Genomic DNA, 57,671 nt, shown 5'->3' with positions numbered 1-57,671 from the left:
CTAAGGGCGGCTGACCCGCTCGTTTTCCAAGAGGTGGTCGGTGACCTCCACGTCGTCGTGAACGAGTACTACGGAGCCGTCCTCTTTCCATGCGCCGAGAGCGGCCGCGAGGCCCGATTCCAGTCCGTCGCCGGTGCGAACCAGAAGCCGGACTGAAGGCTGCTGGGTGCCAGCAAATCCCTCCAGCAGTTCCGAGTGCAAGTGCCCGGCGGAGCCGCGAACGGCGGGCGCGTCATCCTCAGGTTCGTTGTGCGCCATGAAGACGTCGCCATGGGAGCGGACTTCCGCCGCGTAATCCACGACGCCGGATGGCAGCTCACCTGGCCAGCGCATCGCAAGTGCTGCGAGCGGCACGGCGACCACCGCATCGAAGCCGGCCCCGGCGCCGTCGTCGGGTTTGTCGGTGACCAGCAGATCTGCAGAAGTGTCGTCCAGGACAACTTCCATTCCCAGCTGCCAGGCGGCGAGAGCCCAAACAAAGGACTTCCAGTGGGCCGGCAGGTCCAGGCGGATGGCCATGCCGGGTTCGGCGTCGAGTTCGTCCTGGAGCAGGTTGCTTGTTTTTGCCACCCAGTTGTCCAAAACGCGTCCGGACAGTTCAACCCGCTCGGAGTCGGGGCCGTACCAGGTGAGTCGGGGCGATGTTGAGTGCCCGGACCGGAGGGAGGTCATCAAGTTCACTGCCGGAATGCTCATGGGTCAATCTTGCCACGGCGCTTCAGCGCCACTGCCGACAACAAAGTATTCGATGTGAATTGCGACACAATCGCGTTAGTCCAATCGCTGGTTGTGTCCGTAATGCTCATACCGATTCCGCGGAAATTCAACGAATGTTCACGCAACCGATTCAGGGGTCCCGTTTTCCGCGGGTTTCGTCACCGGCAATGTGCGGGATTCCGGGCGTGGCGCATCCCACTTTTCCACAGCTTCTTGATTATTATCCCGGCGCGGCTTGACTGACTGTAGTTACACGCGTGTAATTAGTAATCAACGCCGCTGCACAGACATCCCGAATACCACCGGGAGTCGGAAATACATCCAAGCAGCAGCTGCAAACTCAGGAGGGACGCCATGGGGCAAGCGTTGCGTATCCAGGAAGATGCAGTCGTCGCAGAACATGCGTCGGTGAAATACCGTTCGCGGGAAGTGCCGGGGGACTGGTACGTGGACCCTGCGGATCCGGAAGCGGCAGACCGATACAACCAAAATGTGCAGCAGTCTTTGGAGGACCAGGCAACGGCACTCCTGGCGGCACATGAGGCGTTGATCGGTGACCTGCCGGCTGGTCCGGAAGATGACCTAGACGATCCTCCCATGGAGCTGCGCCGTCCGCTTGAGACGCCTGGACAGCCCGTGTGGATCGGTCTCCCCGGCCAAGGGGAATTCGACGACGAAGGTGAGCTTGGCTGGCAGACGGACGCGCTCTGTGCGCAGACCGATCCTGAAGCGTTCTTCCCTGAGAAGGGTGGATCCACCAGGGATGCCAAGAAGGTCTGTGGAGCCTGCAACGTGCGCTCGCAGTGCTTGGAATACGCTCTGGCCAATGACGAGCGGTTCGGTATTTGGGGCGGGCTTTCCGAGCGGGAGCGCCGTCGGCTAAGGAAGCGAGCGGTCTAATTCTCAAGGAAGTGCACGTTACCGCCGTCGTGGTTTCCCACGATGGCGGCAACTACCTGCCCAGGACATTGGCGGCATTGTCGGACCAGACGCGTTCGGCAGATGCCGCCATTGGCATTGATACAGGTTCCACGGATAACTCCTTGGGTCTGCTCCGCGGTGCCCTCGGGGAAGGCAATGTCACCACCTTCCACCAAGCGAAGACCGGCTTCGGCGCTGCTGTCCGCGCCGGTCTTCAGGAGCTTGCTCCTGCGGGGACCCGCTCCGGTGCGGGCCAGCCGGTGGAGTGGATCTGGCTTCTGCACGACGATGCCGCCCCAGCTCCGGACTCCCTGGCGGAGCTGCTCCACGCCGTGGAGCGCGCGCCGTCGGTAACCGTTGCCGGTTGCAAGCAGCTCGGTTGGGACGACGGCCGCCACCTCGTGGATGTTGGACTTTCAACGAGCCGCTGGGCAGAGCGTCTCACCCTGATCGATGCCGATGAAGTGGACCAAGGGCAATACGACGCCCGGTCAGATACGTTTGCCGTTAACTCCGCCGGAATGCTGATACGCCGGGATGTCTGGGAGCAGTTGGACGGGTTCGATCCCGCGCTGCCCGGCAGTGGCGACGACGTCGATTTCTGCTGGCGGAACTGGCTGGCCGGCAACCGTGTGGTTGTTGTGCCCTCTGCCCGCATGTTCCACGTGGAGCACCGCCCCCACGGCTTGGGCACGTCTTCGGCAGCGCGAAAAGCCCAGATCCATCTCCGGCTCAAGCACACGGTGTGGTGGAAGGTACCGTTCCAGGTTGTTGGTGCCTTCTTCGGAGCTCTAGTCCGACTGGTTTTGAGCATCCTCGTGAAGGAGCCGGGGTATGGCTTCTCTCAGTTCACTGCAACCATCGCAGCGTTGACTCGTCCTGTCGCAATTGTCCGGGGGCGCCGCGTCGCCGCCAGGACGCGGCGGGTCCATCGTTCCGTGGTGCGCGGCCTGCAGACGCCGACGCGCGAGGTCCGGGCCCATCGGCGATCCCTGCTGGAAGCCATCCGCCCCGGTGAAGACTCCCAGCCCTCCAGCGATCTTCTGGCTCCTGAGCCCAGCGGCGATGCCGCAGATGACTTCGCAGCCCTCGCCACGAACGAGCGGGGCTGGGTGGGGACCGGCGCTGTTGCCGCGGCCTGCATCGCCCTCGCAGCGGCTGTGGTCGGGCTACTTGGACTCCTTCGCTCCGGTCCTGTCACAGGGGGAGGGCTTCTCCCTCTTTCGGAATCCCCTGCGGACATCTGGGCCAACGCGTCCACATGGTGGATCTCCCTTGGTGCCGGCCTGCCGGGCCACGGTGATCCTTTCGGTTACGTCTTGTGGATTCTCTCTCTCCTCGGAGGCGGAGACGGGAACGCAGCCATGGGGTGGCTCCTCATCCTCGCGATGCCGTTGTCGGCTGTTGGCGCTTGGTTCGCGTCGGGCGCTTTGACCACCAAGCGCCGGTTCCGGACCGTGGCAGCTTTGGTCTGGGCGGGCTCGCCGACCCTCCTGATTTCCATCAATGAAGGCCGCATCGGTGCTTTGGTGGCCCATCTGATGATGCCGCTGCTGCTGCTTGCACTGCTGCGGGCATCGGGATCGGCCATCGGGCAATCGAGGGCACCGTATTCCACGACGTCCCACGCATCGTCCGGTGCCAGGCTCGCTCCTGTGCGCAGCAAGCCCGGCATTAATGGGACGCCTTCGTGGACGGCGGCAGCTGCAGCCGGTTTGGCCATGGCTGTCGTCACGGCCTCGGCGCCGTCGTTGCTGGGTCCTGTCGTCGTGGCTGTTGTGTTGGCTGCCGTGGTGCTGGGGCAGCGCGGCAAAACCATGTGGTGGTCGTTGCTGCCGACTCTTGCTTTGTTCCTTCCCTACGCCCTTTCCGTACTCGACAGACCCCGCTCCCTGCTGGCTGATCCCGGACTTCCCCTCGGGTTCGATGCCGCCCCGCTGTGGCAGCAATTGCTTGGCCAGCCGGTGGCATTCGGGATCGACGGCGGGCTAACGGGCCTGTCGCTGTTCGGGCCGGGTCCCGTGCCCTGGGCGTTGATCCTGGCCTTGCTCATTGGTGTGCCCGTTGTGCTGCTCGCCGTGGCGGCGTTGTTCTTGCCCGGTAAGCGCACAGCCCTGGCGCGGGTTTTCTGGTTGGCTGCCCTGGCCACCCTGGGAAGCGCCTGGCTCGTGGGGCATGTGGCTACGGGCGTCAACAACAACGTCATAGTCGGGCCTTTCACCGGCCCAGCCGTGTCCGCCTCGGGGATGCTGTTGCTGGGTGCTGCCTTGCTCGGAGCTGAGAAGATCTTCTCGGCGAGCCGCAGAACGTCTGACCCTGGCCGCCGGAGGCTTCCGCTGCGACGCGCTGCTTCGGCCGTCGTGGTGATCCTGCTGGTTGCGGGGCCTTTGGCTGGAATGGGAGCTTGGGCTGCGCAGAACGTCCTCCAACCCTCAACCCCCACGGGTTCCCCGGCGATCTCCAAAAACCCCCAGTCGGCCGCGTCTCTGGGCGCCCACCGCCAAGTGTGGCCCACGGAGTCCGGCACGCTGCCCGCTACCGCCGTCGATCGTGGCCAAGGGCCAGAGCGTACGCGAACCTTGGTGATCACAAGCGGCGAGCAAGGTGCCTTCACATCCTCACTCATGCGCGGAGCCGGAACGACGCTGGACAGCCTGTCCACGGTAGCTTCCGCGAGGACCATCATTGGCGCCCCGGGCCGGGAAGAACTCACCTCCGATGACGCGGCTACCGCATCCTTGCGGAGGGCAGTGGCTACGATCGTGGCGAGCACGGGAGTGGATCCCCGCCCCGACCTCGAACAACTTGGCGCCGGTTTCGTGGTGCTGAAGGCCGCGGACAACGCCGACCAACTGACCGCGAGCAGGATCGATGCCGTTCCGGGGCTGGTTGCCGTCGGCCAAACGGAGGCGGGCTGGCTGTGGCGCGTGACCCCCCGCGGCCAAGCAGCGGCCAATGCTGCGGACGCGGCGCATCGTGTCCGTATCGTCAATGGCGAAGGCACCACCGTGGGCACCCTGCCCTCCGAGGAGGTGGCCGCCAAAGCCAATGCTCCCGCCGGAGATGACGGCAGGAAAGTGGTGCTGGCTGAACGGGCTGATCCTGGCTGGTCGGCTTTGCTGGACGGCAAGCCGTTGACGGCGACAACATCCGGGTGGTCACAGGCATTTGACCTGCCGGCCGGTGGCGGCGAGCTTGAAATCCGCTACACGAACCCGTGGGCTCCGTGGCTGGGAATTCTGCAGGTGGTGGTTATCGTCTTGACAGTCCTGCTGGCGATTCCGATGCCCGCCCGCCGTTCCCGCACGGGCATGTCGAGGGACGAAGTCTCCCTCCGTAAGGAGTACAGCAGTGTCTGAGGATCAGAAGAAGAAGGCCGACGAAGCAACCCCGACGGCTGAGCCGAATGTGGCCGAAGACCAACCGCGTAGCAAAAAGTCACCACGCAGCGAAAAGTCACTACGCAGCAAGAAGTCCTCCCGTGGCGATAGGTCATCCAGCGACAAGGGTTCCCGACGATCCAATTCGGGCGTGGTCACCGGGGTGCTCTCCGCTGTGGTCATCGTGGCTGCGGGTGGAGGCGCTGTGGCTGCCACCTCGATGGTTCCAGGACCTTCAGGTGGTACCGGCACGGACATCCGCCAGGCTGACGTTCCGGCTGGCCGTGCTCTCGGAGTATGCCCCGAACCGGCGCGGCTGGTCAGCGGGACGGTGGTGGGGACGGACGCCGACTTCAGCCCTGTCTCGACCACGGCATCAAGCGCCCTCAACGCTGTGGTCCTGAGCAACCCCGCTGGCACAGTTCCTGGCAGCAAGGTCGCCGCCCTGGGCGGCGGGGCAGTGGCGGAGATCGCCAAGACTCCCACAAGCACTCCAACGCCTACGGCAGGACCACCGGTTCTTGCAGCGGGTGTGGCGTCCATCAGCCCGGTGACCTCGCCGTCTGTGGTGGAGGCAGCACCCATTGGAAACGAGCAGGCGTCCATGGCCGCCAACCTCAGCTATTCGGCCACCGACGGGGATCTCCGTGGCTTGGCGTCTGCGCAGTGCCAGCCGCCGAGCAATGATTCATGGTTGCAGGGGGCGAATACATCCGTTGGGCGCACTGCGGTTCTCAACCTGAGTAACCCATCCGAGACCCCTGCCACGGTGAACCTTGATCTTTTCGGCTACGAAGGCCAGATACAGGCTCCGGGCGCCAGAGGACTGCTGGTAGCTCCCGGAACCACCCGGTCCTTGAACCTTGCGGGGTTGGCCCCGGGAGAATCGCAGCTCGCTGTCCACGTACGAAGCACGGGCGGCCCGGTGGCGGGAACCATCCAGCAAAGTGTGCTGCGTGGGCTCGCTCCCGGGGGAGTCGAGTACCTTTCCCCGGGTGACGGGCCATCGAACGTCCAGGTGATGTCCGGCGTCGACATCCAGGACGCGGACGGGATCAAAGCGCTCTCCGTAAAGTCCGGGTTCACCGACGCGGTGCCGGCCCTTCAGATCGCTGTTCCCGGATCAACCGATGCAGTGGTGCAGGTCAGCCTATACGGCGCCAATGGCGAGCGGAAGCTTCCCAACGGGGGAGTGGTGACGGTCAAGGGCGGTTCTGTTGCCACGATGAATCTTGATGGCATTCCGGCCGGCAGCTACACAGTCCGTGCAAGCTCCGACGTTTCTTTCGTTGCATCGACCAGGGTCACCCGAGGCGCGAAAGCCGACGAAGCCACGGATTTTGCGTGGTCACCGGCATCGGCGCGGCTGGGGAGCCAGCACCTGGTGGCCGTTCCACGGGATGGTCTACGCTCCCTGAGCTTTGGCGTGCCCGAGGGCCGCGCCACGGTCAACTACGCTCCTGTCACGGCCGAGGGCAAAGTAGGCAAGGCTGTTGACCTTGACCTTGCCGGTGGCACCACGTCGGTTATCGAGCTCCCCGCAAAGTCCGGAGACGCGGTCATAGCGGGATACGTGGTTTCTGCGTCCGGCGATCCCGTCTACGGCGCGATGATCCTTGGAAAACAGGGCCGTAACGACGTGTCCGTGGTGGCGATCCAGGATGCAGCGGCTGGGTTGGAGAAGGTTCCCGTTACGGTGGGCTACTAACCGGCGGTTACTGGTAGCGGCGACGATACACGGGGTCCAGCGTCTCCGGGGGTACCCCCAGCATCTCTGCCGTGTACTCCACCACAACGTCATGAACCAGGTCCTGCAGCTCGTCTCGGGTGGTGGTGCCCTGCTCCACCACCCGGCGGAAGACCGTGATCATGGGCGGTTCACCGCGGCCACCGGGGGTGTAGGCACCCATGGGCGCCGGGTTGCCCGTGGCGACCAGTTGTTCCAGGTTCGGCGGGATCTCGTCCACCGCGAAGAGGACGCCGTCCAGTTGTTTGCCCCACATGTCCTGGAGGCGCTCGGCGGAGTCAAGCACCATGTCGTCGAACCGCTCCGAGCGGGTGCGGAAACCTGGAAGGTTGGGAAGCATCAGCTCACCCCGCAACCCCCTGCCGTGGCGGTTGCGACGGCGCTGCCGGAATCCCCGCCCGCTTGATCCGGCGTGTTCCTCTGTCTGATCGCCATCGGCGTCAGTCCACCGGACGGTAAATCCGGGAACATGTGGCTGTGACTGCATATATCGACTTTAGTCCCGGGTAACGGCCAGCGCGACATCATTGTCCACACCGCGCCGAAGTCGCCGAAACCACGCCCTGCATTGGCAGCCACGGGGCCTCAATGCGCACCACAGGTACCAAGTGGCGCTAATCTGGGATGTTGTGGGTGCTATTCGTCAGTGTTCGAGATCAGCCTGCCGCCAGTCTGCGGTGGCCACTTTGACGTACGTGTACGCCGACTCAACGGCTGTCCTGGGTCCGCTTGCCACCTATGCAGAACCGCACGCGTATGACCTCTGCGCTCAGCACGCCGACAGCCTCACCGTCCCGCGCGGCTGGGAAGTACTGCGCTTGGCCATGCCTGCGACACCCCCGCAGCCTGGTCCGGATGATCTCCTGGCGCTGGCGAACGCAGTCCGCGAGGCAGCGTCGGCCGCTCCGGAAACACCTGCCCGCCAAAGCCACCCGCACATCGAGGCCCCGGCCAGCGCCGAGGGCACCCGCCGGGGCCACCTCCGCATACTCCGCGAGCCGTCCTAAGGCTCCACCGCCCTTGGAGCGGACGACCGCCGCTTGTGCCGCCGTCGTGCCTCAATCCGTCGTCGTGATCCAAAGCCTGCGCTCCCGCGCGGTAGTCTGGAAGCTGCAGATAAATCCGCCAGCGGCGCCAGGCCGGCGCCACCCAGGGAGCATCATTCATGCCAAAGGTCAGTCCTGAACTGTTGTCCATCCTGCGCTGCCCCGTGACGGGTTCATCGCTGGTCCAGGAGGGCGAGGAGCTGGTATCGACAGCTGACGCCGCGGACGGCGTCAAGCCCCGCTACTCCATTGAGGACGGCATTCCGCTGCTGCTGCCTCCGGAACTTCTGGCTGCGGCCAATGCGGCCGGCTCGAGCCAGCACGATTCCAAGGCCTAGCAGCCCGTTTCCTACCGGGCTCGGATTCACAACGCACGTTTAACACCCGCACGGCACCTAAGGACTTCCATGACTTTCGACTACAAAGTGGCTGATATTTCGCTCGCCGAGGCAGGCCGCCACCAGATCCGGCTTGCCGAGCACGAGATGCCCGGCCTGATGTCGCTTCGCGCCGAGTTTGGCGCTTCCCAGCCGCTCAAGGGCGCGCGTATCGCCGGCTCCCTGCACATGACGGTTCAGACCGCGGTGCTCATCGAAACCCTCACGGCGCTCGGCGCCGAGGTCCGTTGGGCCTCCTGCAACATCTTCTCCACCCAGGACGAGGCCGCTGCCGCAATCGTGGTCGGGAAGGGAACCCCGGAGGACCCGCAGGGCGTTCCGGTCTTCGCCTGGAAGGGTGAAACCCTTGAAGAGTACTGGTGGACTGCCGAGCAAATTCTCACCTGGCCTGGCGCCGACACCAACCCTGAGTTGGGCCCCAACATGATTCTCGACGACGGCGGCGACGCCACGCTGCTGCTGCACAAGGGCGTGGAGTTCGAGGCAGCCGGCGCTGTCCCGGCGGCCACGGAAGCGGACCCCGAGGAATATGCGATCATCCTCGACCTCCTTCGCCGCACGCTGGCAGAGGACCCGCAGAAGTGGACCCGTATCGCAGGCCTCATCCAGGGCGTCACCGAAGAAACCACCACGGGTGTCCACCGTCTTTACCAGCTGGCCGAGCAGGGCAAGCTCCTCTTCCCGGCCATCAACGTCAACGACTCCGTCACCAAGAGCAAGTTCGACAACAAGTACGGCATCCGCCACTCCCTTCCGGATGGCATCAACAGGGCCACGGACGTCCTCATGGGCGGCAAGGTCGCCGTCGTCTGTGGCTATGGCGACGTCGGCAAGGGCGCGGCGGAAGCGCTGCGGGGCCAAGGTTCGCGCGTCATCGTTACCGAGATCGACCCCATTTGTGCCCTCCAGGCCGCCATGGACGGCTACCAGGTGGCCAAGTTGGAGACCGTGCTGGCACAAGGCGATATCTTCATCACTACCACCGGCAACAAGGACGTCATCCTTGCCGAACACATGCTGGGCATGAAGAACAAGGCCATCGTTGGCAACATCGGCCACTTCGACAACGAGATCGACATTGCCGGCCTGGCCAAGGTCGAGGGCGTCAAGAAGGTCCAGATCAAGCCGCAGGTCCACGAGTGGGTCTTCGACTCCGGCACGGACAACGAGCGCTCGATCATCGTTCTCTCTGAGGGCCGCCTGCTGAACCTGGGCAATGCCACGGGCCACCCGTCATTCGTGATGAGCAACTCCTTCGCCAACCAGACGATCGCGCAGATCGAGCTCTGGACGAAGAAAGACCAGCCGGAGGGTGAACGCGAGTACCAGAAGCAGGTTTACGTTCTTCCGAAGATCCTGGACGAGAAGGTGGCACGCCTGCACTTGGACGCCCTCGGCGTTGAATTGACGGAACTGAGCAAGGAACAGGCCGAGTACCTGGACCTGGATGTCGCGGGCCCCTACAAGCCGGAGCACTACCGCTACTAAGGGCTCCCCGTCATCCACAATCGATGGAGAAAGGCCGGCACGCGATCAGCGTTGCCGGCCTTTCGACTAGAATTGGGTATTCAGTACGGCTTGCCGGGGGACAGGATGACGGGAAACATGACGGAAGTCGCAAAACGGAAAACGGGCAAGGTCCTTGCCATCATCGGGGTCTGCGCGGCCATTGCCGTGGGCGGAATCGGCGTGGCCACAGTGCCCGGATTGTTGCCCGGCTCTTCTCAGGACACTGCCACCGCCCCGTCTCCTACTCCTACTGTGGAGGCCAAACCCGTCGAGGTCGGAATCACCCCGCTCGATGGCGCCGTGGAGTGGAACCCAGTGGTGGGTCCCCAGATCAAGGCAGTCAACGGCAAGGTCAAGAGTGTTGTATTGACGCCAGTTGATGGCGGGACGCCGGTGGTTGGCAAGATCAGCCCCGATGGCACCACCTGGACTACCCAGGAAGTGCTGAAGTTCAAGACGAAGTACAACTATTCCTACACGGTGGCGGACACCGCGGGGAAGGAAACCAACAAGTCCCAGACCTTCACCACGGTTTCGGCCGCATACGAGGCAGACGCGTCCATCTATCCCCGGAACGGCACCACTGCCGGTTCCGGCCAGCCGATCGAAATCAACTTCAGCGAGCCGGTTGTGGATAAGGCGGCCATGGAGAAGCGGGTGGCCATCACCGTCTCTTCCGGCCAGCCTGTCGCGTGGCATTGGTACTCGGACAAGAAGGTGCGCATCCGGCCCGAGGCATTCTGGGCTTCCGGAACCACAGTGACCGTTGACATGAAGCTGCTGGGTGTCGATTTCGGCAACAACATGATCGGCAACGGGGATGTAGTGTCCACCTTCACCACCGGACCGCAGCGGATAGCAGTGGTGGATGACACCACCAAGACCATGAACGTCTACTCCGACGGGCAACTGGTCCACACGGCCCCCGTGTCCCTCGGCGGTGAGGACTGGTTGTCGCCCACCGGCTACGCTGTCATCCTCGAGCAGGAACGGAAATCCAACTTCAACGCCGGCAGCATCGGCCTGAAGCCCGGAGACAAGGGCTACTACCCGCCGATGGTGGTGGACTACGCCAACCGCCTGACGTGGTCGGGTGTTTACGTGCACCAGGCACTTGAGGCAGCATGGGGAGCCATCGGCCGGGTGAACGTCTCTCACGGTTGTGTGGGCTTGCTGCCGGATGACGCTGCCTGGTTCTTCAACAACATGAAGACCGGCGACGTCGTGCAAATCCTGAACACGGGAGCACCGGCTGTTGAACCATTGGAAGGTTTTGGCGATTGGAACATTCCTTGGGCGAGCTACGCCCAGCGGTAATCCAGCTGTTAGGATCGGCGCAGTGATTATTTCCTGCGCTCTTTGACCCGGATTTCTCTTTGACCCGGATTTGCCGTGCCGACCAATTGTTGGCCTCCGGTTTTGTGCTGCCCTCCATCGTGATGACAGGTGTCCCTTAGGGGAACCCGCTGACGGGTTCCCCAGCTCCTTCCCCCGGACCCACTTCATCACCTGGAGCACCATATGACCACTCAACCAACCCTTCGCCCGGACTGCGGCAACTGCTTTGCGCTGTGCTGCACTGCCCTGGGATTCACGCGCTCTGCGGATTTCGCCATCGACAAAGCTGCCGGGTCGCCGTGTCCAAACCTGGCGGCGGACTTTTCCTGCACCATCCATCAACGGCTGCGGCCCCGTGGGTTCACGGGCTGCACGGTTTTCGATTGTTTCGGCGCCGGACAGCTGGTTTCCCAGCACACCTTCGGTGGAACCAGTTGGCGGGAGCGGCCCGCTTCCGCACCCGGGATGTTCGCCGTGTTCAAAATCGTCAGGCAGCTCCACGAGATGCTCTGGTACCTGGACGAAGCCCGGCAGCGGACCTTCGATCCCGAGCTCGCCACCGCGGCGGCGAGCCTCGCCCAGCACGTGGCGGCCACCACCCGTGGTGACGCCACCACGGTCCTGGAGGCCGACGTCGAAAGCCTCCATGGGCAGGTACGGAGCCTCCTCATGGAGGTCAGCGAGGAGGTTCGCGCTTCCTACGGTGCGGACGAACGGCACTTGCCCGACGGCGGCCTGCAGCCAGGTGCCGACCTGATGGGAGCCCAGCTGGCGAACCTCAGCCTCTGCGGCGCGGACCTGCGGGGTTCCTACCTGATAGGGGCCAAGTTGACCGGGAGTGACCTGGCGGCCGTGGACTTGTTGGGGGCGGATCTGCGCGGAGCCGAGTTGTCGGGCGCGGACCTTTCCTCAGCGCTCTACCTGACGCAAGCGCAGATCAACGCGGCCGAAGGCAACTCACGGACACTTCTGCCTTCACGGCTCCGCAGGCCGGATTACTGGGGTGATTCCGTTCCGGACCGTGACTCCGGGCCGAACTAGGGTTCGTGGGTGTACGGGAGCTTCCGTAACCGTGCGCCCATCACAGCGTTCCTCTGCTCGGCCTGACGCAGACGGGAAAGTTCACGGTTGCGTCGTTCTCCGAGGACTGCACCAATGTAGTCCTCGGGGATGGTGCCCCGGGGCGGAGGCGGTGCAACGTAGCGTGCCAACTCCGAGGCCAGGGACGTTGCCATCGACAGCCGTGATGCCGGTGCCATGAGGTACGCCTGCTGGACAAACGTGCCGGCCCGGCGGGCGGTGGAGTCCGGTACCCGCCCGATGTCCGCCATGGCCACCCATCCTTGCAGGTAAGGGGCCGCAACGGGCGTGATCCGGGGTTTCGACGGCACGCGCAGGCGAAGCGAATACGTTCCGGCAACGATGTCGCCCAGCCGTTTGGACTTCTCGTTGAACAAGGCCACCCCAATGGCCAGGCCACCGAAGGTCATGTAGATCTCCAGGAAACCAAGCAGTCCACGGATCAAGGCGTGCCGGAAACGGATGGATCCGCCGTCGTCGCGTACGATCCTCAGACCCGTGGCGAGCTTTCCCAACGAGCGCCCGCGGGTGAGGGTTTCCACGGTGACGGGCACCACCACTACCGAGAAGACAACGCTGCACAGGACCAGAGCCTGGATCGCCGAATCGTCAAGGTCCGAAGACGCCGACAGGACGAGGATGATCAGGAGTATTGCGAGGAGCACTTGCGAGACGACATCGAGAAGGAGACCCAGCCCGCGGGCAGCAAAAGACGCTGAGCGCAGCTCCAGGACCACTGCCTCGCCTGTGATGATCGAACTCAACCCAGCCCCCACGCTTTCCGGACATGCAGTGCCCGGTGGCGTCTGCACAACGAGTCTAGCGGCGTGCCGGGGAAATGACGCCGGTCTCCGGCTTACAGATCGGTCCCAGGGTTGGGCTCCAGGCGTTAGGGTGGTGCCGTGGACATCGATGCCTTCTCGGCCGTACATGGGGATAAATGGTCGCGGCTTCATTTCCTGGCGCACAAGCGCCGGTTGACGGGGGAGGAAGCGGACGAGCTGCTGCGCCTGTACCAAACGGTTTCCGGGCACTTGTCGCTGATTCGTTCGGTGGCTCCTGAAACCAGTTTGTCCTCGTCGTTGTCCGCAGCCCTGGCGCAAGCCCGCACCCGGTTCACTGGTGCGCGTTCGAACTTCATGGAAGATCTTGCCCGATTCTTTGTCATCTCACTGCCGGCTGCGTTTTACCGGATCCGATGGCTGACACTGTGGTGTGGGCTGGCCTTCACTGTGGTCGGGGTGGCTTACGCTTTCTGGATCGGGACCTCGCCGGATGCGCTGAGGGCAGCCTTCGGCAGCGACGAAAGAGTTCGCAGGTACGTCGAGGAAGACTTTATCGACTACTACTCGGAGAACCCGGCGGCATCCTTCGCCGGGGCCGTGTGGACCAATAACGCGTGGATTTCGGCCCAGGCCGTAGCGTTCGGCGTCACAGGGTTCTGGGTGCCGTACATACTTTTCATGAACGCCCAAGCCGTGGGGATCGCCGGTGGAGTCTTCATGGCATCGGGAAAAACAGACGTGTTCTTCAGCTACATCCTCCCGCACGGGTTAATGGAACTCACGGCAGTGTTCATCGCATGCGCTGCAGGGCTCAGAATATTCTGGGCCATGGTCCGTCCCGGCCCCAGGACGCGGATGCAGGCTGTAGCCGATGAGGGTCGGTCTTTGATCACGATCGCACTGGGTTTGGTGCTGGTCCTGCTCGTGTCAGGCATGGTGGAAGGCTTCGTGACGCCCAGCCACCTCCCGGTATGGGCAAAGATCGCCATCGGCGCCACTGTCCTGGCCGGATACTGGACGTACACGCTGCTACTCGGTGCCAGGGCCGTACGTGCGGGGGAGACCGGCGACCTGGATGCCAACGACGGCGGTTACAGAAGCATCGCTGCATAGACCTTACAGTTACGTTTCAATCTGGTGTAAGGCGCTTGGTTCCTCGTGTCGCTGCAAACCCGGGCGGTAGGCTCGAATGCAGACAAGAGAGCCGGCAGCACGCATTCGCCGGTGGATGCCTACGGAAGTGAACCCCTGTGAGCGACAAGAGCCCAAAACCACAAGAACCGGACACGGACGTCCACGAGGACCCCGACGAGCCGGCCTTCGACTGGATGAAGCCAAAGACGTCCAGCGGTGCCTCCCCGGCGGCACCTGCGACGGCGCCTACCGCCGCAGCTGGCGCCGGGCAGCCGGAGAGCCGCGCCGACCGCAAGGCAGCAGAAGCAGCCGACGCCCCTGCCGAGCCGCCGCTGTTCGCTGACACGCTCGCGGATGCATCCTCGGGCAAGCAGCCCTCGCACTATTCTGAACCGTTGCCGACGTCGGCCCTTCAGGTCCGTCCGCCGGAAGACGAAGTGGCACGGCGCAATGCTGAACGTGAGCAAGCCGCCAAGGTGAAGCCGGTTGGTCCCCGCGTCTTCCAGGTGCTGTTGGCGGTTTTCTACCCCGTCATCCTGCTGGTGCTGGCCGTGAGGGCAGTGACCAGCCCGTTGTTCCTTTGGGTCGAATACAACCGCCCGGGTTTCCCCGGCGACGGCTACGGCTTCAACACTGATGACCGCATGACCTACGGCTCGTACGCCGTGGACTACCTCAGCAACTGGGCAGGTCCCCGATACCTCGGTGGCCTGGTCAACCAGGATGGCGCCAAGCTCTTCAAGGACAGCGAAGTGGCGCATATGGCGGACGTCAAAACGGTGATTCTGTCCTCCTTCGGCGCCGGGCTCCTGCTCATCATCCTCAGCATCATTGCCATCATTTACTTGCGGAAGCGGAGCAACGGCGGAATCCGTCGCGGCCTGTTCGCCGGCTCCATCGTCACCCTGGTTATCATCATCGGCCTCGCCGTATTGGCGGTACTGAGCTGGCAGCAGTTCTTCACCGAGTTCCACCGGATCTTCTTCGCCAACGGCACCTGGACCTTCTCCTTGGAAGACACCCTCATCCGGCTCTTCCCGGGACAGTTCTGGGTCGATGCGGGCATTGTCATCGGCGCGCTGGTGTTCATTGCCGCGACGTTGACCTTCATCTTCACGTGGCCGACCAAACGGCGGCGTGGCCTGGTTTCCGGCGAGGCAGAACGCGACGCCGAGGGCCAGGACGAATCAAGCGATGAGGTATCCAACCCCGCTGTTGCGGGGGATCGCGGCTGAAGCGACGCATAAGCCATCTCCGAACGGACACGAAGCCGAAGACATTTCGGCTCCGTGTCCGTTTTTAAATACGAAGACGCGGTCAGGCGTCCAGGTGGTCCTACTTCCCGTAGAGCTTCTCCACAGTCGAGGAAAAGTCTGTCACCACGGCCGACCGCTTGAGCTTCAGGGACGGCGTCAGGTGCCCGGACTCGACGCTGAGTTCGGCCGTGATGAAGGCGAACTTCCTGATGGACTCAGCCTCCGAGACGAGCCTGTTGGCCTCATCCACGGCAGACTGTACGGCCGCCCTCACGCGGTCGTCATGGGCTGCTTCCTCAAGGCTGAGAGCACCGTATTTGTTCTCGGTGCACCAATCCGCCAAGCCTTCGGGGTCCACACTGATCAAGGCCGCCACGAAAGGCCGGCCATCTCCAACAACCACAGCCTGGCCCACCAGCGGGTGTTCGCGCAGCTTCTCTTCCAAAGGAGCGGGAGCCACGTTCTTGCCTCCCGCAGTCACCAGGAGATCCTTCTTACGGCCGGTGATGGTCAGGAAGCCGTCAGAGTCCAGCTCACCCAGGTCTCCGGTACGGAAAAAGCCATCCACAAAGGCGGCCTCAGTGGCTTCCTCGTTGCCGTGGTAGCCCTTGAACACCCCGATGCCTTTGACAAGCACTTCACCATCTTCGGCAACGCGAATGGTGGTTCCGGGCAGCGGGATACCCACGGTTCCGATGCGCGACATGCTGGGCGTGTTGACCGTGCAGGGTGCAGTGGTTTCCGTCAGGCCATAGCCCTCCAGAACGGGGACACCGGCGCCGTGGAAGAAGTGGTTTTCCCGCAGGCTAAGGGGGCTGGCGCCAGAAACCGTGTAGCCCACGTTGCCGCCGAAAATCTCCCTCACCTTGGGATAGAGAAGCTTGTTGAACGCGCTGTGCTTGGTTCTCAGCAACCAACCAGGACCCGAACCCTGACCTCGCGAGGCGAGGTCAACCGCCGTCGAATATTCGACGGCGGTTGCGGACGCCGCCGCGAAAAGGCGGGCTTTTCCGGACATGGCAGCCTTGTGGCTGGCGCCGGCATAAACCTTTTCGAAGATCCTTGGGACAGCCAGCAGGAACGTCGGCTTGAAGGACCCGAGGTCCGCCATCAGCCCGCTGGCACCGGCGCTGTGACCCAGGGTGATCCCGGCGGTGAGGCACACCACCTGGACGGCCCGGGCCAGGACGTGTGCCAGAGGCAGGAACATCAACGTCCTTGCGCCCGGTTGCATCAGAAGCTCCGGCAGGAACGGAATAACGTTGCGGGCCACCAGCACAAAATTTCCGTGCGTTATTTCGCAACCTTTTGGCTTGCCGGTGGTTCCGGAGGTGTAAACAATGGAAGCGATATCGGCCAGCTTTGCCGTGCTGCGCTGACGCTCCAGTTCGGCATCCATGACGCCGATTCCGACGGCGGACACGCTGGTGAGGTTGGGGGCGTCGCCGTCGTGTTCCATCCGGATGATGGCGATAGGGTCGTCGCCGAGGAGCTCGGACTTATCCACGACGGAATGGACCAGCTGCACCTTCCCTGCGTCCTCTACAAAGATGCGCCGGGCTCCGGAGTCGGCCAGGATCCACTCGATCTGGCTTGCGGACGAAGTCTCGTAGATGGGCACCGTGACGCCGCCAGCCATCCAGATTGCGAAGTCCACCAAGGTCCACTCGAAGCTCGAATGGGACAAAACTGCCACGGGGTCACCAGGGTTGAGTCCGCCGGCGATGAGGCCCTTGGCCAACGCAGTGACGTCCGCAAGGAACCGCGCGGCTGAAACGTTGAGCCAGCCGTTGGCTGTGTTGTGCGCGTACAGGACGCCGAACGGATCCTTGGCGCACCGCTCCAGAAGCAGGTCCGTCACATTGCTGTCCTCGTCGGCCTCGACGAGCAGCTCCGTGCTTGCTTCCCTCACTGCTTGCCTCCTAGATCCACGATGGCATCCACATTCTCATACGCCAGTCCTGGTAGCTGATGACCTCCGCCGTCAGCACCGGATAGAAGAAGGCCGTGGCAAGGACGGCCAGGACCACGACACCTGCCACCACATACAGTCCGGAACGCCTGCGCCAGGGTGGATCGGTGCTGCGTCCGAGCACCAAGCCGAGCACGTACGTCAGGGCAAGCACCAGGAATGGTTCAAACGAGACTGCGTAGAAGATGAACATGGTGCGTTCGGGGTACATGAACCACGGCAGATATCCGGCGGCGACCCCGGCGAGGATGGCCCCTGCCCGCCAATCGCGGCGTCCGGCCCACCAGAACAGCAAAATGACCAGTGCGATGGTTCCGCCCCACCAGACCACGGGATTTCCTACCGGCAGGATTGCCGAGGAGCAGGTCTCCACGAGGCAGCCTGCGGTTCCTTGCTTGGGCGACTGGTAATAGAAAGAGGTAGGGCGGCCCATGACCAGCCAGGTCCATGGACTGGATTGGTAGGGATGCTCGGCACTGAGTCCCTGGTGAAACTTGTACGCCTCCAGGTGATAGTGCGCCAGGGAGCGCACGGAATCGGGCAACCAATCCCAGCCCGGGGCCGGGTTGGTGACAGCCCATTGGCGGTAGTAGGCGTCCTTCGACAGGAACCAGCCTGTCCAGGTTGCGGTATAGGTGACAACAGCGACAGGAATGATGGTGAAGAATGCGGGGATACCGTCTTTGATGACACCGGCACTGAACCAGTTCCTGATACCCGCGATCCGGCGGGCGTTCAGATCCCAGAGCACGGTCATGACGCCAAAAGCAGCCACGAAAAACAATGCCGACCATTTAGTGCCCACGGCGAGCCCGAGGCAGATGCCGGCCACAAGGCGCCACCACCGCATCCCCAACCATGGTCCGGCCACCAGTTGGCTCGCCAACGGGCGGTTGCCGGACGAAGCAGCCGCTTGCGCGGCGAGCCGGGAGGCCAGTCGACGGCGGCCGTCGTCGCGGTCCATCAGAAGGGCGCCAAAAGCGGCGAAGAGCCAGAACGCCAGAAAGATATCCAGCAGCGATGTCCGGGACAGGACCAGATGGTGCCCATCAAGTGCGAGCAACAGACCCGCAACCGCCCCAAGAGTGTGGGAGCGGAAAAGTTTCAGGGCAATGAGCGAAACCAGGAAGACCGTAAGCGTGCCGGTGAGCGCTGCTCCGAACCGCCAGCCGAAAGGGTTGTCAGAGCCGAACAACCACATGCCGAAGGCGATCATCCACTTCCCGACCGGGGGGTGGACCACGTACTCGGGCGTGTTCAGCAGGATGTTGGGATTGCCGGCGTTGAACGAGTCGTTGGCATTGGCCGGCCAGCTACGCTCATAGCCACTCACCAGAAATGAGTAGGCATCCTTGACGTAGTACGTTTCGTCGAAAACCAGGCTGTGCGGGACATCAAGCCTGAAGAACCGGAGAATGCCACCAAGGACCGCGCTGATGGTGGGAATCAGCCAGAACCACAACCGCAACGATGCTGGGTAGTCGCGCCAGCTTTGGATGCCGCCGATGAGGCGCTGTTTCAATGCCTCGGCGCTGAAAGCCTCAGAAGGCCGTTCAATCCAACCGTGCCCTTCGAGTCCGCGACCAGCTGCGGCCTTCCTCGGGCTGTGGTGTAGTATTCCGGGAGGCTGCCAAGCAATCAGTTTCCTTACCGGCTTTAAGGCGGTGTTCCCCGATGGGCGTTGGCCCGCATCGTCTGGCAGGTCCGACGATGCAGAGCCACCGGAAGCGGTTTCAGAAACGGGTGACTGGTTCACCCGCCCATGCTACCTGTCGATCCTTGGCGCTTAGCTGAACTGCTGTTTCGCCCGGCGTGGGCAGTAGGCTTGGCAGGTGGACGAAGAGCGAAGCACCCCCGTTGAAACCCCGTTGGACGACGAATCTCTTGAGCTGGGGAAGCCCGCGCTTCCAAGCGGGACAGCCGCCGGAGTTGGCCGGATCGTTCTCGCCGCAACACCCATAGGCAACGTCGGAGACGCGTCCTCCCGTCTGATCGAGCTCCTGGGAACCTCGGACATTATCGCGGCGGAAGACACGCGCCGCCTGCACCGCCTGGTCCAGGCCCTTGGAGTGGAGGTCTCCGGCAGGGTCATCAGCTACCACGAACACAATGAGGCCACCAAGACCGCTGAGCTGCTGGATCATGTGCGCGCCGGAAAGACCATTCTCATGGTCAGCGACGCCGGCATGCCGGCAGTCTCGGACCCGGGTTTCCGTCTGGTGGAGGGTGCTGTGGAGGCCGGATTGACCGTCACCGCGGTTCCTGGGCCGTCCGCTGTCCTGACCGCGCTCGCGTTGTCGGGCCTGCCGACCGACCGCTTCTGCTTCGAAGGCTTCCTGCCGCGGAAGTCCGGAGACCGGAACTCCCGCTTGGCCGATCTTGCTGATGAACGCCGCACCATGGTCTTCTTCGAGGCTCCGCACCGGCTCGAAGTCATGCTGCGTGCACTGCACGAGCGCTTTGGAGCGGACCGCCGGGTGGCCGTCTGCCGTGAGCTCACCAAGACCTATGAGGAAGTCATCCGGGGCTCCCTGCGTGAGCTTCTGGAGTGGGCAGAGAGCAATGAGGTCCGCGGTGAGATCGCAGTGGTCGTGGCTGGTGCGCCTGAACAGGAACCCGGCAAACCCGAGGACCACGTTGCCGCGGTGAACGAGCTCGTCTCGCAGGGCATCCGCTTGAAGGAAGCCGTGGCGGCCGTTGCCGAGGACGCCCGCGTCAGCAAGCGGGAGCTGTACTCAGCGGTGTTGGCAGCCCGCTGACAAAGCTGTGCAGCTGCACAAAATGGCGCCCGTATGGCAGTGCGTGAAGGCGTAGACACTCCTTCCGGCGGGGCAGTACCGTGGCAGTAATTCAAGCCACTTCCGGCAACGAACCCCCCGTGGTGCAAATCTCCAAAGCACCCAAGACGAAGGAGTCGCCATGACTGTCACGGTTGAACGCGAAAGCGAACTGCTGGCTTCCGTTCCCACCGGCCTGCTGATCAACGGTCAGTGGCGCCCGGCTGGATCGGGTAAGACCTTTGATGTTGAGGACCCCGCCACGGGCAAGGTCCTGCTCAGCATTTCCGACGCCGGTGCAGAAGACGGTGCCGCCGCCCTCGACGCCGCCGCTGCTGCACAGGCCGACTGGGCCCGCACCGCCCCGCGCGAACGCGGCGAAATCCTGCGCCGCGCCTTCGAGCTCGTTACCGAACGCGCCGAGGACTTCGCCCTCCTCATGACCCTGGAAATGGGCAAGCCGCTGGCCGAAGCCCGTGGCGAAGTGACTTACGGTGCTGAGTTCCTGCGCTGGTTCTCGGAAGAAGCTGTCCGCGTGTCCGGCCGCTACTCCGCCGCGCCGGACGGCAAGAACCGCCTGCTCGTCCAGAAGAAGCCGGTTGGCCCCTGCCTGCTGATCACCCCGTGGAACTTCCCGCTGGCCATGGCCACCCGTAAAGTTGCCCCGGCTGTCGCTGCCGGTTGCACCATGGTCCTCAAGCCTGCCAACCTCACCCCGCTGACCAGCCTGCTGTTCGCCCAGGTCATGCAGGAAGCCGGTCTTCCGGCTGGCGTCCTGAACGTCATCCAGACTTCCACGGCCGGCGCCGTTACCGGCCCGTTGATCAAGGACGACCGCCTCCGCAAGATCTCCTTCACCGGCTCCACCCCGGTGGGCCAGGCCCTCATCCGTGAAGCTGCTGACAAGGTCCTGCGCACGTCCATGGAACTGGGCGGCAACGCGCCGTTCGTCGTGTTCGAAGACGCCGACCTGGACAAGGCTGTTGAAGGAGCCCTCGCTGCCAAGATGCGCAACATGGGAGAGGCCTGCACCGCCGCCAACCGCTTCATTGTGCACGAGTCCATTGCAGACGCTTTCGCGGAGAAGTTTGCCGCCAAGATCGGCTCGCTCACCACCGCCCGCGGCACCGAGCCCGAGTCCAAGGTCGGCCCCCTGATCGACGGCAAAGCACGCGACGGCGTTCACGCCTTGGTCAGCGAGGCCGTTGAAGGTGGCGCCGAGGCAGTCACCGGTGGTGCCGCCGTCGACGGTCCCGGTTACTTCTACAAGCCCACCGTGCTGAAGAACGTCGCCGAGGACGCCCGCATCCTCAAGGAAGAGATCTTCGGACCGGTAGCCCCGATCATCACCTTCTCCTCCGAAGATGACGCCGTTCGCCTGGCCAACAACACGGAGTACGGTCTGGTGGCCTACGTCTTCACCAAGGACCTGAACCGCGGCCTGCGCATCAGCGAACGGATCGAGACCGGCATGCTGGGCCTCAACGCCGGCGTCATCTCCAATGCCGCCGCTCCGTTCGGTGGCGTCAAGCAGTCGGGCCTCGGTCGCGAAGGTGGCTCCGAAGGCATCGAAGAGTACCTCTACACCCAGTACGTAGGTATCGCGGACCCGTACGCCGACTAGGCTGCGCAGGATCCCGTCCGCCGCTCTCGCAACAAGAACGGTTGACACCCACAGGGCCCGGCCCGGAACCACAAGTTCCTGGCCGGGCCCTGTGCCGTTGGCGCTCATGCGGCGTTGGGGCTGTTGCCTTAGCGACGCTGGGGGAGAACCTCACGCAGGGACCGCCAGCCGCGGACAACCGCCCACGCCACGCCTTTGCCCAGACTGCCCAACGCCCTGAACGGCGAACCCAAGGCCCGGCCCCAGCGGCGCATCATCGACGGCGGAAGCCAGTCCGCGCGGAACCGCACCAACCAGCGTGCATTGTTCCGTAACGACTCACGCACGACGGCGATGCGGGGCGACGCCGGCGGGGCCGCCACCGCAAGGCGGCCATAACGAAGCCGCTCGTAGTCCGCGGTGAGGGACGCGACTGCGGTGTGAGCGGCGTCGTCGAGTCCTCCCGACTCTCCCAACGCGGCACTGGAACGCAGCCTTGCGGAGAAGTGCCGGGGCGTCTCGCTGGGCGTCGAGGGCATGCCGTAGTCGGTGGCAAGGTCCTGCAGCTCGGCCCATGCCAGGTCCGGTCCGGGATCCTTGTAACCTGGCGGCAGTACGCCAGTGTCATCCGGGGGCTTGGTGTTCAGCCGGCGCCGCCTGAGAACGGCCCTGCTGAGCCTGGGCGAGCACAGGAAGCCGAGCAGAAGCACCACCCCGGCCGCCGCGGCACCGATCACCGGGAGGGGGCTGACATTGCGCGAGCCGGCTGCCGGCGCCCCGACATCGGGCACGGGGAGCGGTGCTGTAGCCACCGGGGCGGGGGTGGTCAGGGGCTCCTTCTCGTCGGTATTGGTGCTGAGGTTGCCGGTGACGGAGTTTTCCGTTGCGTAGTCAGGGACAACGCCACGGGACGGGGTCGGCTCAAACGGAACCCAGCCGAGGCCTTCGAAGTAGAGCTCCGGCCAGGCGTGTGCGTCCCGGGCGTCGACCTCGTACTCGGGGAACGAGCCCTGTCCCACCAAAGCAACCGATTCACCGGTGAGGCGGCCGGGGGCGTAGCCGACAGCGATCCGGCTCGGAATGCCTTCGGTCCGTGCCATGACCGCCATGGCTGAGGAGAAGTGCACGCAGTAGCCGCTCTTGACCGTCAGGAAATCGGCCAGGACGGAGAGGCCATTTCCGTCGTAGCCGTTCTGCACGGGGGCTTGCAATGAATAGGTAAAGGCGCCCGAACGCAGGTACTTCTGGATGGCCAGGGCTTTGGCGTAGTTGTTGTTGCCTGCCGGCGCCGTGACCGAGTCCGCCGTTTGCCGCACGATGTCGGGCAGGTTGGCGGGGATCCGGAGGAAATCGTCGGAGATGGATCGCGGCGGTGCCGTGGCTTGGGTCAGGGCTGCCGCGGTAAGCTTCGGCGCTGCTGAGAAGACCACGTAGCGTTGCGCACGCGTTGTCGTCTCCGTACTCATGATGCTCAGCGTGTTCGGATCCCAGGTCCACTGTCCGTTGAGACCGTTGACTGAGGCCGGGGCGAAGGGCGCGGGGAGGTAAGGACTGGTGAACAGGCCGGCATTGACGGAGGTCACGGCGTTGACCACCTGGCCCTGGACCGCGTAACCGGTCTCAATCCTGTCCGCCCCTGCACGGCGCTCGGCCACACGGTCATTGGGCGCCCAGGTTTCGCCGTCGAAGTTGTCGATCGTGACGGACCTCAGATAGAGCGGCGTCGTGGAGCTTGTTGCATAGGTGATTCTGCCGGACCCTGTCGGGCTGCGGAGACTGTTGCCCAAGGTGATCATCGGATTGAGCCCGTTGGCGGTACCCCAGGGACTGAGCCGCGAACCTTGGGGGAACGTGCCCGTTTCGAACCCGGGGATGGCAAGGGGCGCCACCATTGTCAGGGCAAGCGCCAGCCCGCCGGTGACCAACGAGCGCCTGAATTGTCCAGGACCCCGCCCCGTTCCCGACTGCAAACGGGCATCCGGGGCGAACCAGTGGCTGCATCCGAGAATCAGGAGATACCCCACTGCCGCGCCGAGGAATCCGGCAACACCCACGCTTTGGGGTTTGATCGTTGCCGGAACCACCATGATGGCCAGGATCCCGATGCCACTGGCGGCCGGCATCGAAAGCGGCACCGCCAATGCGTCGATGAGGATCACCAGCAGTCCAAGGCAGGCGCACATGACAAAAACGATCCCGGCGTTTGGCGCGACCGGCGCACTCTCGGAGACGACGGTCTCCGCGGCCCGCTTGATATGACGTCCGACGGCGGTGAAGGTTGCCGGAGTGGGGATAAAGCCAGCCAGGCTCTCCTGGCGGCAGAACGTGAAGCTGAGAATGGCCGCCAATGACACAAAGGACCCCAGAGTGGCCAGCAGCGGCTGGGCCCGGAGGGACCGAAGCGCTGCGAGCGTCACGGAGACCACCAGGACCGTGGTCATCAATGGCATGAACCATGCCCAGCCCCTGAGGACGCCATTGAGCGACAAAGCGGCACCCAGCACTGCCACGGCGATGGAACCGGCCATAATCCACGGGTAGGCGCCGGGGCCGGCACGACGCGGCCGGGGTTGCGCGCCGGGCGGCTTTGGGCGGGAAGTTCCGCCGGCAGGGCTCGGTGGTTGGCTGCCGCGGTGGGAGGTGGTGGTCATCGCGGTACCGCCGCTCCACGCCGGACATCCATGGCAGCACCCGCGGCTGCGACGATTCCGCCTTCGTCAAAGGCGGACCAGGCAGATGCCAGCTGGGATTTGGCTGTCACGGGGGCGACCCTCCAGCCGGCGCGACGCAGGATCTCCAGTGCATCCGCATTGCTTCGAGAGGGGTCGCTGATGACCAGGGCGAAGGCGTTGGCTCCGTACGCTGCAGCCGGAGCCAACGCCCTGGCCTCAGCGGGAGTCAGAGCGCCCAGCAAGGCCAGCAGGGGTCCACGCAAACGGTGCGCCGCCAGCTTGTCCATGAGGCGGTCATCGAAGACTGAGTCCGGGGCGTCGGTGGATGCTTGGCCTGTCCGGGCATCACGGTGATCGGACCCTCGGTGATCGGACCCTCGGTGATCGGACCTGACCTGGTCAGCCCGGTGATGCTCCGAGCGGACGTGCCTGGGACCGCTGAGCTCGATGGCGGCCAGCCCCTCCGCAATTGCCTGCAGGCCGCCTGCGCCGGAGAACTCTTCGGCGTCGGGATCCGGTGCCGAGCGGGACCGGAGGAACGCGGGGCCGCCAAAGGCATCAAGAAGCCGCAAGGAATAGTTCCGCTCCGACAGATGCGCGGCCACAGACATAGCGGCAGTCACGATCCATTCAAAATCAGGGCTCGTGACCAGGTCCGAGTCTTCGTCATGGGCACCGAAAACAGACCCTGCGCCGGCGGCAAACGCCGAAAAGCGCTGATCCAGGATGAGGGTGGCCTCAGGAGTTGTCACGGACTCCTCCTGGCGGACCATGAGCTGACCATGTCGTGCCGTGGCCGCCCAGTGCACGCGCCGCATGGGGTCCCCGTGCCGGTATTCACGGGTCATGATGTCATCGTCGCTGGGGTTGGCGCGGATGCGTGTCGCCGTCACGCCGTCGTTCCCCCGCGCCCCGGCCAGGCCGGTGACCGGAAGTTCGACGGCGGCCGGCGTCACGGTGAGGAGGTCGCCGTCGTCAATTGAATGGCTTCTCAGGGAGAGGCCGAAGGGATCACTGAACTCGGCGGTCACCGGACCGATGCGGAACTGCCCCCGCTTACCGGAGCGAAGATGGTATTCGTAACGGCTCGTGCCGCCGGAGGCGGAGCGGGCCGGGAAACGGAAGGCGGGAGGCTCGCCGAAACGGGGAGGCAACTGCTCCTCCATGATCACGTGTCCCGTGGAAAAGTTCGTCCGCGCAACCGCTAGCCGGACAGTGGTGGTGCTGGAGGTTTCCACAGTGGAGGGATTGAACTCCCGGTACACCTGGAACTTGGGTTTCAGAACCCGGACACCGGCAAGGGCAACCAAGGGGAGCAGGAGCAGGAGGACTGCCAGGGAGAGCAGATCCCGCCGGCCCATGACATAGGCGGAGCCCAGGGAAATCGCGCCCGCGGCCAAAAGGCCCCAGCCCCGCGTAGTGAACAGGTGCTTGGGAAGCCGGTCCATGAGTGCCATCGCGATGCCTCCTAAACGGCGTGGCGGTCCCTGCGCCACGCGCCCGGCGGTTCCTGGGCAACCGGAAGGGATGCCAGGATTCCGCGCAGGACGGTTTGGGGAGTGTCGCCGGAACTGGCCGCCTTCCGGTCCAGGATGATCCGGTGGGCGAGCACGGACTCCGCAACATCCACCACGTCATCCGGAAGGACAAAATCGCGGCCATCCAAGGCAGCTGTGGCCTTTGCAGCACGCAACAGTTGCAGGAGCGACCGGGGACTGGCGCCGAGACGAAGGCGGGCGCTGTCGCGGGTGGCCCTTCCGATGGCCACCGTATATTCCTTGATGGCGGTGGACACGTGGACCTGTTGGACCGTAGCGATCATGGCGGCGACATCAGCGGCTGTGACCACCGGGGTCACCTTGACCAGGGGAGAGGCGGCCTGGTGGGTTTCGAGCATCTCGATTTCAGCGTCCTTATCGGGGTAGCCCATCGAAATCCTGGCCATGAAGCGGTCGCGTTGTGCTTCGGGCAACGGATAGGTGCCCTCCATCTCGATCGGATTCTGGGTAGCCACTACCATGAACGGGGAGCCCAACTGGTAGGAATGGCCATCCACAGTGACCTGATGCTCTTCCATGCATTCCAGCAGAGCAGACTGGGTTTTGGCCGACGCCCGGTTGATCTCATCGCCGATGACGATGTTCGCGAACACGGCTCCCGGACGGAATTCGAACTGCCGGGATGACTGGTTATAGATCGATACGCCGGTGACGTCCGAAGGCAGGAGGTCCGGAGTGAACTGGATGCGGGAGACCGTACAGTCCACGGTGCGGGCCAGCGTCTTTGCCAGCAGCGTCTTCCCGACCCCCGGCACGTCCTCCAGCAGCAAATGCCCCTGCGCCAGCAGGACCGTCAGCGCCAGCTTGGCAGCATCGGCTTTTCCGTCAATGACTTTATTGATCGAGTCCAGGATGCGCTCACTGGCATCGTGGAACCTGTCCTGATCCATGACCTGCGGCCGGTGCCCGTTCAGTCCTGCGCCGTCCCGGCTGTCCCGGGGCAGCGAACTGTATGCCCCGCCCTGGAGGGGCGAAGATTCAACGGTGACTTGTCGCTTGGACTCCATGGATTGCCCTTCAGCCTTGGCCGCGGCACCGCCGGTGCTGGCCGCTTGTCCGTTCCAGACTACCCAGAGTTTGGCCGTCCCTGACATAGTGCTCCCGGAATTTATGTGCCAACTGGAATTTATCGGGCACAACAGGGGGACCGCAGTCCGATTAAGGTGGAGGCATGTGCAATTCCCTTGCTCCCGTCCCGTACCGTGCGTCACAGGAAGCCGAAGAAAAGCCGGATCCCCGACGGGAGTACCCGCCTGCCCCGGAGCCCTTGCCGGTGCCGGTGATGGACAACCACACGCACTTGGACTTCCGGCAAGGTCTGCTTGAGGTGTCAGTGCGGGACGCCATGGATTCCGCCGAGGCCGTGGGTGTGCAGGGAGCCGTCCAGGTTGGTTGTGACTTGGAGTCCTCGCGTTTCACCGTTCAGGCCGTGGAGGCCGACCCACGCCTGCTGGGTGCTGTGGCAATCCACCCCAACGATGCCCCCGTTTACGCGGGGCGCGGTGAGTTGGAATCGGCGCTCGCGGAGATCGAGGACCTCGCATCGCACCCCAGGATCCGCGCCATCGGCGAAACAGGACTGGATTTCTTCCGCACCCACGGGGAAGGCCTGGCCCATCAGCGCTACTCCTTCCGGCGCCACATCGACATCGCCAAGCGGCTGGGGCTGACCCTGCAGATCCACGACCGCGATGCCCACGACGACGTAGTCCAGGTGCTCCGGGAAGAAGGTGCCCCCGAACGCGTGGTGTTCCATTGCTTCTCCGGCGACGAGGAACTGGCCCGGATCTGCAACCACAACGGTTGGTACATGTCGTTCGCCGGAACCATGACGTTCAAGAATGCCGGCAACCTGCGGTCTGCCCTGGCCATCGCCGAACCTGGCCGGATCCTGGTGGAAACGGACTCGCCGTTCCTCACGCCGCACCCCCACCGAGGACGCCCCAACGCGAGCTACATGGTTCCGTACACGGTTCGGTCCATGGCTGAAGTGACAGAAAATGACTTGGCAGAACTCTGTTCGCGGTTGGCCGAAAATACGCTGGAAGCCTACGGTTCCTGGGCGTAAATGGAGCCCTTTCCTCCACCGGAGGCGGCCCTCTCATGGATACCCGGTATGCAGAAGTCTTGGCCCGTTTATAACAGATCGGTTACTGTGTTAAACAAGTAGCCGGGGTCGGGGAAGGCCTTCGGACAACTGGCCCCGTTAAGTCCGGGCCCATCAGTTGAATGTTTTTGGCGGCGCAGATGCCGGCAGCAAGAGTGGGACCAGGCAGTTTTGTCTGGCCCCTCGGTTTTGCGGCTGGCATTATTTCTGTGCTTTTCCCCGTGCCCGGATGGTCTGAGAGTTATGGGCAATCGTGATCAAGTTCTTCACAACGGATGGCAAGTTCAGCTTCCTCAAAGTCGGTGCCCAGTTGCTGGTAGTCGCAGCGCTGGTGGTCGGTGTGGTCGCCTTCGTCGGCAACAACAAGACCGTCACCCTCAACGTTGACGGAAAAGTGAGCTCCATCCAGACCTTCGGCGGCACCGTTGATGAAGTAGTCAGGGCAGCCAAGGTCGAGTTGAAGGACGCAGACCGCGTTTCACCGGCTCTGGACGCGCGGGTCGATAACGGTTCCGTGGTGAACATCAACCTCGCCAAGGCCGTGTCCATCGAGCTGGACGGTGCCCGAAAGACTGTCAACACCACCGCCTCCGACGTCGCCGGCCTGGTTAGTGAACTGGGAGTCGCAAGCTCCTCGCAGGTCTCCCAGCCGAAGGAAGCTGCCCTGGAAGTCACGGGTTCCTTCGTCTCGATTTCGACCCCCAAGACCATCAGCGTGGTAGCTGACGGCAAGAGCACCAGCACCACCACGACGGCGACCGATGTCGCCAGCGTCTTGAAGGACGCCGGCATCACTGTTGGCACCAACGACCGCCTCTCCCAGCCAGGTAACGCCCCGGTCATCCAGGACATGGTGATCAAGGTTTCCCGCGTGGACACCAGCAAGACCGCCGAGGCCACTGAAGAAGTACCTTTCGACAGCGTTAAGACTGAAAGTGCCGATCTCTTCAAGGGCGAAGAAAAGGTTACGCAAGCAGGCGTCGCAGGTTCCCTGGTCAAGACCTTCAAGCTGGTTCTCGTCGATGGCCGCGAAGCATCGCGAACACTGGTCTCCAGCAACGTGGCCACCCCGCCTGTGGCCGAAAAGATCAGCGTAGGCACCAAGGCCCGTCCGGCTGCCACTCCCGCAGCTGCTGCAGCTCCGGTAGCGAGCGGACCCACCGGCGCCCCGAACGAAGCCATGTGGGACAGGATCGCCCAGTGCGAGTCCGGTGGAAACTGGGCCATCAACACCGGTAATGGCTACTACGGTGGTCTGCAGTTCTCCGGCCCCACCTGGCTTGCCAACGGCGGTGGCGCGTACGCTCCCACGGCCAACCTGGCCACGAAGGCCCAGCAAATCGAAATCGCCAACCGCCTCTACGCCAAGAACGGCCTCAGCGACTGGGGCTGCGCCCACGCAGCGTGACCCCGGACAGGCGATACGATACCTAGGTGACTGAACCGAATTCCGAACCCGCCGCCGTCGCGCCTTTGTTGGGCGCCACAGACATCCGGCGGCTCGCCGAAGAAATCGGTGTACGCCCCACGAAAACATTGGGGCAGAACTTTGTGATCGATGGCAACACCATTCGAAGGATCGTCTCGGCGGCCGGCATTGACGCTGACGAGACTGTCCTTGAGGTAGGGCCTGGACTGGGCTCCCTGACCTTGGGGCTCTTGGATGCCGCCAAGACTGTTGTGGCGGTGGAGATCGACCCCGTCCTGGCTGAAAAGCTGCCCGAGACGGTTAGGTCCTGGCGCCCCGAGGCCACGGACAACTTCCACCTGGTCCTCTCCGACGCCATGAAAGTGACGGAACTTCCGGTTGCCCCTACGGCGTTGGTGGCCAATCTGCCCTACAACGTGGCTGTGCCCGTGGTCCTGCACCTGCTCCAGCATTTCCCCAGCCTTCAACACGGCCTGGTCATGGTCCAGGACGAGGTTGCCGACCGCCTTGCCGCCACCCCGGGGTCCAAGATCTACGGCGTTCCCTCGGTCAAAGCGGCCTGGTACGGTCACATGCGCAAGGCCGGTGTCATCGGGATGAACGTGTTTTGGCCGGCGCCGAAAATCCATTCCGGACTCGTCGCCTTCACCCGGCATGAACCTCCCGCCACGCACGCCACCCGCGAGCAGGTCTTTGCGGTCATCGATGCGGCCTTCGCCCAGCGCAGGAAGACCCTCCGCGCGGCCTTGGCAGGGTGGGCGGGAAGCGCCGCCGAGGCCGAACGGTGCCTGGTGGCTGCCGGAGTCGACCCCACAGCACGCGGCGAGGTCCTGGACATCTCCGCCTATGTCAGGATTGCCGAAGCCCGCCACCCCGTGGGCGCATGAATCCGGGAACCCGTAAGCCCGGCATCCTCCCTTTTGCGGGGGACAGGTTCCATCCCCGGACAGTCCGTGTCAAAGCGCCAGGGAAAGTCAACGTCTCCTTGAGCGTTGGACCGCTCAGGGCCGATGGCTACCACTCCGTGGCGAGCGTCTACCTGGCGGTGTCCCTGTATGAGGAAGTAGCTGCCACCAGCACGGAAACGCCGGGAATCACCGTGAGCATCAGTCCGGACAGCACGCTGGACCTGGACGGTGTTGACATCCCGTTGGACGAACGAAACCTCGCGTACAAAGCTGCGGCGATCATGGCCGAGGTCTCCGAAAAGCCCACGGGTGTGCACCTGGAGATCACCAAGCGTGTCCCTGTCGCCGGCGGTATGGGTGGCGGTTCAGCGGATGCCGCGGCAACACTTCTGGCCTGCGACGCCCTGTGGGACAGCGGCCTGTCGCGCGAGGAGCTCGCGCACTTGGCGGCCGAGCTGGGCGCGGACGTGCCGTTCTCGCTCCTGGGAGGCACCGCCGTCGGACTTGGGGTGGGCGACAAACTCTCGCCCGCCCTGGCAAAAGCCCAGATGGACTGGGTCCTCGTGTTCGCCGACTACGGACTGTCCACTCCGGACGTGTTCCGAACCCTGGATGGGCTGCGCGATTCTGAAGGCGTGGACGTTCCCGAGCCGGTGGACGTGGATCCCACCATTTTGCAGGCCCTGCGCAACGGGGATCCGGAGACCCTCAGCCGGGTACTCATCAATGACCTTCAACGGGCGTCGATCACCCTGGCGCCGCAGCTTCGCGACACCATCGGACTGGGTGAAGCACGCGGTGCCTTGGCGGGCATGGTGTCAGGCTCCGGGCCTACGATCGCGCTGCTCGCGCGGGACTCCGTGTCGGCCAGTGTCCTTGCTGAGGAGCTGACCCATCGGGGCCACATCGCCGTCGCGGTTCACGGACCTGTTCATGGGGCACGGATCATCTCCGATACGCTCCTCTAATACCCCTGTTGTTACCCTGTACCTCCGCATTCCAGCAGTAGAAAGTAGTACCCATTGGCCCACCTGCTCGGCGGCGAAAACCTCACCGTTTCGTTCGCGACCCGCACTGTCCTCGACGGCGTCACCCTTGGTTTGGAGGATGGCGACCGGATTGGCATGGTGGGCCGCAACGGTGACGGCAAATCCACGCTCATGCGGCTGCTCGCCATGCGCTCAACACCTGATTCAGGCCGGGTCACCAAGCGCGGTGACGTTACCGCGGGCTATCTGGACCAAGCGGACGTACTCGACGGCGACCTGACCGTCGGCGCCGCCATCGTTGGCGACCGCGCAGACCACGAATGGGCTGCCAACCCCAAGATCCGTGAGGTCATGGGGGGACTGGTGGGCGATGTCGACTGGCACGCCAACGTCCATTCATTGTCAGGCGGACAGAAGCGGCGCGTTGCCCTGGCGAAGCTCCTGATCGAAGACCACGACGTCATCATGCTGGACGAGCCCACCAACCACCTCGACGTCGAAGGCGTGGCCTGGCTGGCGCGTCACCTCAAATCACGCTGGCGTGCCAACCAGGGTGCGTTCCTGGTGGTCACCCACGACCGTTGGTTCCTTGATGAGGTCTGCAACTACACCTGGGAAGTCCACGACGCCATGGTGGACATGTTCGACGGCGGTTACGCCGCCTACGTTCTGGCCCGCGCCGAGCGTGACCGCATGGCTGCCGTCGTCGAAAACAAGCGCCAGCAGCTCGTCAAGAAGGAACTCGCCTGGCTGCGGCGCGGTGCGCCTGCCCGGACGGCAAAGCCGAAATTCCGTATCGAAGCTGCCAACGACCTCATTGCGGATGTACCTGAGCCCCGGGATTCGGTGGCTTTGAGCAAGATGGCGACAGCGCGTTTGGGCAAGGACGTGCTGGACCTTGAAAACGTGACCCTGGACTTCCAAGGCGGCGAGTCCGGGCAGAAGCTCTTTGACAACATCACCCTGCGTTTGGCGCCGGGGGAGCGCCTCGGGCTGGTTGGCGTCAATGGCGCCGGTAAGTCCACCCTTCTGAAGCTGCTCAACGGGGAGATCCAGCCGACGTCGGGCAAAGTGAAGCGGGGCAAGACGGTGGTTACTGCCGTCCTGACGCAGGACGTGAAGGAGCTCGACGAAGTTTCTGACCTGCGGGTCATCGAAGTCATCGAACGCGAAAAGCGGTCCTTCAGCGTTGGCGGCAAGGAATTCACCGCCGGCCAGCTGGTTGAGCAACTCGGTTTCACCAAGGAAAAGCAGTGGACGCCGGTTCCGGACCTCTCAGGTGGTGAACGACGCCGGCTCCAGCTGCTTCGCCTGCTGGTGGGGGAGCCGAACGTCCTCATGCTCGACGAGCCCACGAACGACCTCGACACCGACACCCTTGCCGCTGTTGAGGATGTTCTTGACGGCTGGCCCGGGACGCTGGTTGTGGTCAGCCACGACCGGTACCTCCTGGAGCGGGTCACCGACAACCAGATGGCGTTGCTGGGCGACGGAAAGCTCCGCGGGCTGCCCGGCGGTGTGGATCAGTATCTTGAGCTGCGCGAGGCGGCACTGGCGTCCGGCGCAGTGCTGGGTGGCTCCACGGCTCCGACGGCCGCCAGTGGAGCGGCAGGCACCAGCTCAGCTGCGCAGTCCGGAGCCAGCGAGGCCGAGAAGCGGGAAGCCCGGAAGGACCTCAACAGGATCGACCGGCAACTTGGGAAGCTGGCGCAGCAGGAGGAGAAGCTCCACACCCAGATGGCAGCGAAGTCCGAATCCGGCGACTTTGATGCCTTGAGCGAACTCAACGTCAAGCTTCGGGAGTTGCTCGACGAGAAAGAGGGACTCGAACTGGAGTGGCTCGAAGCCGCCGAGGTCCTGGGCGAGTAGTACCAGCCCTCGCTCACGTCCCCCGGGTTTGGTGTGGACGCTCGCTCACGTCCCCCGGGTTTGCGCCTCGGGTTCGTAGCCGATCAGCCAATGCAGGCCGTATCGGTCGATGACCTGTCCATCCGAGGCGCCCCACGGCTTGGGTGTCAACGGGTCCACGATCCGGCCGCCGTCGGCGAGCTTGTCGAACCATTCGTGCAGAAGCGGAGGTTCCGTGGCGCCGAGGAGGGAGAGCATCGCGCCCTCCATGCGAACCGCTTTTTCACCGCTGGCGGCATCGGAACCCATCAACGCCACGACGCCGTTGAGAACACCGTGCGCGATGGCATCCGAAGGCCCGTCGTCGCGGCCGAAATCCGCGTAGGAGTGTAACGATAGTGCGCCTCCAAAGACGTCCGCGTAAAAGCTGAGGGCCTCGCGCGCCGTGCCAGGAAAGCTGAGGTAGAGCTGGGGTGCTGTCATGCGCACATCCTACTCATGCCGGAAATTGCACCAGGTGAAGTGGGTGGGTTGAGAGTGAGGGTTGGGGTGAAGTGGGTGTGCGAAGGAGGGTCAGCCCTCCGAACGCAGCTCTGGTTCCTTCTGCAGACCGGTCAATCCGTTCCAGGCAAGGTTGACCAAGTGTGCAGCTACAGCGCGCTTGTCGGGCTCACGGCTGTCGAGCCACCACTGGCCGGTCATGGCAACCATGCCTACAAGCATCTGGGCGTACATGGCGCCGTCGGCCGCACTGAAGCCCCGGCGGGCGAATTCGTCCGAGAGAAGGTGCTCCACGCGGGCGGTGACATGGGAAAGCAGGGTGGAGAAGGCGCCTTCGGGCTGTGAAGGCGGCGCATCGCGCATGAGGATCCGGAAGCCGTCAGTGCGGTCCTCAATGTAGCCCAGGAGGGCCAATGCCGCGCGTTCCACCAGGACCCGTGGCTTCGCCTCGGTGCTGAGGGCCTCCGTAATGGAGTCCAGCAGGATGTGGAATTCGGTATCCACGACCTGCCGGTACAGGCCTTCCTTGGAACCAAAGTGTTCGTAGATCACTGGCTTGGAAACACCGGCCGACGCGGCGATTTCCTCGATGGTGGTGCCGTCCAGGCCCCGGGCTGAGAACAACGCCCTGCCAATGCTGATCAACTGTGACTTGCGTTGCTGACCGGTCATCCGGACCCGCACCTGCTGGCCGTTGGAAGCGTGGTCCAACGGGGCGGACGTGGCCCCAGGCCGGGAAAGTTCAGTGCGCTTGCTCACCTGACCATCATGCCGCAGATGCCTCGCCGAGCGGGTGAAGGCACCGTGCGATGGTGCGTCGCGAAGGGTTTGCCAGGCGGCCAAGTCGCGAAGCATGCAATGGTCATGGCAAACTAGTTTCTTGTGTGTGGAACCCGGGACTCCGGGAGACCCTCCGGGCCGCTGGTCCGAAGGAGGAGCCACGCACGGTCCGCTCTGGTGTAACGGCAGCACCCCGGCCTTTGGAGCCGTGGAGTATAGGTTCGAATCCTATGGGCGGAACGGTCGGAAAACGCGCTCCTTCTCTGTACCTGTGACGGCTCTAACGGTGCCTGGGTCCATTGTTGGATGGCAGCAATCCGAAGCCGGGTTACCCGGGACATACAGAGCAAGGAGAGCCAGTACGTGAGCCCCGAAACCAACGGTCCCGCAGCGGTGATCGTCTTGGCCGCAGGCGCCGGAACGCGCATGAAGTCGCGCACTCCCAAGATCCTCCACGAAATCGGCGGCCGTTCAATGGTTGGCCACGCTCTGCTCGCAGCCCGCGCCATCAACCCCGCCAAGCTCGCGCTGGTTGTGCGCCACGAGCGTGACCGGGTGGCCGGGCACGTCTCGGCACTGGACCCCGAAGCGCTGATCGTAGACCAGGACGAGATCCCCGGCACCGGACGCGCGGTGGAAGTGGCTTTGAACGCGCTCGACGCCGAAGCCCCCCTGACCGGCACAGTCGTGGTCACGTACGGCGATGTTCCCCTCCTGACCGGTGAACTGCTGGCCGAACTGGTTGCGACCCACGAGTCCGAAGCCAACGCCGTAACGGTCCTCACTGCGGTCCTGGACGATGCCTCGGGCTATGGCAGGATCCTGCGTGCCGAAGACGGCACCGTGACCGGCATCCGGGAACACAAGGACGCAAGCGACGCTGAGCGCAGCATCCGCGAAGTCAATTCCGGTATCTACGCCTTCGACGCCGCCGTCCTGCGCAAAGCACTCGAAAGCGTCACCACGGACAACGCCCAGGGTGAGATGTACCTCACCGATGTCCTCGGACTGGCGCGCGACGCCGGAGGCCGGGTCGCCGCCGTCGTGACTGAAGACCGCTGGCAGGTTGAGGGCGCCAACGACCGCATTCAGCTTTCGGCGCTCGGCGCCGAACACAACCGCCGCATCATCGAAGCCTGGATGCGCGCTGGCGTGACCGTGGTGGACCCGTCCACCACCTGGATCGATTCCACCGTCACCCTTGACGAGGACGTCCGCCTCCTGCCCAATACGCAACTGCATGGCTCCACCACCGTGGCGAGGGACGCCGTCGTCGGACCTGACACGACCCTGACCGACGTGAAGGTCGGCGAAGGCGCGAAGGTGATCCGCACGCACGGCTCCGGTTCCACCATCGGCGCCAAGGCAAGCGTGGGTCCCTTCACCTACCTCCGGCCGGGCACGGTCCTGGGGGAGACGGGCAAGATCGGTGCGTTCTACGAGACCAAGAACGTGACCATCGGCCGGGGCTCGAAGCTCTCCCACCTGGGATACGCCGGCGACGCCGAAATCGGCGAAGACACCAACATCGGTTGCGGAAACATCACCGCAAATTACGACGGCGAGAAGAAGCACCGCACGGTGATCGGCTCGGGCGTCCGCACAGGTTCGAACACGGTCTTCGTCGCTCCCGTCACCGTTGGCGACGGCGCCTACAGCGGTGCCGGGGCGGTAATCCGCAAGGATGTTCCCGCCGGTGCCCTTGCCGTCAGCCTGGCCGCCCAGCGCAACGCCGAAGGTTGGGTCATCGCCAACCGTCCGGGCAGCGGCTCCGCCAAGCTGGCCGAAGCAGCGCAAGAGCTGACCTCCACCTCCACGTCCCCACAATCCCCGGCAACCACAGAAGAAGGCAATCAGGCATGAGCGAAATTACCGCACACGGCGAGAAGAAACTGATTCTCGCCGCCGGAAGGGCGCATCCGGAGCTGGCGCAGGAAATCGCGAAGGAGCTGGAGACCGAGCTCCTGCCCATCGACGCCTACGACTTCGCCAACGGTGAGATCTACGTCCGTTCGGCCGAGAGCGTGCGAGGCACTGATGCCTTCGTCATCCAGGCCCACCCGGCACCGCTGAACAACTGGCTGATGGAGCAGTTGATCATGATCGACTCCCTCAAGCGCGCCTCCGCCAAGAGGATCACGGTCGTTTCCCCGTTCTACCCCTACTCGCGCCAGGACAAGAAGGGCCGCGGCCGCGAGCCCATCTCCGCCCGCCTGGTTGCCGACCTCTACAAGACCGCAGGTGCGGACCGCATCATGTCCGTGGACCTGCACACCTCGCAGATCCAGGGCTTCTTCGATGGTCCCGTCGACCACCTGATGGCCATCCCGCTGCTGGCTGACTACATCCGCACCAAGGTTGAAGCCGACAACATTACGGTGGTTTCCCCTGATACCGGCCGTGTCCGCGTTGCCGAGCAGTGGGCCGAACGCCTGGGCGGTGCCCCGCTGGCGTTCGTGCACAAGAGCCGCGACCTCACTGTGCCCAACCAGGCCGTCTCCAAGACTGTTGTGGGCCAGGTCGAAGGCCGCACCTGTGTGCTGATTGACGACATGATCGACACCGGTGGAACCATCTCCGGCGCCGTCCAGGTCCTGAAGAACGCCGGTGCCAAGGACGTCATCATCGCCTGCACCCACGCTGTCTTCTCCGACCCCGCAGCGCAGCGTCTCGCTGATTCGGGTGCCCGCGAAGTTGTTGTCACCAACACGCTGCCGATCCCGGCGGAGAAGCGTTTCCCGTCGCTCACCGTGTTGTCGATCGCGCCTTTGATTGCGCGCGCCATCCGCGAAGTGTTCGACGACGGTTCGGTCACCAGCCTGTTCGACGGCAAGGCCTGACTCCAGCTGAGCTGAGACGGGCCATCCGCCGCCTCCGGGCGTGCGGGTGGCTCGTTTTTTGCACCCGTTTTCTCCGAATGCAGGCAGCGCTGGTAGACTCTTGGGGATACCTTGGCGAGGGAGAGCACATCCGGCCCACGTTTCGTGGACCAGGGTTGCGGGTCTCCGTTATCGACTGGGTCTGCATCTCCTTCAACACAGGCGGAACGGCTGCACGCGGCCGTGCTCAGCCGGGCGTCGAAGGTCTCCAGACCTCCGCCCTTGCTGAAAGACCAGCCCGGCCCCGACCGGGCGCCACAGTAATCAAGGAGTACACATGTCTGAGCAGAAGCTCACCGCGGAACTGCGCACCGAATTCGGCAAGGGCTTCGCCCGCCGTGCACGCATGGCCGGCCAGATCCCCGCTGTCATCTACGGCCACGGCGCAGAGCCGCTCCACGTCAACCTGCCGGCAAAGGCCACCACGCTGGCTGTCCGCGTTTCCAACGCCCTCCTGGCAATCGACGTCGACGGCGAGCAGCACCTGACTCTGGTCAAGGACATCCAGCGCGATCCGGTAAAGCAGATCATCGAGCACGTTGACCTGCAGACCGTCCAGGCCGGCGAGAAGGTAACCGTTGACGTTGCCATCCACGTGAGCGGCGAAGTTGCTCCGGGCGCTGTCGCGACCCTCGAAGCAACCACCATCTCCCTGGAGGCCGAGGCAACCCACGTTCCCACCGCCGTCGAGGTTGACATCGAAGGCCGCCAGGCCGGCGAGAACGTCCATGCTTCGGACCTCGTCCTGCCCAAGGGTTCCACCCTGCTCGCCGACGCTGAGACCTTGGTTGTCCGCGTTGCCGAGGAAGCCGCAGCTGAAGAAGCCGAAGGCTCCGAAGAAGCAGCTGCCGAGTAGTCTTTGACTGCTTGAGGCTGATGCCTTTGAGGTGGCCGGGTCCCTTGGGGTCCGGCCACTTTCCTTTTCCATGACGCCACTATCGTCGCTGCGTCGCACAACGTTTCCTAGGATGGGACCATGACTGACACCTGGCTGATTGTCGGCCTCGGCAACCCCGGCGGTGAGTACAGCAACAACAGGCACAATGTGGGCCAGATGGTGCTGGATGAACTGGCCTCCCGCATGGGTGGGAAATTCAAGGCCCACAAAACGCGCGCCCAGGTAGTGGAAGGCCGCCTTGGTCTGGGCGGTCCGCGTGTGGTGCTCGCGAAACCGATGACCTACATGAATGTCTCCGGCGGTCCTGTGGCGGGGCTGTGCAAGTTCTTCGACATCGCTGCTGACCACGTCATTGCCGTCCATGATGAGATCGACATCCCATTTAACACAGTCAAGCTAAAAATCGGCGGTGGGGAGGGCGGCCACAACGGCCTCCGTGATATCTCCAAAGCCTTGGCAACAAGGGATTATTTGCGGGTCCGGGTCGGCGTGGGAAGGCCCCCGGGACGCATGGATACCGCTGACTACGTGTTGCGGGACTTCGCCACTGCGGAGAAGAAAGAACTCCCTTTCCTCCTGGACGAGGCTGCCGACGCGGTGGAACTGCTGATAGCCGAAGGCCTGCTGGCCGCCCAGCAGAAACACCACCCCGCCAAAGCTTGAGCAAATCTTGAGTAAAGCCTGATCAAAGACTGACTGCTTCGAGGAGCTCTAGGCCTACAAACTGTCGTCGCCCGCAGGTAGTGTGCATGTTACGCAGATGAGCGGTGGGGGACTATCGCGATTGTGTTAGCTAAGGATGCAGATGTCGGCGGAGTTGCTAAACAGGAGCGGTGGAGGCGCAGCGAGGGCTGCGGCTCCCGATCTCGTGGGCGGACCAAGCGACCGCCAGACATGGTCACTGCTGGCCCGGAGCCATGATCTGTCCAAAGCCGTCAAGTATCTTGACTCACCGGACTCTTATGGAGTGATCCTCACGGGCGAGAGGGGTATCGGCAAATCCGGCCTCGCCCGGGCTGTGGTGTCCTCCCTCGGCCCCAAGGTCCACAGCCTGCAGCTGCGCAATACGGTAGCGAACGGCCAAACCCCCTATGGGTGCCTCGGTTTCCTGCTGGCCCGCTTGCCCTCTGAGGCTGTTGGTTCCCCCACGGGCATCCTCCATGCCGTAACCAGCCTGATCAGGGCCGAAGCTGCGGGACGGGAAACCGTCTTCATTCTGGACAACGCAGGCGGCATGGATCCCATGAGCACGGGCGTTCTGCTGAACCTGATGTCCACGGGTACCGCCAAGGTGGTGGCTACGGTCCAGCGCGCCAGCGATCTGCCGGCGGATTTCCACCGGATGGTGCTGGACGGTGAACTGGGCGAGGTACACCTGAACACACTCAGCGAGGAACAAACAAAGCAGGTGCTGGGCTCAGTCCTGGGCCACTATGTCTCCACAACGCTGGCGGGCTCGTTACATGCGGCCGTCGGGGGCAACCCCATGCTGTTGCACGCGCTCCTGGAGGAGCAGCGCCACAGGGGCAACCTGGTCCTTAACGACTCCGTGTGGACCCTCCGTGACCGGATCACACTCGAGGGCGCCACGGTGGTGGAGGATTTCGTCCGGTCCAGACTGGCGCGCGAACCGCAGGCCAGCAGGACAGTGGTGGAAGTCCTGGCATGCGCGCAGCGCGCCACGCTGGTGGATCTCGCAGGCATCTTCGGGACGCAGGTCCTGGTGGAGATGGAGGAAACCGGCCTGCTCACGGTCGAGCGGGAGGCAGAGCATTGGGTCTGCCTCCGGGACCCCTATGTTGGCGAAGTAGTCCGCAGTTGGCTGAGTACGCGCCGCATGAGGGAACTGCGTGTGATGCTGCACGGTTCCGAAGAGCCCGAACCCAGCGGCCTGGCTCCGCAGGACCTGTTGAGCTACGCCGCCTGGATGCACGCCTGCGAGGATGAGCCCCAGCCGTCGCCGGCATTGGCTCTTGCCGCCGGACTTGCTGCCTTGGACGACTATGATCCCAACTTCGCCATCCAATGCACCGTGTCGTTGAACCCCGGGGATGCCGAGTGGGTGCAGGGCCAGCGGCTCAAAGCCGCTGCCTACCTCATGCTTGACCTGCCGTTGCATGCCGCCCAGGCACTGGACGAGATTTCCGAGGCACACATCGACGGACTGGATCCGCTGGAGTTCGCTGAAGTTGCGGCCGCCCAATGCCAGGCAATGACCTGGATTGATGGCCGGTCCGCCATGGTTCCCGGAGTCCTCTCGGAGGCCTTCGAAAGGCTCGAAACGATGGCCTCCGACTATCCGTCGGCAACAATGAACAGGGCCCGGAACCGGCTGCAGCTGTGCAACTACGAGTACAAGACATTTATGGGCGAGTACGCGTCCATGGTTGAGGACCTCGAAAAGGAGCTGGAGAAGGACTTCGCGGAGGACCGTGAGCATTGGCTTCGCTCGTCCTTTTTCCTGATCGAGGCCCGCTGCATACTGGGCCGGGAGATGGAGGCCCAGCAGCTTGCCCGGAACGTCTCACGGCATTTGGCGGACTCGGACAGGCCGGCCCAGCTGGAAGAGGCTTTCGCCAGGCATGCCTTCCTGGTCCTTTTGTTGTCCGGCCAGTGGCGCAAATGCATCGAATTGATGAGGCGTACTCCTTCAAGGCCCTCCCGCCTCCAGTACCGGGGTGCGCTCACTGAATTGGGCGCCGGCCTGGCGTATGCCTATGCAGGCAAGCCGGCCAGCGCCATCGAACCGCTGCGCTCCGCAGTTGCCCAGTTGGAGCTCCGGCCCGCCATGAACATGAACAAAGTGGCGTACGCTGCCACCGCCTTCGCGTATGCCCAATTGGGAAATTTCGTCGAGGCCGGCCGCTACCTGGACCTGTACAGGACCAGCAGGGGAGCCGGGATGTACTTCTCCGAATCGGTGGGGGTGTTCTGCGCCGAGATGGCAGGCAGGTGGATGGGCGACCCCGATGTGAAGGAGCGGCTGCTTGAGCGTGTCCACGACGACATTGAGCAGCGGCGCTACACGACGGCGGGCATCTGTCTCTTCGGGGCCACCGTGGAAGGCACTGATGAGGAGTACCGGCTGCTGGAGGACATTGCCGGCCGCCGTCAGGGACCGCTGGCCAAGATCTCCGGGGACCTCGCCCGTGGCTCCCTCAACAAGAGTTCCCGCAGTTTGTTGGAAGCCGCCGACGCCGCCGCGTCCCTTGATCTGCTGGTGGTGGAGGCGCGTTGCGTGGCCATGGCGTTGGACTTCGCACGGGATGCCGGGGAGACCACGACGGCGCGGACGGCCCAGCTGAGATTGGAACGCCTGGAGCATTCAGTCTCCGCGCTTCCCATCCAGCCAAGATCCGACGCGCCGGTATTGACCGAGCGGGAACGCCAAATTGCTAAACTCGCCGGAAAGGGTGTCAGCAACCGCGAAATCGCGATGGATATTGGGGTGTCTGTGCGAACTGTAGAAGGTCATTTGTACCAAGTGTTCACCAAGCTCGGTGTGTCGTCTCGGGGCGAGCTTAATGGGCTCCTGTGAGGTAGGGCGGGCGGCATCCACATTCTTCGTGCGGGCTGCCCATGCAGGCTGAGTACCTTGTAGGCCGGGACACCGATCTGGAACTGGCCTTGGAGATATTGCGTCAGGAAGGCGCCGGGGCCGTGCTGGTCGTGGCAGACGCCGGCATCGGCAAGACTGCGTTTTCTGATGAGCTGGCAGCCCGCCTGGCCTCGGAAATGGTGGTGATGCGGATCCACGGAAGCCCGGCGCTGTCCGCTGTGCCCTTTGGAGTCCTGGCACCTTACTTGCTGGATCTCCCTGTTGAGCAGGCCACCTCTCCGGTGGCGATCCTCCGCGAATTCTGGTCGCAGTTCGAGAAGAGGCGCGGCGGCGAGGGTGCGCGTCTCTTACTCGTGGTCGATGACGCCCACGATCTCGACGAAGGCAGCACCCAGATTCTGGCTGAACTGGTCACCGCGGGGTGGGCGCGGTTGGTGGCCACCAGCAGACCCAGGCCCGGTCTGCCGGCAGCACTGCTTCAACTCTGGTACGACGGCTTGGCCGAGCGTCTGGAGCTTCATCCCCTGGACAAGGACACATCAACCGAACTGGTAGAGAAGACGTTGGGCGGGACCGTTATGCCAAGTGCGGCAGACGTGCTGCACGCCCTGTCCGAAGGTAACCCGCTGCTGCTGCGATGCCTGCTTGACGACTCGCGGGCCGACGGGAACCTCGTACGGCGCAACGGAGTCTGGCTCTTGACCCGCGAGCCTTCCGGAAGCGGCGAAAACCTGGCTGAGGTTGTCAGGAACAGGGTGCTGCGGACCAGCGAGGCCGAGCGGGAGGCGATGTTTGTCATTGCCTTGTCCGAGCCCGTCCCTGCCGCTTTGCTGGACGCGGAGGTGGGCAGGGATACCGTACGGTCCTTGATGGACAACAGGCTGGTCATCCCCACGAACGGTGCCGGCAGTCCACTAAAAATGTGGCATCCCATGTACAGCGAGGCGCTCCGCCAGATCGTCTCGCCCGCCCGCAGCCTCCAGATCCGGCAACGGATGGTCCAACATCTTGCCGTGGAACCCACCACCGCTGAGGGTCTGCTCCGGACGGTGAGCTGGGCGCTGGACTGCGGTGCCGACGTCGACGACGAACTGCTGCTGCGGGCCGCGTTCCTGGCCGTCAAGCTCCTCCAGAACCCGTTGGCGCTTGCAGCTGCGGGCAAGGTCCGCTCCGAGGCACTGCGGCCGCGCGCCCGCGCGGTCATGGCGCTGGTCAGATATAACGACGGCGATTACAACAGTGCCGTGCGCCTGCTGGAGGAGGACAAAGGGTTCCTTGATGCTGATCCCATGGGACCGACAGGTGCGGGCCTGCTATGGGCGGCGGCCCGCTCGGCGCGAGGCGATTCGGCGTCGGATATCGCATCCGATGCCCGGACGGCGGCCAAATCGCTGACCGATGGGACTGCGCCCTCCAATGCCGCGTCCATGCAGGTCAAACGGCACGCCTGGACTGTGGAATTGGCCGCGCTGGCCCACGAGGGCCGTTACAGCGAACTTCGCGATGGCCTGGATTCGTTTGCCGAAGAGCTGCGGACGGATGAGCCCGACAGTGCCGTGAACCGGATCTTCCTGTTGGCCATGGAGTGCGAGCTGCTCACGATTGAGGGTCAGCCCGGGCATGCGCTCGAAGCAGGCCGTGAAGCGCTGGTCCTCCTCGATGAACATGGCGGGAACCTGCTGTATGTAGCGGATTTCGTCGTGGTCCGCTACGCCTTGGCCGCCCTGGAATCCGGGGACTGGAGTGCAGCCGATGCCGCCCTTGACCGCTACGCCGCCAGCTCGACCATGGGGCTGATCACCTTCGGGGGAGACATCCAGACACTCAAGGGCCTGGCCCTCGTGCGACAGGGTCGCACGGACCAGGCCATGGCGCTGCTGACTCCGGCCGTCGAGGCACTCCGGGTGAAGGACCCCCAGCTGCTCAGAAGCCTCGGACACGCCTTGGCGCTCTATGCGGCAGCCAAGTCCGGCAACACGTCGCTCGCGCAACGGTTGGCGGGCGAACAGGTCCCCGGGAGGGGCAACAGCTACGTTGAAGCGCTCGCTGGCCTTTTCGCCCTGGCCGGCCAGGAGCTTCTCAGCAAGGGGTCCGGACTGCAGAAGCTGCGGGAACTGCCGGAAGCCGGGGGCCTGCACGCGTTGCCGGGCTTGCTCCTGCAGAACCTGGTCCTGAGGACTGAGCTCGGGGACGCCGGTGCCACCGAATCCATTGAAGAAACCGCCGCCCGAATGACGGGAGCCTGGGCGGCAGGGTGGCAGTCACTGGCCTCAGCCCAGCTAAGCGGCGCGGGGCAAGGCTTCGTGAACGCAGGAAACCTCATGTCCGCGGCAGGGATGCCGGGACCGGCTGCGGCGGCGTTCGACAAAGCGGCCGCAACCTTCGATGCCGAAGGTAAACGCCCCGAAGCCCGACAGGCGGCCGTCATGCGGGACGTCAGCGAGGCGAGCATGGGCGACTCCCTGGTCCGCGACCCACACACCGATTCTGATCACGCGGTGCCACTGACACGTCGTGAGCAGGACATCGTCGCGCTGGCCGTTTCGGGCCTCACCGATCGACAAATAGCGGCGAAGCTCATGGTGTCGGTTCGCACCGTGGAAGGCCATTTGTACCGCAGCTACGCCAAGCTGGGTATCCGTCGTCGTGAAGATCTTGGCTCTGTTGTCCGACGCTGACCCAGTGTCCGCTTGAGTACCCCAAAAGAGCCCCTTGGCACCCCTGTGCCCGATTCCCGCAGGATTTAACCAATCGCTGGAGTAATCGGCCTGCGTTTCGTGTCGGAACCAAGTAGTGCCCCCTCCGGGTACTGAGTACAACACAGTATCGGGCGGTGAAAAGCACCCCAGTAATCGAGTACCGATTACTGGTGTTTGGCTTTTGCGCCCCCGGCAATATTGATCTTGGAAGAACGGTTCAGCCCCAAGCATCACCGGGATTCCGAAAGTCGCATCAATCGCATCGGTGGTCTCTTTAGCCGATGCCCCGGCCACCGGAAGGTGGTCCGGCCCTGAACGAAGCCGGCGGCGACAGAGTCTTCTGAGACCGAGACTCTCCCCCCAGCCGCCGCCGGCTTCTAAGCCAGGGACCCGCGAATCACCAAACAAAACTTCCCGGACATGGGACTGCTGCAATTGGAGTGTGCATGCTGCCGGACCCTTGGCTGGACGAAGATACCGTCACAGCCAGGCTGGGATCCCCGCAGCACCCCGACAGGGCGCAATTGCTGGAGCTGGTTCTTTCCACGGTACGTTCCCCCTCCACCAGTGGCATCGTTGTCGCAGGGGAGAAAGGTTCAGGGAAAAGCCACTTGCTGCTCTCGCTCAAGGCCGGCCTCCCCGAAACCATGGACGTCCGCACCTTCGCTGGAAGCCTTGACGCCACACAGTACGGAGTGCTTGCCCAAGGGGTTCCCAGCGCCGCAGCACGCAGGCCCGGAGTAAGCGCCACCACCGCAACCAGCTACTCAACGGCGCACATCCCCGATGCGGCCATAAGTGAGGGACCGATGCCGGGACTCCACGTCCTTCGTGCCCTCACCAACACCCTCGGGCCTGCCAGCTACGTGTACTCGGCACCGGCCCTGCAGCGGCGGGGCAAACGCCGCAACCAGTCCGCCCGCCCCCAGCTGGTCCTTCTGGTGGACGACATCCACTACGTCGACCCAGCGTCCCTTGGGGTCCTGCTGCAGCTCATTCCAGGATTCGGTGCCAAACTCGTAGCTACCGCGGACAGTCGGCGCCCGTTGCCCCAGGACCTGTACCAGCTCTGGGAAGACGGCTTCATGGAGCAGTACCTCCTGCCGCCGTTCACCCTCACGGAAGCGCATGCAGTGTGCGTGTCCCTCCTGGACGGGAAGGTCCAGCAGCGGGCCAGCAGCCTCCTTGCAGCGATGAGCGGATTCAATGTGGCCGTCCTGTGCCTCGCCGTGGAGGACGCGCGGCGTGCCGGGCTTCTGGTGCGGCGGGAGGGCTATTGGACGATCGACACCCGCGCCCATTGCGACTGGCCAGGCGTTGTGGAGCATGTCCAGGCCGACAACGAAGTCCGGCCGGCGGAGGAGCGGCTCGCTATGGAACTGGTCGCTTTGGCCGAGCCGGTCGCCTTCGAGATCCTGGAACGCCATTGTGGGCCGAAAGCCGTGGAAAACCTGCTGGCGGACCGTCGCATCAGGCTGATGCCAGGCTGGCGGCCCATGGTTCGCATGGGTTCATGGTTGTGGGGCGAGGCTACCCGGCTTGCTGTCCCGCGGTCCCGGAGCCTTGCGCTCCACCAGCAAATCGAGGAACCGGGCCTCACCCGTGAGACGGCGCCGAGCATGTTGCGATGGATGACCTGGACCCTGGATTGCGGCCTCGACCTCGCCGATGAGCTTCTTTTGGCCGCAGCGCCCGTCGCGGACCGCCCCTCCACCGCCGAACTCGTGCTTCAAGCGGCCGCCGCGGTCAAGGGACCGGATCACGCGGAAGAAGCCGGAATGATCAGGGCGAGGGCTTTGATTGCCGAGGGGCGGATTGCCGAAGCCACGCCGGTCCTTCGGCACTTGGCGGCGGCAGGACCGGACGAGGTAAAGCTCGACGCCGGCCATCGGCTGATGGCGTTGGAACTGCTGGGTGCAGTACAGGGTGATGTTCCTTCCGGGGACGACGCGGACAACCCCGCTGGCCGGATCGCAGCGGATGTTCGCGAGGCCGAACGGCTGCTCCTCTCCGGTACGGCAACGGAAGCCCTGGTGCGTTCCACCCAGGCGATGAAGGCCGTGGGCAATGATCCGGCGATGGAAGCGTTCCGCGCCGGCGTGCTTCTCCGGCATGTAATCTGCTTGCGCCACAACCTTGGCTGGAACGCCATGGGTCCGCTTCTGGATTATCCGGCCCACGACATACCCAGGCACGTGGCCGAGTGTTCGGAGGTTGCACGGGCCTACATCCAGCTCAGCCAAGGGTTCGCGCGGGCTGCGCGCGTGACCTTGGAGGAGGTGCTGGCGGAACTGTCCGACGCCGGCCTGCCGCCGGTCCGCTCTTTCGCCCAGGCGATGCTGGCCTACTGCGAAGCGTTGAGCGGTAACCCGGCCGCGGCCTTGGCCCGGGCCAAACGAGGTACCCGTGAAGCGCACAGGGCTTCAGCCAGGACATCGCCCGAAGACCTCCTGCCCCAGCTCAGCTCCCTCTACCGTGCAGCAGCCCGGGACGTCGCCTCAGGCAAAGCGACGCATCTTCCGGCGCTGGCGGGGCAGTTCCACGGCCAGGGCAAGGTGTTGCTGGAAGCTGAGGCGCTCTCCCTCATGGCGCTCAACGCAAGCAGCACCGCCGTCGTCGACGATGCCGCCCTGAGCCGCCTGGCGGCCGCCGCGACCGCCGTCGAGGGTGCTGGAGGGGCCGCCCTGCGCGCCTTTGCGGGCGCCCTGCTCGAGGACGAGCCCAAGACCCTGGAAACGGCGGGGCGCTCGTTGTCGGCGGACCGGTTGTTCGCCCACGCAGAGCTCTGCTGCGCCAAGGCGGCCCCTGCGTACCGGGCCCGCTCACGCACTGCGGCGGCCCGCAGGTCGGACGCCCTGGCTGAGCGGCTCCGCGGTGTCCTGGACAGCGGGACTGTGCCGCCGCTGGGGTGGCTCCCTGGGAGGGCAGGCAGCTGACGTGCTGAACGGCACACTGCCCGATCGGGCCCTGCGTGGGATAATGGGGAGTCCCTGAAGGATTTTCCAAGGAGCGCCCCTTGACTGCCGTATCAACTCCCGTCTCGTTGCAACAGTCCGTGCATGCCATGGACAACGCGGAGGTGTTGCGGATCCGGAACGACTTCCCGGTGCTGGATCAACTGGTCAACGGAAAGCCACTGATCTACTTGGATTCCGGCGCTACCTCGCAAAATCCGCTCAGCGTCATCGAAGCTGAGCAGGAATTCTACGAGCAGCGCAACGCTGCCGTGCACCGCGGAGCCCACCACCTGGCCGTCGAAGCGACCGAGGCCTTCGAGGACGCCCGCCAGACCGTGGCGGACTTCATCGGCGCCCGGTATGAGGAAACCGTGTGGACCTCCAACGCCACCGAGGGCCTCAACCTGATCAGCTATGCCCTGTCCAACGCAGCTTTGTGGGCTGCGCAGGGTCGGGGCAGCTCCGGCTTGAAGGACCTGGCCATCGGCCCGGGCGACGAAATCGTGGTCACCGAAATGGAACACCACGCCAACCTCATTCCCTGGCAGGAGCTCGCGTTCCGCACCGGCGCCACACTGAAATACATCCCCATCACCGACGATGGCGCCCTTCGACTCGATGCTGCCGCGGAGATCATCGGGAACCGGACCAGGCTGCTGGCCTTCACGCAGGCTTCGAACGTCCTTGGCACCATCAATCCCGTGGCCGACCTCGTTGCCATGGCACGGGGCGTAGGCGCGTTGGTGGTCCTGGATGCCTGCCAGTCGGTTCCCCATATGGCCGTTGACGTGAAGAAGCTCGACGTCGACTTCGCGGTGTTCTCCGGTCACAAGATGCTGGCTCCTACCGGTGTGGGCGTGTTGTACGGCAAGCAGGAGCTTCTTGATGTCCTGCCGCCGTTCCTGACCGGTGGTTCCATGATCACCACGGTCACCATGGAACGCGCCGAATACTTGCCCGCGCCGCAGCGCTTCGAGGCCGGAACACAACGCATCTCCCAGGCTGTGGCGTTGGCAACCGCCGTGAACTACCTTTCCGAAACCGGAATTGACCGCATCCACGCCTGGGAAGCGACCCTGGGCCAGCGCTTGGTCAAGGGCCTTGAAAGCATCGAGGGCATCCGCGTTGTTGGTCCCGCATCCGGTGCCGAACGGATTGGCTTGGCAGCGTTCGACGTCGCCGGTGTCCACGCGCACGACGTCGGGCAGTTCCTTGACGACCGCGGCATCGCCGTCCGCGTCGGCCACCACTGCGCCCAGCCGCTGCACCGCCGCCTCGGCCTGACAGCGACCACCCGGGCGAGCACGTACCTGTACAACACCACGGACGACGTCGATGCCTTCCTCGACGCCGTCTCCGGAGTCCGGGCCTACTTCCAGGCCTGACCACAACGACTTTTTCGAAGAAACGGGCACCAGCACCATGAGTCTTGACCAGCTTTACCAGCAGATCATCCTTGACCATTCCAAGCAGCGGCACGGCAGCGGCCTCGCCGGAACAGAGGCACCGTCAGGAGCCGCCACCGGCCAATCGCACCAGTTGAATCCGGTCTGCGGGGACGAAGTGACGCTCCGGCTGGCCGTCGCTGACGGGACCGTGCAGCAGATCAGCTGGGATGGTGCGGGCTGTTCCATCTCCATGGCCTCGGCTTCCGTGTTGAGCGAACTGGGGGAGGGCATGTCCGTAGAGGAACTGCACTCAGTAATCGACAACTTCCGCGAGGTACTCCGCTCACGCGGGAAGGTGCAGGCAGATCCGGAGATACTGGGAGACGCCGCAGCCTTTGAAGGAGTGGCCCGTTACGCCGCCCGGGTCAAGTGCGCCATGATCTCCTGGGTCGCTGCCGAGGACGCGCTCAACCAGGCGACCACAAGCTAAGTACCCCTGCGGCTAGGCGCGGGCGAAGACGTCAGGCACGCCGTCGCCGTCGTCGTCCCGTTCTTCGTCCGCCTGAACCTTCCGGTACCGCCGGTTGCGGGCCTTAAGCACGACGGCGGCCAGCAGCGCCGAAATCAGGGAACCTGCCAGGATGGCAACCTTGGCGTGGTCGTTGTGGGCCGATCCAGCGCCGAAGCTCAGCTCGCCGATGAGCAGCGAGACCGTGAAGCCGATGCCCGCCAGGAGGGCGAGGCCGAAGAGATCGATCCACGCGATGCTCGAATCCAGGCTCGCGCGCGTGGTCTTGGTGACCAGGAACGTAGTGCCGAAGACCCCGACCGCCTTGCCCACCACCAAGGCTGAAACGATGCCAACCGCCACGGGATCCTGCAGCGCCGCGCTCATGCCCTCCAGGCCGCCCAAGGCGACCCCCGCTGAGAAGAAAGCGAACACTGGCACTGCGAACCCCGCTGAGAAGGGGCGGAGCCGGTGTTCGAAGTGCTCGGCCAGACCCTCGGCCGGTTCGCCCTTCTTCCCGCTGGCAAAGACCGGCACGGCGAAACCGAGCAGGACGCCTGCCACGGTGGCATGGATGCCGGAGGCGTGCACGAAACCCCAGGTTGCCAGAGCCAGCGGCACCAGGAGGTACCAGCTGCGGATCCGTTTCTGCACCAGGAACGTGAAGAGGGCCAGCGGTACTGCGGCGGCCAGCAGCATGAGCGGCTGGAGGCCGGTGGAATAGAAAAAGGCGATGATGCCGATGGCAATCAGGTCATCCACTACGGCGAGTGTGAGCAGGAACGTCCGGAGCGCCGCGGGCAGATGGGTGTTGATGACCGCAAGGACCGCCAAGGCGAACGCAATGTCCGTGGCCGTGGGGATGGCCCAGCCCTTGAGGGTTTCAGGTGATCCAAGATTGAACAGGACGAAGATCAGGGCCGGGACTGCGACTCCGCCGATCGCGGCAGCCACCGGGACTACTGCGCGGGCCGGTTTGCGGAGTTCTCCGGCCACGAACTCGCGCTTAAGCTCCAGTCCGGCGAGGAAGAAGAAGACTGCGAGCAGGCCGTCGGACGCCCAGTGGCCGAGGCTGAGCTCTAGGTGCCAGGGTTCGAAGCCGAGCTTGAGGTCGCGGAGGGCGAAGTAGCCAGCTGCCGCGGGGGAGTTGGCCCAGATGAGGGCAACGACTGTTGCTGCCAGCAAAAGCGCGCCGCCGACGGTTTCCGTGCGGAGGATCGCGAGGATCCGGCGGTACTCGGGGTAGCTGGAGCGGGAGAAGACGGGTGGTGAGTGCTGGGCCACGGGGTTTCCTTACCTGGTTCGGGGTATCACTAAGACTCCGCCGACCAGACTTCCCGGCACACCACTGTCCATCCTACCCAACTAGGGGACAGTAAACGCTCCAATGAGGGCTCATTAGTGCGTTTACTGTCCCGCAGTTGGGTGAAACTCAGGCGACGAGGCCCGCGATTCCGATGACCGCTGTCGCGAGTCCCAGCACCATGGAGATGGTGACCAGGACGACGTGAACGGTCAGGAACTTGGTGGCCTTGCCTGCGGCGTCGCGGGCCCGGGGGTCCTTCATGACGCGCTTGAGGAACTGCGGCCACACAGCCAGCGACCAGATACCGGCCACAATCAGGACAACCGCAAGGATCGCGGGAATCTGCATGCTAGTGGCTTTCGAGCCAGGCCTCGGCCTGCTGCGACTGGATGCCCAGGGCCTTGCCCACCATGGGCTCGGCAGCGTCCGCGATCTTCCCGCCCAGGAACGGAACCGAAGACGTCACGTTGCCTTCGAGCTCGATCCGGGTGCTGCCGCCCTCAGCGACGAGGCGCTGGACGGCGGTGACATCCAGCGGGGCGCCGGCGATCTTCAGGGCGATCTTGCTGGCGCGTGAACCGTCGGCAGCAGGGGCTTCCCACTCCTCGGTCTGCGTTACCTTCAGGGTTTCGCCAACGAACTTGCGGGCGATCTCCGGCAGGCGGGTGGTGGGCAGCGTGCGGACCGTGGTGGTGGTGAAGGCACCGGCGGTGTCGCCGTCAACGGTGAACGATTCCAGCGAGCCGCCCACGTATTCGCTGGTGTGGCGCAGGAAATCCTCGTCGACAAAGACGGCCGCTACGCGGTCAACGCTGTGGGGCAGGGTGGTGGATGCACTCAGGGCCATGGGTCCTCCGTGGATGGTGGTGGTGAAGCTTTTTAGCTCCCAACATCCTACGGGGTCCGGGTGGACTCACTGGAACGCGCTTCGTCCTGGAGCTCTGTTGCGGCCGCTGAGATGTTGCGGGCCATCGAGGGAAAGATGAACCCGTGGAACGGGTACACGCCCAACCAGTAGAGCCGGCCAGCCAAGCCTCGCGGGAAGAAAATGGCGCGTTGCTTATAGAGGCTGCCGTCGCCGTCGGGCTCCACAGCCAACTCCAGCCAGGCGCCGCCGGGAGCGCGCATTTCGGCCCGCAGACGCAGCAAGTGGCCTCGGTCGATGGCTTCGACCCGCCACCAGTCCACAACCTCGCCCGTGTTCAGCGTCTTCGGGTGGCGGCGGCCCCGCAAGAGTCCCGCGCCGCCCTGCAGCTTGTCCAGCCAACCGCGCACCTTCCAGGCCAAGGGCATCGAGTACCAGCCGTTCTTGCCGCCGATGCCCTCGATGATGGTCCACACGTATTCCGGCTTGGATTCGCTGTGGAAGGTCCTCTCGTCCAGGAACACTTTGTAGCCGGCCCAGTCGGGGTCACTGGGCAGGGGATCGGCGTCGATGCCCGCATTGGCCCAGGTCGTCTCCACCTGGCCGTCCCGTTCCTTGCCCAGCGCCAGGGCGACGGCGCGGCGGTAGGGGGTCAGGCCGCCGTCGGGCTGCTTGATGTAACGGTCGACGTCGTGCTCCCGCGACACGGCGTCGTGCTGCAGTGACTGAACCAGCGGCAGGGACATGGACAACGGGATGGGCGTGACCAGAGCGACCCACAAGCCAGCCAGCTTGGGTGCGGGGACGGGAAGAGCGATGACCAGCCGTCGGGGGAGCCCGCGTTCGAGCGCGTATTCGTTCATCATCTCCTTGTATTTCAGGACGTCCCGGGAACCGATGTCGAAGCTCCTGTTGAGGCCTGCGGGAAGGGTTGCAGCAGCCACCAGATAATGCAGCACGTCCCTTACCGCGATGGCTTCGATCCGGTTATTAACCCAGCTCGGCGCGGGCATGACCGGGAGCGTGTCGGCCAGGTGCCGGATCATCTCGAAGGACGCTGAGCCCGAACCGATCACCACTCCGGCCTGGAACACAATCGAGTCCACTGCCGACTCCAGGAACACCTTGCCCACGGTCTCGCGGGAGCGCATGTGCGTGGAAAGTTGCGTGTTCTCCGGGTGCAGTCCGCCGAGGTAGACGATCCTGTCGACGCCGGCCTCCGTCGCTGCCTTGGCGACCAAGCGGGCCATGGCTTCTTCCTTGGCTTCGAAGCCACTGCCTGAGGCCATGGAATGAACCAGGTAGTACAGGACGTCCACGCCCTGGAGCGCCTCGGTGAGGCCGCCGGCGTCGGACAGGCTGTTTTCAATGATCTCGACGTCGTCATGCCACGGCACGTCGGCGATCTTTTGGGGCGTACGGACCAGGACTTTCACGCGATGACCGGCTTCAAGGAGGCGCGGGACCAGCCGGCCACCGATATAACCTGTGGCACCGGTCACCAGCACCGTCTTGGTGTCGTGCGGGGTGTTGGAATGCGTAGCTTCCGAAGGCTGCAAAGGAACTCCTGGGGCTGGGGTGGAGGTAGGCTGGAATGACCCGGCATTCGTCTGAATTTCCGGGCATTTGTGTTGCCTGCCCTTGGACCCACCCTAGGAGTTTCTGCCATGAGCCTCAACGGTCTGCGCCGCGCACTGGCGGAGGACAAGACGTTTGCGCGCGTTCGTACAGAGGCCCAGCGGCCCTTCAGCGACCGCAACACCGACTACCAGATCAGCGCCCCGACCGGCATGCGGGCCGTCCTGATCGCCGAAATGGCAGATGCCCTGGCCGATGCCGCTGCCGATGGTGGCGGCGCGCCGGTGGTCCTCGCTGTCACTGCCACGGGCAGGGAAGCCGAGGACCTCACAGCCGCCCTGTGCTCCTATCTCCCCGCGGACTCCGTTGATACTTTCCCGAGCTGGGAAACCCTCCCGCACGAACGGCTTTCGCCGCGCTCCGACACCGTGGGCCGGCGGCTTTCCGTGCTGCGCCGCCTGACCCACCCGGAAACCTCGACGGCGGCCCCGTTGCGCGTTGTGGTGGCTCCCGTTCGCGCCGTTGTTCAGCCGATCGTGGCAGGCCTGGGCGACCTCGTTCCGGTGACGCTGCAGGTGGGCCAGGAACGCTCCTTCACCGAAGTTGTCCGCGCCCTGTCCGACGCCGCCTATGCCCGGGTGGACATGGTGACCCATCGTGGTGAATTCGCCGTCCGCGGTGGCATCCTCGACGTCTTCCCGCCCACCGAGGACCACCCCATCCGTGTGGAGTTCTTTGGCGACGAGGTGGACCAGATGCGCTGGTTCGCCGTCGCCGACCAGCGCTCACTGTCCGCGCCCGGCATCCACCACCCCACGGAACTGCACGCCCCGCCGTGCCGGGAAATCCTCATCACTCCTTCCGTGATGTCCCGCGCCGCCAAGTTGAAGGCCGACATGCCCGCCGCAGCAGACATGCTGGAGAAGATCGCGGGCGGCATCGCGGTTGAAGGTATGGAATCCCTGGCGCCCGTGCTGGTGGATGCCATGGTTCCGTTCGTGGACCAGCTCCCGGCGGGCTCGCTGTCGGTGGTCATCGAGCCCGAAAAGGTGCGCACCCGCGCGCACGACCTCGCGGCCACCAATGAAGAGTTCCTGGAAGCGGCCTGGTCAACAGCGTCCGACGGCGGCGCCGCGCCACTTGATCTGTCGTCCCAGGCCTCGACCGACCTGCATGCCGCCAGTTTCCGCTCACTGACGGACACCCGCTCCGCTGCGCTTGAACACGGCGTTTCCTCGTGGTCCATCACCTCCCTTGCCTCGGACGAGGACCTGGTCCTGGACATCGACGTTTTGAACATGCGTGCGCGCGAACCGCGCGGCTACCAGGGCGACGTCGCTGAGATGCTCGAATTCATCGGCTCGCGAGTCCGTGATCAGTGGCGCGTGGTGGTGGTGACCGACGGCCCAGGTCCTGCCCAGCGGTTGGCTGAGCTGTTCCACGACGCAGACATTCCGTGCACCCGCGTTGACTCCCTGGATAACGAACCCCAGCCGGGCATCATCGAGGTGACCACTGCCGCCGTCGGCCGTGGTTTCGTCCTGGATGGACTGAAGCTGGGGCTGTTGACGGAAGCGGACCTCCTGGGACGGGCCACGGCCAGTTCCACGAAGGACATGCGCCGCATGCCGTCCAAGCGACGCAACGCCGTTGATCCGCTGCAGCTGCACGCCGGGGATTTCGTGGTTCACGAGCAGCACGGCATCGGCCGGTTCGTGGAGCTCATACAGCGCAAGGTGACCGGGACGTCGTCGTCCGACGCCGGACTGCGCGAGTATCTGGTGCTGGAGTACGCACCCTCCAAGCGCGGCGCCCCCGGAGACCGTCTCTTCGTACCCACGGACCAGCTGGACCAGGTGACCCGCTACGTTGGCGGCGACACTCCGGCCCTGAGCAAGATGGGCGGGGCGGACTGGGCCAGCACCAAGTCCAAGGCCCGCAAAGCCGTCAAGGAGATCGCCGGCGAACTTATCCGTCTGTACTCGGCCCGCATGGCATCCCGAGGGCACGCCTTCGCCCCGGATACTCCGTGGCAGCGCGAGTTGGAGGAGGCGTTCCCTTACGTGGAGACGCCTGACCAGTTGACCACCATCAACGAGGTCAAGGCAGACATGGAGCGCGAGATCCCCATGGACCGGCTGGTGTCCGGCGATGTGGGCTACGGCAAGACCGAGATCGCTGTCCGCGCGGCGTTCAAGGCTGTCCAGGACGGCAAGCAGGTGGCAGTCCTGGTGCCCACCACGCTCTTGGCACAGCAGCACTACGAAACCTTCACCGAACGCTTCTCCGGCTTCCCATTGCGAGTGAAGCCGCTGTCCCGTTTCCAGTCCAGCAAAGAGGCCAAGGAAACGGCCGAGGGCGTCAAGAGTGGCGCCGTGGACGTGGTGATCGGAACGCACCGGCTGCTGTCCAAGGACTTTGAGTTCAAGGACCTTGGCTTGGTCATTGTGGACGAGGAACAGCGCTTCGGCGTCGAACACAAGGAAGCGCTCAAGAAGATGCGCACCAACGTCGATGTGCTGGCCATGAGTGCCACGCCGATCCCGCGAACCCTGGAAATGTCCCTGACCGGTATCCGGGAAACCTCAACGCTGGCCACCCCGCCGGAGGAACGCCACCCCGTGCTGACGTACGTGGGACCCTTCACCAACAAGCAGACCTCGGCAGCCATCCGCCGCGAGCTCATGCGCGAGGGACAGGTGTTCTTCGTCCACAACCGGGTGTCCTCGATCGAGCGCATTGCGGCCCAGATCCGGGAGCTTGTCCCTGAAGCGCGGGTGGAGGTGGCGCACGGGCAGATGTCCGAGAGCCGCCTGGAGAAGATCATTGTGGACTTCTGGGAGAAGCGCTTCGACGTCCTGGTCTGTACCACCATCATCGAAACCGGCCTGGACATCTCCAACGCCAACACGCTCATCGTTGACGGGGCGGACAAGTACGGCCTCTCGCAGTTGCACCAGCTTCGTGGCCGTGTCGGCCGTGGGCGCGAACGTGCCTACGCTTACTTCCTTTACCCCTCGGAAAAGCCTCTAGGCGAGGTGGCTTTGGAGCGTTTGAAGGCAGTGGCGGCGCACAATGAGCTGGGTGCGGGCATGCAGCTGGCCATGAAGGACCTCGAAATCCGTGGTGCCGGCAATCTGCTGGGCGGAGAACAGTCAGGCCACATCCAAGGCGTCGGCTTCGATCTCTACATCCGACTGGTGGGCGAGGCTGTTGCCGAGTATCGCGGCGAAGCCGAGGAGAAGGCCGCCGAGATGAAGATCGAGCTGCCGGTCAACGCACACCTGCCCCATGACTATGTTCCGGGGGAGAGGCTCCGCCTGGAGGCCTACCGCAAGCTCGCCGCCGCCACCACGCATGAAGCCATCGACGAGGTGCTCGCCGAACTCGTGGACCGCTACGGTGAGCCGCCGCTCCCGGCCCAAAACCTCATTGCCGTGGCCCGCTTCCGGGTGGGTGCCCGCGAAGCCGGGTTGTCCGACGTCGCACTTCAAGGCAACTTCATCCGCTTCTCGCCGGCGCAACTGCCCGAATCCAAAACCATGCGCCTGAACCGCATGTACCCGGGTTCGCAGGTCAAGCCTGCCTTGGACGCTGTGCTCATTCCCAAGCCCAAGACCGCTCGGATCGGTGGCCGCGACCTTCAGGACGCCGAGATCCTCCAGTGGGCCAACAATGTCATTGAAGCGATCTTCGCCGATGTGCCTGTGAAGGCGGGCTAAGCGAATGATGGGAGGACACCACGCCGCGTCGGGAGCCGCGGCGTGGATAGCTATTGCCTCGACCGGTCCCTACGCCTTGGGCTGGTACCCCCTGGATTCCACCGGAATCCTGATTGGCGCCATGGCGACGGCAGGAACGGCTTTGGTGTGCGACTGGGACCACCGGCACAGCACTATTGCCAATTCGCTGCCGCCGCTGTCCAATGTGATCGCCGTGGGGATCGAGAAGGCAAGCGGTGGGCACCGGCAGGGTACTCACTCGCTGCTGGGGGCCTCCGCGTTCGTGGTGCTTGCCGCGATGGCCGCGCAGTTCCAGATGATGACACCGGTGGGCAAACTCTCGATCGGCGCCGGCCTGCTGTGCATGTTCATGATCAACCTGGCTGCCAAGGCGCTGAATCTGTTCCCGAAGTCCGGATGGATCACCAACTGGCTTTTTGCCCTGGTCATGGCAGGTCTGGTCACCTGGTTTGCCCCTGATCAGTGGGGCTGGCTCCCGTTGTCCATGCTCACGGGTGTGGTGGTTCATATCGTGGGGGACATGATCACTGTGGGCGGCGTGCCCTTGTTGTGGCCGATCGTCATCAAGCCGCCGAAGTTCCTGCGGAAGTCGCTGGTGAGCGGCATCTGGCGGGCGAACGGTGCCTTCTCCGTGCCGCTGCTGGGCCGCGCCGGATCCCGACGCGAATGGCTGGTGCTGATTCCCGTCAGTGGCTACGCGATGGTGGGTATGGGAGCCGCGGCGTGGTCGCTGGCCCAACTGCACTGGCCGGCCTTCCTGGCGGCCCTGGCGCTTTAAACGACGAACGCGGGGTCACTTACGGCCCATCCCGAAGGGGATGATGGGCCGTAAGTG

42 protein-coding genes and 1 tRNA gene are annotated in these 57,671 nt (G+C 64.2%); 29 read left to right on the top strand and 14 right to left on the bottom strand.

Annotated elements, in window-relative coordinates; genetic code table 11:
* Complete coding sequence (locus ACFVSI_RS12630) at positions 1 to 696, bottom strand: TIGR03089 family protein (protein WP_387823896.1); 696 nt, start codon at positions 694 to 696, stop codon at positions 1 to 3.
* A gap of 375 nt (positions 697 to 1,071) precedes the next feature.
* Between ACFVSI_RS12630 and ACFVSI_RS12625 the strand changes: the two genes are divergently transcribed.
* From ACFVSI_RS12625 to ACFVSI_RS12615, 3 genes are read left to right on the top strand one after another with little or no spacing between them, the layout of a single operon-like run.
* Positions 1,072 to 1,617: a WhiB family transcriptional regulator gene (locus ACFVSI_RS12625; protein WP_387823893.1), complete on the top strand. Its 546-nt coding sequence runs from the start codon at positions 1,072 to 1,074 to the stop codon at positions 1,615 to 1,617.
* Positions 1,618 to 1,628: 11 nt separating this feature from the next.
* Positions 1,629 to 4,997: a glycosyltransferase gene (locus ACFVSI_RS12620; protein WP_387823890.1), complete on the top strand. Its 3,369-nt coding sequence runs from the start codon at positions 1,629 to 1,631 to the stop codon at positions 4,995 to 4,997.
* Complete coding sequence (locus tag ACFVSI_RS12615) at positions 4,990 to 6,726, top strand: DUF5719 family protein (RefSeq protein ID WP_387823887.1); 1,737 nt, start codon at positions 4,990 to 4,992, stop codon at positions 6,724 to 6,726. Before ACFVSI_RS12620 ends, ACFVSI_RS12615 begins: the two co-directional genes overlap by 8 nt.
* Before the next feature lie 7 nt (positions 6,727 to 6,733).
* Here the strand turns inward: ACFVSI_RS12615 and ACFVSI_RS12610 are convergent, their stop codons facing one another.
* Positions 6,734 to 7,252, bottom strand: a complete 519-nt coding sequence (locus ACFVSI_RS12610) for a metallopeptidase family protein (protein WP_387823884.1) — start codon at positions 7,250 to 7,252, stop codon at positions 6,734 to 6,736.
* 142 nt (positions 7,253 to 7,394) lie between these two features.
* Between ACFVSI_RS12610 and ACFVSI_RS12605 the strand changes: the two genes are divergently transcribed.
* The 5 genes from ACFVSI_RS12605 to ACFVSI_RS12585 all read left to right on the top strand — a co-directional run bounded on the left by ACFVSI_RS12605 (position 7,395) and on the right by ACFVSI_RS12585 (position 12,097).
* A complete protein-coding gene (locus ACFVSI_RS12605; RefSeq protein ID WP_387823881.1) occupies positions 7,395 to 7,772 on the top strand; it encodes a DUF3499 domain-containing protein in 378 nt (125 codons plus the stop codon).
* A gap of 158 nt (positions 7,773 to 7,930) precedes the next feature.
* Complete coding sequence (locus ACFVSI_RS12600; RefSeq protein ID WP_387823878.1) at positions 7,931 to 8,149, top strand: Trm112 family protein; 219 nt, start codon at positions 7,931 to 7,933, stop codon at positions 8,147 to 8,149.
* A 69-nt stretch (positions 8,150 to 8,218) separates the two neighbouring features.
* Positions 8,219 to 9,697 carry an adenosylhomocysteinase gene (ahcY, locus tag ACFVSI_RS12595; protein ID WP_387823875.1) on the top strand — a complete coding sequence of 493 codons (1,479 nt, stop codon included), beginning with the start codon at positions 8,219 to 8,221 and terminating at the stop codon, positions 9,695 to 9,697.
* Between the two features lie 117 nt (positions 9,698 to 9,814).
* Positions 9,815 to 11,035 carry an Ig-like domain-containing protein gene (locus ACFVSI_RS12590; protein WP_387823872.1) on the top strand — a complete coding sequence of 407 codons (1,221 nt, stop codon included), beginning with the start codon at positions 9,815 to 9,817 and terminating at the stop codon, positions 11,033 to 11,035.
* Positions 11,036 to 11,239: 204 nt separating this feature from the next.
* Complete coding sequence (locus tag ACFVSI_RS12585) at positions 11,240 to 12,097, top strand: pentapeptide repeat-containing protein (protein ID WP_387823870.1); 858 nt, start codon at positions 11,240 to 11,242, stop codon at positions 12,095 to 12,097.
* Here the strand turns inward: ACFVSI_RS12585 and ACFVSI_RS12580 are convergent.
* Positions 12,094 to 12,900 carry an RDD family protein gene (locus tag ACFVSI_RS12580; RefSeq protein ID WP_387823868.1) on the bottom strand — a complete coding sequence of 269 codons (807 nt, stop codon included), beginning with the start codon at positions 12,898 to 12,900 and terminating at the stop codon, positions 12,094 to 12,096. The two genes, ACFVSI_RS12585 and ACFVSI_RS12580, sit on opposite strands and share 4 nt — an antisense overlap.
* 138 nt (positions 12,901 to 13,038) lie before the next feature.
* Here ACFVSI_RS12580 and ACFVSI_RS12575 point away from each other — a divergent pair, with 138 nt between their 5' ends.
* Positions 13,039 to 14,034 carry a stage II sporulation protein M gene (locus ACFVSI_RS12575; protein ID WP_387823865.1) on the top strand — a complete coding sequence of 332 codons (996 nt, stop codon included), beginning with the start codon at positions 13,039 to 13,041 and terminating at the stop codon, positions 14,032 to 14,034.
* 137 nt (positions 14,035 to 14,171) lie between these two features.
* On the top strand, positions 14,172 to 15,290 hold the full coding sequence (locus tag ACFVSI_RS12570; RefSeq protein ID WP_387823862.1) for a TIGR01906 family membrane protein: 1,119 nt from the start codon (positions 14,172 to 14,174) through the stop codon (positions 15,288 to 15,290).
* Between the two features lie 100 nt (positions 15,291 to 15,390).
* Here the strand turns inward: ACFVSI_RS12570 and ACFVSI_RS12565 are convergent, their stop codons facing one another.
* Together ACFVSI_RS12565 and ACFVSI_RS12560 are read right to left on the bottom strand one after the other, a co-directional pair.
* Positions 15,391 to 17,223: an AMP-dependent synthetase/ligase gene (locus ACFVSI_RS12565; protein WP_387823859.1), complete on the bottom strand. Its 1,833-nt coding sequence runs from the start codon at positions 17,221 to 17,223 to the stop codon at positions 15,391 to 15,393.
* Between the two features lie 10 nt (positions 17,224 to 17,233).
* Positions 17,234 to 18,901, bottom strand: a complete 1,668-nt coding sequence (locus tag ACFVSI_RS12560; RefSeq protein WP_387824053.1) for a dolichyl-phosphate-mannose--protein mannosyltransferase — start codon at positions 18,899 to 18,901, stop codon at positions 17,234 to 17,236.
* A 271-nt stretch (positions 18,902 to 19,172) separates the two neighbouring features.
* Between ACFVSI_RS12560 and rsmI the strand changes: the two genes are divergently transcribed.
* Together rsmI and ACFVSI_RS12550 are read left to right on the top strand one after the other, a co-directional pair.
* On the top strand, positions 19,173 to 20,042 hold the full coding sequence (gene rsmI / locus ACFVSI_RS12555; RefSeq protein ID WP_387824050.1) for a 16S rRNA (cytidine(1402)-2'-O)-methyltransferase: 870 nt from the start codon (positions 19,173 to 19,175) through the stop codon (positions 20,040 to 20,042).
* A gap of 160 nt (positions 20,043 to 20,202) precedes the next feature.
* Positions 20,203 to 21,684, top strand: coding sequence for an NAD-dependent succinate-semialdehyde dehydrogenase (locus ACFVSI_RS12550; RefSeq protein WP_144661936.1), 1,482 nt, complete (start codon positions 20,203 to 20,205; stop codon positions 21,682 to 21,684).
* A 128-nt stretch (positions 21,685 to 21,812) separates the two neighbouring features.
* On the opposite strand, the gene ACFVSI_RS12545 is transcribed toward ACFVSI_RS12550, so the two are convergent.
* Genes ACFVSI_RS12545 through ACFVSI_RS12535 form a run of 3 tightly spaced genes read right to left on the bottom strand, consistent with a single transcriptional unit; the run spans position 21,813 to position 26,901 of the window.
* Entirely contained in the window at positions 21,813 to 24,314 is a 2,502-nt protein-coding gene (locus tag ACFVSI_RS12545; RefSeq protein ID WP_387823856.1) for a DUF3488 and DUF4129 domain-containing transglutaminase family protein, read from the bottom strand.
* Positions 24,311 to 25,792 carry a DUF58 domain-containing protein gene (locus ACFVSI_RS12540; protein WP_387823853.1) on the bottom strand — a complete coding sequence of 494 codons (1,482 nt, stop codon included), beginning with the start codon at positions 25,790 to 25,792 and terminating at the stop codon, positions 24,311 to 24,313. Before ACFVSI_RS12540 ends, ACFVSI_RS12545 begins: the two co-directional genes overlap by 4 nt.
* An 11-nt stretch (positions 25,793 to 25,803) precedes the next feature.
* Positions 25,804 to 26,901, bottom strand: coding sequence for an AAA family ATPase (locus tag ACFVSI_RS12535; RefSeq protein ID WP_387824047.1), 1,098 nt, complete (start codon positions 26,899 to 26,901; stop codon positions 25,804 to 25,806).
* Positions 26,902 to 27,065: 164 nt separating this feature from the next.
* On the opposite strand from ACFVSI_RS12535, the gene ACFVSI_RS12530 reads away from it, so the two are divergent.
* From ACFVSI_RS12530 to ACFVSI_RS12510, 5 genes are all read left to right on the top strand, one after another.
* Positions 27,066 to 27,962 carry a TatD family hydrolase gene (locus tag ACFVSI_RS12530; protein WP_387823850.1) on the top strand — a complete coding sequence of 299 codons (897 nt, stop codon included), beginning with the start codon at positions 27,066 to 27,068 and terminating at the stop codon, positions 27,960 to 27,962.
* 292 nt (positions 27,963 to 28,254) lie between these two features.
* On the top strand, positions 28,255 to 29,409 hold the full coding sequence (locus ACFVSI_RS12525; protein ID WP_387823847.1) for a transglycosylase family protein: 1,155 nt from the start codon (positions 28,255 to 28,257) through the stop codon (positions 29,407 to 29,409).
* Between the two features lie 26 nt (positions 29,410 to 29,435).
* Positions 29,436 to 30,317, top strand: a complete 882-nt coding sequence (gene rsmA, locus ACFVSI_RS12520) for a 16S rRNA (adenine(1518)-N(6)/adenine(1519)-N(6))-dimethyltransferase RsmA (protein WP_387823844.1) — start codon at positions 29,436 to 29,438, stop codon at positions 30,315 to 30,317.
* Positions 30,314 to 31,306, top strand: a complete 993-nt coding sequence (locus tag ACFVSI_RS12515; protein WP_387823841.1) for a 4-(cytidine 5'-diphospho)-2-C-methyl-D-erythritol kinase — start codon at positions 30,314 to 30,316, stop codon at positions 31,304 to 31,306. Before rsmA ends, ACFVSI_RS12515 begins: the two co-directional genes overlap by 4 nt.
* 54 nt (positions 31,307 to 31,360) lie before the next feature.
* A complete protein-coding gene (locus tag ACFVSI_RS12510; protein WP_387823838.1) occupies positions 31,361 to 33,196 on the top strand; it encodes an ABC-F family ATP-binding cassette domain-containing protein in 1,836 nt (611 codons plus the stop codon).
* A 45-nt stretch (positions 33,197 to 33,241) separates the two neighbouring features.
* Here the strand turns inward: ACFVSI_RS12510 and ACFVSI_RS12505 are convergent, their stop codons facing one another.
* A complete protein-coding gene (locus tag ACFVSI_RS12505) occupies positions 33,242 to 33,658 on the bottom strand; it encodes a VOC family protein (protein ID WP_387823835.1) in 417 nt (138 codons plus the stop codon).
* 90 nt (positions 33,659 to 33,748) lie between these two features.
* Positions 33,749 to 34,348, bottom strand: a complete 600-nt coding sequence (locus tag ACFVSI_RS12500) for a TetR/AcrR family transcriptional regulator (RefSeq protein WP_387824044.1) — start codon at positions 34,346 to 34,348, stop codon at positions 33,749 to 33,751.
* Positions 34,349 to 34,624: 276 nt separating this feature from the next.
* Here ACFVSI_RS12500 and ACFVSI_RS12495 point away from each other — a divergent pair.
* The 10 genes from ACFVSI_RS12495 to sufU all read left to right on the top strand — a co-directional run bounded on the left by ACFVSI_RS12495 (position 34,625) and on the right by sufU (position 49,326).
* Positions 34,625 to 34,696 (top strand) — tRNA-Gln (locus tag ACFVSI_RS12495).
* A gap of 123 nt (positions 34,697 to 34,819) precedes the next feature.
* Positions 34,820 to 36,319, top strand: coding sequence for a bifunctional UDP-N-acetylglucosamine diphosphorylase/glucosamine-1-phosphate N-acetyltransferase GlmU (gene glmU, locus ACFVSI_RS12490; RefSeq protein WP_387823832.1), 1,500 nt, complete (start codon positions 34,820 to 34,822; stop codon positions 36,317 to 36,319).
* Positions 36,316 to 37,296 (top strand): ribose-phosphate diphosphokinase, encoded by a 981-nt coding sequence (locus tag ACFVSI_RS12485; protein WP_011774071.1) that lies wholly within the window; start codon positions 36,316 to 36,318, stop codon positions 37,294 to 37,296. Before glmU ends, ACFVSI_RS12485 begins: the two co-directional genes overlap by 4 nt.
* Before the next feature lie 316 nt (positions 37,297 to 37,612).
* Complete coding sequence (locus ACFVSI_RS12480) at positions 37,613 to 38,191, top strand: 50S ribosomal protein L25/general stress protein Ctc (protein WP_387823827.1); 579 nt, start codon at positions 37,613 to 37,615, stop codon at positions 38,189 to 38,191.
* A gap of 120 nt (positions 38,192 to 38,311) precedes the next feature.
* On the top strand, positions 38,312 to 38,896 hold the full coding sequence (pth, locus tag ACFVSI_RS12475) for an aminoacyl-tRNA hydrolase (protein WP_387823825.1): 585 nt from the start codon (positions 38,312 to 38,314) through the stop codon (positions 38,894 to 38,896).
* 142 nt (positions 38,897 to 39,038) lie between these two features.
* Positions 39,039 to 41,771, top strand: a complete 2,733-nt coding sequence (locus tag ACFVSI_RS12470) for a LuxR C-terminal-related transcriptional regulator (protein ID WP_387823822.1) — start codon at positions 39,039 to 39,041, stop codon at positions 41,769 to 41,771.
* Between the two features lie 41 nt (positions 41,772 to 41,812).
* Positions 41,813 to 44,470, top strand: a complete 2,658-nt coding sequence (locus ACFVSI_RS12465; RefSeq protein ID WP_387823819.1) for an AAA family ATPase — start codon at positions 41,813 to 41,815, stop codon at positions 44,468 to 44,470.
* Positions 44,471 to 44,937: 467 nt separating this feature from the next.
* Positions 44,938 to 47,427: an AAA family ATPase gene (locus ACFVSI_RS12460; RefSeq protein WP_387823816.1), complete on the top strand. Its 2,490-nt coding sequence runs from the start codon at positions 44,938 to 44,940 to the stop codon at positions 47,425 to 47,427.
* Positions 47,428 to 47,507: 80 nt separating this feature from the next.
* Positions 47,508 to 48,833: a SufS family cysteine desulfurase gene (locus ACFVSI_RS12455; RefSeq protein WP_387823813.1), complete on the top strand. Its 1,326-nt coding sequence runs from the start codon at positions 47,508 to 47,510 to the stop codon at positions 48,831 to 48,833.
* 37 nt (positions 48,834 to 48,870) lie between these two features.
* On the top strand, positions 48,871 to 49,326 hold the full coding sequence (gene sufU, locus ACFVSI_RS12450; RefSeq protein WP_387823810.1) for a Fe-S cluster assembly sulfur transfer protein SufU: 456 nt from the start codon (positions 48,871 to 48,873) through the stop codon (positions 49,324 to 49,326).
* Positions 49,327 to 49,338: 12 nt separating this feature from the next.
* Here sufU and nhaA read toward each other — a convergent pair whose 3' ends face one another.
* From nhaA to ACFVSI_RS12430, 4 genes are all read right to left on the bottom strand, one after another.
* Positions 49,339 to 50,628: a Na+/H+ antiporter NhaA gene (nhaA, locus tag ACFVSI_RS12445; RefSeq protein ID WP_387823806.1), complete on the bottom strand. Its 1,290-nt coding sequence runs from the start codon at positions 50,626 to 50,628 to the stop codon at positions 49,339 to 49,341.
* Between the two features lie 148 nt (positions 50,629 to 50,776).
* The gene (locus tag ACFVSI_RS12440; RefSeq protein WP_387823804.1) at positions 50,777 to 50,998 is read right to left on the bottom strand and encodes an SCO4848 family membrane protein; all 222 of its coding nucleotides are present in this window, start codon (positions 50,996 to 50,998) and stop codon (positions 50,777 to 50,779) included.
* 1 nt (position 50,999) lies between these two features.
* Complete coding sequence (locus ACFVSI_RS12435; protein ID WP_387823801.1) at positions 51,000 to 51,497, bottom strand: DUF2505 domain-containing protein; 498 nt, start codon at positions 51,495 to 51,497, stop codon at positions 51,000 to 51,002.
* 47 nt (positions 51,498 to 51,544) lie between these two features.
* A complete protein-coding gene (locus tag ACFVSI_RS12430; RefSeq protein WP_387823798.1) occupies positions 51,545 to 53,074 on the bottom strand; it encodes an SDR family oxidoreductase in 1,530 nt (509 codons plus the stop codon).
* A 108-nt stretch (positions 53,075 to 53,182) separates the two neighbouring features.
* Between ACFVSI_RS12430 and mfd the strand changes: the two genes are divergently transcribed.
* Both mfd and ACFVSI_RS12420 read left to right on the top strand, forming a co-directional pair.
* On the top strand, positions 53,183 to 56,815 hold the full coding sequence (gene mfd, locus ACFVSI_RS12425; protein ID WP_387823795.1) for a transcription-repair coupling factor: 3,633 nt from the start codon (positions 53,183 to 53,185) through the stop codon (positions 56,813 to 56,815).
* A gap of 4 nt (positions 56,816 to 56,819) precedes the next feature.
* Positions 56,820 to 57,614, top strand: a complete 795-nt coding sequence (locus ACFVSI_RS12420) for a metal-dependent hydrolase (protein WP_387823792.1) — start codon at positions 56,820 to 56,822, stop codon at positions 57,612 to 57,614.
* Positions 57,615 to 57,671 lie beyond the last annotated feature (57 nt).

Origin of the sequence: Paenarthrobacter sp. NPDC057981 (assembly GCF_042886835.1) — a bacterium.
GTDB lineage: Bacteria > Actinomycetota > Actinomycetes > Actinomycetales > Micrococcaceae > Arthrobacter.
The sequence above is the reverse complement of the archived record's forward strand: the minus strand, read 5'-3'. Positions and strand labels throughout refer to the sequence as shown.

Coding starts and splice junctions, on each gene's coding strand:
- ACFVSI_RS12630 (WP_387823896.1), bottom strand. CDS start 696: ATGAGCATTCCGGCAGTGAACTTGATGACCTCCCTCCGGTCCGGGCAC.
- ACFVSI_RS12625 (WP_387823893.1), top strand. CDS start 1,072: ATGGGGCAAGCGTTGCGTATCCAGGAAGATGCAGTCGTCGCAGAACAT.
- ACFVSI_RS12610 (WP_387823884.1), bottom strand. CDS start 7,252: ATGCAGTCACAGCCACATGTTCCCGGATTTACCGTCCGGTGGACTGAC.
- ACFVSI_RS12600 (WP_387823878.1), top strand. CDS start 7,931: ATGCCAAAGGTCAGTCCTGAACTGTTGTCCATCCTGCGCTGCCCCGTG.
- ahcY (WP_387823875.1), top strand. CDS start 8,219: ATGACTTTCGACTACAAAGTGGCTGATATTTCGCTCGCCGAGGCAGGC.
- ACFVSI_RS12590 (WP_387823872.1), top strand. CDS start 9,815: ATGACGGAAGTCGCAAAACGGAAAACGGGCAAGGTCCTTGCCATCATC.
- ACFVSI_RS12585 (WP_387823870.1), top strand. CDS start 11,240: ATGACCACTCAACCAACCCTTCGCCCGGACTGCGGCAACTGCTTTGCG.
- ACFVSI_RS12550 (WP_144661936.1), top strand. CDS start 20,203: ATGACTGTCACGGTTGAACGCGAAAGCGAACTGCTGGCTTCCGTTCCC.
- ACFVSI_RS12545 (WP_387823856.1), bottom strand. CDS start 24,314: ATGACCACCACCTCCCACCGCGGCAGCCAACCACCGAGCCCTGCCGGC.
- ACFVSI_RS12540 (WP_387823853.1), bottom strand. CDS start 25,792: ATGGCACTCATGGACCGGCTTCCCAAGCACCTGTTCACTACGCGGGGC.
- ACFVSI_RS12535 (WP_387824047.1), bottom strand. CDS start 26,901: ATGGAGTCCAAGCGACAAGTCACCGTTGAATCTTCGCCCCTCCAGGGC.
- ACFVSI_RS12530 (WP_387823850.1), top strand. CDS start 27,066: ATGTGCAATTCCCTTGCTCCCGTCCCGTACCGTGCGTCACAGGAAGCC.
- ACFVSI_RS12515 (WP_387823841.1), top strand. CDS start 30,314: ATGAATCCGGGAACCCGTAAGCCCGGCATCCTCCCTTTTGCGGGGGAC.
- ACFVSI_RS12505 (WP_387823835.1), bottom strand. CDS start 33,658: ATGACAGCACCCCAGCTCTACCTCAGCTTTCCTGGCACGGCGCGCGAG.
- ACFVSI_RS12500 (WP_387824044.1), bottom strand. CDS start 34,348: ATGACCGGTCAGCAACGCAAGTCACAGTTGATCAGCATTGGCAGGGCG.
- ACFVSI_RS12485 (WP_011774071.1), top strand. CDS start 36,316: ATGAGCGAAATTACCGCACACGGCGAGAAGAAACTGATTCTCGCCGCC.
- ACFVSI_RS12480 (WP_387823827.1), top strand. CDS start 37,613: ATGTCTGAGCAGAAGCTCACCGCGGAACTGCGCACCGAATTCGGCAAG.
- pth (WP_387823825.1), top strand. CDS start 38,312: ATGACTGACACCTGGCTGATTGTCGGCCTCGGCAACCCCGGCGGTGAG.
- ACFVSI_RS12470 (WP_387823822.1), top strand. CDS start 39,039: ATGTCGGCGGAGTTGCTAAACAGGAGCGGTGGAGGCGCAGCGAGGGCT.
- ACFVSI_RS12465 (WP_387823819.1), top strand. CDS start 41,813: ATGCAGGCTGAGTACCTTGTAGGCCGGGACACCGATCTGGAACTGGCC.
- ACFVSI_RS12460 (WP_387823816.1), top strand. CDS start 44,938: ATGCTGCCGGACCCTTGGCTGGACGAAGATACCGTCACAGCCAGGCTG.
- sufU (WP_387823810.1), top strand. CDS start 48,871: ATGAGTCTTGACCAGCTTTACCAGCAGATCATCCTTGACCATTCCAAG.
- ACFVSI_RS12440 (WP_387823804.1), bottom strand. CDS start 50,998: ATGCAGATTCCCGCGATCCTTGCGGTTGTCCTGATTGTGGCCGGTATC.
- ACFVSI_RS12435 (WP_387823801.1), bottom strand. CDS start 51,497: ATGGCCCTGAGTGCATCCACCACCCTGCCCCACAGCGTTGACCGCGTA.
- mfd (WP_387823795.1), top strand. CDS start 53,183: ATGAGCCTCAACGGTCTGCGCCGCGCACTGGCGGAGGACAAGACGTTT.
- ACFVSI_RS12420 (WP_387823792.1), top strand. CDS start 56,820: ATGATGGGAGGACACCACGCCGCGTCGGGAGCCGCGGCGTGGATAGCT.